This is a genomic window from Allobosea sp. TBD101, assembly GCF_059817965.1.
Genome location: NZ_CM187543.1, coordinates 546810 through 603616, shown reverse-complemented (window position 1 = coordinate 603616; position 56807 = coordinate 546810). Strand labels below are relative to the sequence as shown.

50 protein-coding genes (2 of these 50 cut by a window edge) are annotated in these 56807 nt (G+C 67.0%); 35 read left to right on the top strand and 15 right to left on the bottom strand.

Annotation, left to right across the window (positions count from 1 at the left end; all coding sequences use genetic code 11):
• The 3 genes in view from AC6RIC_RS02875 to AC6RIC_RS02865 are tightly spaced (at most 54 nt apart) and all read right to left on the bottom strand, a layout consistent with a single transcriptional unit that may run on beyond the window.
• Positions 1-1554 carry the 5' portion of an OPT/YSL family transporter gene (locus AC6RIC_RS02875; RefSeq protein ID WP_499735027.1) on the bottom strand. 117 nt of this gene lie to the left of the window's left edge, so only the first 1554 of its 1671 coding nucleotides appear in the window; it begins with the start codon at positions 1552-1554; its stop codon lies off the left edge, out of view.
• A 54-nt stretch (positions 1555-1608) separates the two neighbouring features.
• Positions 1609-5457 carry a hydantoinase B/oxoprolinase family protein gene (locus AC6RIC_RS02870; RefSeq protein WP_499735026.1) on the bottom strand — a complete coding sequence of 1283 codons (3849 nt, stop codon included), beginning with the start codon at positions 5455-5457 and terminating at the stop codon, positions 1609-1611.
• Positions 5454-6239 carry an IclR family transcriptional regulator gene (locus AC6RIC_RS02865; RefSeq protein ID WP_499735025.1) on the bottom strand — a complete coding sequence of 262 codons (786 nt, stop codon included), beginning with the start codon at positions 6237-6239 and terminating at the stop codon, positions 5454-5456. The genes AC6RIC_RS02870 and AC6RIC_RS02865 overlap by 4 nt, the downstream gene beginning before the upstream one ends.
• 209 nt (positions 6240-6448) lie before the next feature.
• Here AC6RIC_RS02865 and AC6RIC_RS02860 point away from each other — a divergent pair, with 209 nt between their 5' ends.
• Together AC6RIC_RS02860 and AC6RIC_RS02855 are read left to right on the top strand one after the other, a co-directional pair.
• Positions 6449-7417 (top strand): hypothetical protein, encoded by a 969-nt coding sequence (locus AC6RIC_RS02860; protein WP_499735024.1) that lies wholly within the window; start codon positions 6449-6451, stop codon positions 7415-7417.
• A gap of 27 nt (positions 7418-7444) precedes the next feature.
• Positions 7445-8482, top strand: a complete 1038-nt coding sequence (locus AC6RIC_RS02855) for a DmpA family aminopeptidase (protein ID WP_499735023.1) — start codon at positions 7445-7447, stop codon at positions 8480-8482.
• A 129-nt stretch (positions 8483-8611) separates the two neighbouring features.
• Here the strand turns inward: AC6RIC_RS02855 and AC6RIC_RS02850 are convergent, their stop codons facing one another.
• Both AC6RIC_RS02850 and AC6RIC_RS02845 read right to left on the bottom strand, forming a co-directional pair.
• Positions 8612-9862: an aminopeptidase gene (locus AC6RIC_RS02850; protein ID WP_499735022.1), complete on the bottom strand. Its 1251-nt coding sequence runs from the start codon at positions 9860-9862 to the stop codon at positions 8612-8614.
• Positions 9863-9970: 108 nt separating this feature from the next.
• A complete protein-coding gene (locus AC6RIC_RS02845; protein ID WP_499735021.1) occupies positions 9971-10861 on the bottom strand; it encodes a GntR family transcriptional regulator in 891 nt (296 codons plus the stop codon).
• A gap of 84 nt (positions 10862-10945) precedes the next feature.
• Between AC6RIC_RS02845 and AC6RIC_RS02840 the strand changes: the two genes are divergently transcribed.
• The 3 genes from AC6RIC_RS02840 to AC6RIC_RS02830 all read left to right on the top strand — a co-directional run bounded on the left by AC6RIC_RS02840 (position 10946) and on the right by AC6RIC_RS02830 (position 15315).
• Positions 10946-12088, top strand: coding sequence for a C45 family autoproteolytic acyltransferase/hydrolase (locus AC6RIC_RS02840; RefSeq protein WP_499735020.1), 1143 nt, complete (start codon positions 10946-10948; stop codon positions 12086-12088).
• A gap of 42 nt (positions 12089-12130) precedes the next feature.
• Positions 12131-13687: an ABC transporter substrate-binding protein gene (locus tag AC6RIC_RS02835; protein ID WP_499735019.1), complete on the top strand. Its 1557-nt coding sequence runs from the start codon at positions 12131-12133 to the stop codon at positions 13685-13687.
• Positions 13688-13773: 86 nt separating this feature from the next.
• Positions 13774-15315 carry an ABC transporter substrate-binding protein gene (locus tag AC6RIC_RS02830; RefSeq protein ID WP_499735018.1) on the top strand — a complete coding sequence of 514 codons (1542 nt, stop codon included), beginning with the start codon at positions 13774-13776 and terminating at the stop codon, positions 15313-15315.
• 13 nt (positions 15316-15328) lie between these two features.
• On the opposite strand, the gene AC6RIC_RS02825 is transcribed toward AC6RIC_RS02830, so the two are convergent.
• Positions 15329-15994, bottom strand: coding sequence for a GntR family transcriptional regulator (locus tag AC6RIC_RS02825; protein ID WP_499735017.1), 666 nt, complete (start codon positions 15992-15994; stop codon positions 15329-15331).
• A 191-nt stretch (positions 15995-16185) separates the two neighbouring features.
• Here AC6RIC_RS02825 and AC6RIC_RS02820 point away from each other — a divergent pair, with 191 nt between their 5' ends.
• From AC6RIC_RS02820 to AC6RIC_RS02800, 5 genes are all read left to right on the top strand, one after another.
• Positions 16186-17070, top strand: coding sequence for an alpha/beta hydrolase (locus tag AC6RIC_RS02820; RefSeq protein ID WP_499735016.1), 885 nt, complete (start codon positions 16186-16188; stop codon positions 17068-17070).
• A 29-nt stretch (positions 17071-17099) separates the two neighbouring features.
• Complete coding sequence (locus AC6RIC_RS02815) at positions 17100-18641, top strand: ABC transporter substrate-binding protein (RefSeq protein ID WP_499735015.1); 1542 nt, start codon at positions 17100-17102, stop codon at positions 18639-18641.
• Between the two features lie 65 nt (positions 18642-18706).
• Positions 18707-19651, top strand: coding sequence for an ABC transporter permease (locus AC6RIC_RS02810; RefSeq protein ID WP_454654578.1), 945 nt, complete (start codon positions 18707-18709; stop codon positions 19649-19651).
• Between the two features lie 68 nt (positions 19652-19719).
• Complete coding sequence (locus tag AC6RIC_RS02805; protein ID WP_454658920.1) at positions 19720-20538, top strand: ABC transporter permease; 819 nt, start codon at positions 19720-19722, stop codon at positions 20536-20538.
• On the top strand, positions 20535-22196 hold the full coding sequence (locus AC6RIC_RS02800) for an ABC transporter ATP-binding protein (RefSeq protein ID WP_499735014.1): 1662 nt from the start codon (positions 20535-20537) through the stop codon (positions 22194-22196). Before AC6RIC_RS02805 ends, AC6RIC_RS02800 begins: the two co-directional genes overlap by 4 nt.
• A gap of 112 nt (positions 22197-22308) precedes the next feature.
• Here AC6RIC_RS02800 and AC6RIC_RS02795 read toward each other — a convergent pair whose 3' ends face one another.
• From AC6RIC_RS02795 to AC6RIC_RS02785, 3 genes are read right to left on the bottom strand one after another with little or no spacing between them, the layout of a single operon-like run.
• Positions 22309-23502, bottom strand: a complete 1194-nt coding sequence (locus AC6RIC_RS02795; protein WP_454654575.1) for an extracellular solute-binding protein — start codon at positions 23500-23502, stop codon at positions 22309-22311.
• A gap of 32 nt (positions 23503-23534) precedes the next feature.
• A complete protein-coding gene (locus AC6RIC_RS02790) occupies positions 23535-24569 on the bottom strand; it encodes an N-acetylglucosamine-6-phosphate deacetylase (RefSeq protein ID WP_499735013.1) in 1035 nt (344 codons plus the stop codon).
• 2 nt (positions 24570-24571) lie between these two features.
• Positions 24572-25318 (bottom strand): glucosamine-6-phosphate deaminase, encoded by a 747-nt coding sequence (locus AC6RIC_RS02785; protein WP_499735012.1) that lies wholly within the window; start codon positions 25316-25318, stop codon positions 24572-24574.
• A gap of 116 nt (positions 25319-25434) precedes the next feature.
• On the opposite strand from AC6RIC_RS02785, the gene AC6RIC_RS02780 reads away from it, so the two are divergent.
• The 10 genes from AC6RIC_RS02780 to AC6RIC_RS02735 all read left to right on the top strand — a co-directional run bounded on the left by AC6RIC_RS02780 (position 25435) and on the right by AC6RIC_RS02735 (position 34656).
• Positions 25435-26619 (top strand): ROK family protein, encoded by a 1185-nt coding sequence (locus tag AC6RIC_RS02780; RefSeq protein ID WP_499735011.1) that lies wholly within the window; start codon positions 25435-25437, stop codon positions 26617-26619.
• A gap of 147 nt (positions 26620-26766) precedes the next feature.
• Positions 26767-27204, top strand: a complete 438-nt coding sequence (locus AC6RIC_RS02775; RefSeq protein ID WP_499735010.1) for a hypothetical protein — start codon at positions 26767-26769, stop codon at positions 27202-27204.
• Between the two features lie 20 nt (positions 27205-27224).
• A complete protein-coding gene (locus AC6RIC_RS02770; protein ID WP_454654568.1) occupies positions 27225-27401 on the top strand; it encodes a hypothetical protein in 177 nt (58 codons plus the stop codon).
• A 154-nt stretch (positions 27402-27555) separates the two neighbouring features.
• Positions 27556-28563, top strand: a complete 1008-nt coding sequence (locus AC6RIC_RS02765) for a Gfo/Idh/MocA family protein (protein ID WP_499735009.1) — start codon at positions 27556-27558, stop codon at positions 28561-28563.
• A gap of 168 nt (positions 28564-28731) precedes the next feature.
• Positions 28732-30258, top strand: a complete 1527-nt coding sequence (locus AC6RIC_RS02760; RefSeq protein ID WP_499735008.1) for a xylulokinase — start codon at positions 28732-28734, stop codon at positions 30256-30258.
• Between the two features lie 71 nt (positions 30259-30329).
• Positions 30330-31286: an ABC transporter permease gene (locus AC6RIC_RS02755; protein WP_499735007.1), complete on the top strand. Its 957-nt coding sequence runs from the start codon at positions 30330-30332 to the stop codon at positions 31284-31286.
• 62 nt (positions 31287-31348) lie between these two features.
• On the top strand, positions 31349-32269 hold the full coding sequence (locus AC6RIC_RS02750; protein ID WP_499735006.1) for a sugar ABC transporter substrate-binding protein: 921 nt from the start codon (positions 31349-31351) through the stop codon (positions 32267-32269).
• 146 nt (positions 32270-32415) lie between these two features.
• On the top strand, positions 32416-33189 hold the full coding sequence (locus tag AC6RIC_RS02745) for an ATP-binding cassette domain-containing protein (RefSeq protein WP_454654563.1): 774 nt from the start codon (positions 32416-32418) through the stop codon (positions 33187-33189).
• Positions 33190-33193: 4 nt separating this feature from the next.
• Positions 33194-34123 (top strand): nucleoside hydrolase, encoded by a 930-nt coding sequence (locus AC6RIC_RS02740; protein ID WP_499735005.1) that lies wholly within the window; start codon positions 33194-33196, stop codon positions 34121-34123.
• Positions 34124-34134: 11 nt separating this feature from the next.
• The gene (locus AC6RIC_RS02735) at positions 34135-34656 is read left to right on the top strand and encodes a hypothetical protein (RefSeq protein ID WP_499735004.1); all 522 of its coding nucleotides are present in this window, start codon (positions 34135-34137) and stop codon (positions 34654-34656) included.
• A gap of 165 nt (positions 34657-34821) precedes the next feature.
• Here the strand turns inward: AC6RIC_RS02735 and AC6RIC_RS02730 are convergent, their stop codons facing one another.
• Positions 34822-35178 (bottom strand): hypothetical protein, encoded by a 357-nt coding sequence (locus tag AC6RIC_RS02730; protein WP_499735003.1) that lies wholly within the window; start codon positions 35176-35178, stop codon positions 34822-34824.
• On the bottom strand, positions 35168-36187 hold the full coding sequence (locus AC6RIC_RS02725; RefSeq protein ID WP_499735002.1) for a sugar-binding transcriptional regulator: 1020 nt from the start codon (positions 36185-36187) through the stop codon (positions 35168-35170). The genes AC6RIC_RS02730 and AC6RIC_RS02725 overlap by 11 nt, the downstream gene beginning before the upstream one ends.
• Before the next feature lie 156 nt (positions 36188-36343).
• On the opposite strand from AC6RIC_RS02725, the gene AC6RIC_RS02720 reads away from it, so the two are divergent.
• From AC6RIC_RS02720 to surE, 9 genes are all read left to right on the top strand, one after another.
• On the top strand, positions 36344-37705 hold the full coding sequence (locus AC6RIC_RS02720) for an NAD(P)H-dependent oxidoreductase (protein WP_499735001.1): 1362 nt from the start codon (positions 36344-36346) through the stop codon (positions 37703-37705).
• Complete coding sequence (locus AC6RIC_RS02715; protein ID WP_499735000.1) at positions 37702-38703, top strand: thiamine pyrophosphate-dependent dehydrogenase E1 component subunit alpha; 1002 nt, start codon at positions 37702-37704, stop codon at positions 38701-38703. Before AC6RIC_RS02720 ends, AC6RIC_RS02715 begins: the two co-directional genes overlap by 4 nt.
• On the top strand, positions 38693-39715 hold the full coding sequence (locus AC6RIC_RS02710; protein ID WP_499736541.1) for an alpha-ketoacid dehydrogenase subunit beta: 1023 nt from the start codon (positions 38693-38695) through the stop codon (positions 39713-39715). The genes AC6RIC_RS02715 and AC6RIC_RS02710 overlap by 11 nt, the downstream gene beginning before the upstream one ends.
• Positions 39715-40950, top strand: coding sequence for a dihydrolipoamide acetyltransferase family protein (locus AC6RIC_RS02705; protein WP_499734999.1), 1236 nt, complete (start codon positions 39715-39717; stop codon positions 40948-40950). Before AC6RIC_RS02710 ends, AC6RIC_RS02705 begins: the two co-directional genes overlap by 1 nt.
• Positions 40951-41070: 120 nt before the next feature.
• Entirely contained in the window at positions 41071-42078 is a 1008-nt protein-coding gene (locus AC6RIC_RS02700) for an ABC transporter substrate-binding protein (protein WP_499734998.1), read from the top strand.
• Positions 42079-42095: 17 nt separating this feature from the next.
• Positions 42096-43808: an ABC transporter permease gene (locus AC6RIC_RS02695; RefSeq protein WP_499734997.1), complete on the top strand. Its 1713-nt coding sequence runs from the start codon at positions 42096-42098 to the stop codon at positions 43806-43808.
• Complete coding sequence (locus tag AC6RIC_RS02690; protein WP_499734996.1) at positions 43796-44887, top strand: ABC transporter ATP-binding protein; 1092 nt, start codon at positions 43796-43798, stop codon at positions 44885-44887. The genes AC6RIC_RS02695 and AC6RIC_RS02690 overlap by 13 nt, the downstream gene beginning before the upstream one ends.
• A gap of 10 nt (positions 44888-44897) precedes the next feature.
• The gene (locus AC6RIC_RS02685; RefSeq protein ID WP_499734995.1) at positions 44898-46043 is read left to right on the top strand and encodes an MBL fold metallo-hydrolase; all 1146 of its coding nucleotides are present in this window, start codon (positions 44898-44900) and stop codon (positions 46041-46043) included.
• A 65-nt stretch (positions 46044-46108) separates the two neighbouring features.
• Positions 46109-46873, top strand: a complete 765-nt coding sequence (surE, locus tag AC6RIC_RS02680) for a 5'/3'-nucleotidase SurE (protein WP_499734994.1) — start codon at positions 46109-46111, stop codon at positions 46871-46873.
• A 152-nt stretch (positions 46874-47025) separates the two neighbouring features.
• On the opposite strand, the gene AC6RIC_RS02675 is transcribed toward surE, so the two are convergent.
• Positions 47026-48846 carry an ABC transporter ATP-binding protein gene (locus tag AC6RIC_RS02675; protein ID WP_499734993.1) on the bottom strand — a complete coding sequence of 607 codons (1821 nt, stop codon included), beginning with the start codon at positions 48844-48846 and terminating at the stop codon, positions 47026-47028.
• 120 nt (positions 48847-48966) lie between these two features.
• Between AC6RIC_RS02675 and AC6RIC_RS02670 the strand changes: the two genes are divergently transcribed.
• Complete coding sequence (locus AC6RIC_RS02670; protein WP_499734992.1) at positions 48967-50103, top strand: DSD1 family PLP-dependent enzyme; 1137 nt, start codon at positions 48967-48969, stop codon at positions 50101-50103.
• A gap of 7 nt (positions 50104-50110) precedes the next feature.
• The gene (locus AC6RIC_RS02665; RefSeq protein WP_499734991.1) at positions 50111-50887 is read left to right on the top strand and encodes a hypothetical protein; all 777 of its coding nucleotides are present in this window, start codon (positions 50111-50113) and stop codon (positions 50885-50887) included.
• 15 nt (positions 50888-50902) lie between these two features.
• On the opposite strand, the gene obgE is transcribed toward AC6RIC_RS02665, so the two are convergent.
• Together obgE and AC6RIC_RS02655 are read right to left on the bottom strand one after the other, a co-directional pair.
• The gene (gene obgE, locus AC6RIC_RS02660) at positions 50903-51946 is read right to left on the bottom strand and encodes a GTPase ObgE (RefSeq protein WP_454654545.1); all 1044 of its coding nucleotides are present in this window, start codon (positions 51944-51946) and stop codon (positions 50903-50905) included.
• A 44-nt stretch (positions 51947-51990) separates the two neighbouring features.
• Positions 51991-52857, bottom strand: coding sequence for a LysR family transcriptional regulator (locus AC6RIC_RS02655; protein ID WP_454654543.1), 867 nt, complete (start codon positions 52855-52857; stop codon positions 51991-51993).
• A 166-nt stretch (positions 52858-53023) separates the two neighbouring features.
• Here AC6RIC_RS02655 and AC6RIC_RS02650 point away from each other — a divergent pair, with 166 nt between their 5' ends.
• The gene (locus AC6RIC_RS02650) at positions 53024-53926 is read left to right on the top strand and encodes a DMT family transporter (RefSeq protein WP_499734990.1); all 903 of its coding nucleotides are present in this window, start codon (positions 53024-53026) and stop codon (positions 53924-53926) included.
• An 8-nt stretch (positions 53927-53934) separates the two neighbouring features.
• Here the strand turns inward: AC6RIC_RS02650 and AC6RIC_RS02645 are convergent, their stop codons facing one another.
• Positions 53935-54495, bottom strand: a complete 561-nt coding sequence (locus AC6RIC_RS02645; RefSeq protein ID WP_499734989.1) for a dihydrofolate reductase family protein — start codon at positions 54493-54495, stop codon at positions 53935-53937.
• 100 nt (positions 54496-54595) lie between these two features.
• On the opposite strand from AC6RIC_RS02645, the gene AC6RIC_RS02640 reads away from it, so the two are divergent.
• From AC6RIC_RS02640 to AC6RIC_RS02630, 3 genes are all read left to right on the top strand, one after another.
• On the top strand, positions 54596-55099 hold the full coding sequence (locus tag AC6RIC_RS02640) for a winged helix-turn-helix transcriptional regulator (RefSeq protein ID WP_499734988.1): 504 nt from the start codon (positions 54596-54598) through the stop codon (positions 55097-55099).
• 71 nt (positions 55100-55170) lie between these two features.
• Complete coding sequence (locus AC6RIC_RS02635; protein WP_499734987.1) at positions 55171-56322, top strand: hypothetical protein; 1152 nt, start codon at positions 55171-55173, stop codon at positions 56320-56322.
• A protein-coding gene (locus AC6RIC_RS02630; protein ID WP_499734986.1) for a hypothetical protein crosses the window boundary here: on the top strand, positions 56319-56807 show its 5' portion. 201 nt of this gene lie beyond the right edge of the window; 489 of the gene's 690 nt are visible here — the first part of the coding sequence; it begins with the start codon at positions 56319-56321; its stop codon lies beyond the right edge, outside the window. Before AC6RIC_RS02635 ends, AC6RIC_RS02630 begins: the two co-directional genes overlap by 4 nt.

Genomic DNA, 56807 nt, shown 5'->3' with positions numbered 1-56807 from the left:
CTCCCAGACGATCCGGCAGAGGATACCGGCCAGAACGGCCCAGCCCGCCATCGGGAAGTTGATCAGCAGGCCGGTGGCGAAGAGCACGCCGATCTGCCGCTTCGGCCCGCCGATAAACTGCAGGATCGCGCCGGGGATCGCCCAGAGGAAGAGCTGCCACGCCACGCCCGGCGCGACGCCGGCCTTGATTGTCGCGGCATAGACCTTGTTCACGGGGGCGACGAGGTTCTGGTCGAAGAAGGACTGGTAGGAGACCAGCACCACCGCGCCCGCGACGACGAAAGCGAACATCGCGGCGAAAAGCTGCTGGCGGCGGCCCTCGAGTTCGAAGGCCGGGTCGGCCCCGTTGCCGCGCAGCAGGTAGCCGGCCTTCAGGTCGTAACCCATATCGGCAAAGGCCGGGCCGGTCGCGGCCGAGAAGCCAACAAGCAGCGCCAGGGCCGGCATCGGGAAGCCGATGAGCATGCCGATGATCAGCGTGATCAACGCCACCGCGAAGGCCGGGAACCAGCCGGAATGCATCGCGGCGAGGCCAACGATCAATTCATGCACATAGGCCGCGAAGGCGGCGTAGAGCACGAACAGGATCAGCATGCCCATGGACATGTCGCTCATCAACCCGCCGACCACGGCGATGAACACCGCGATCGCGAGATAGCCGACCGTGCCGAGCCCGAGCGCCCGCTTCACCTCGGCATCCGAGACGCCCGCGGTTGCTTCGCCCGCCTTGGCCTCGCTGCGGCGGAACAGCAGCATCGCCACCTGGAGCAGCGCGACGAGGCCGGCGCCGATCATGAAGCCGTGCGGGATATAGGCAGCCATCAGGTCGCCCTTGGGGATAAGGGTCTCGAAGGTCGGTCCGCTGAAGAGCTGGCCGGAATAGCCGCGCAGCAGGAGGCCGATACCAAACATCGCGAGCGCCCAGATATTGCCGATGAAGGCGACGCCGAAGGCCGACATCGGAATGCCGGAGACGGCGGTCGAGCCGGCGAAGCCGATCCAGGCCAGCGGAATCTTGACGAAGGAGGCGGCGATGCCGGTGCCGAAGCCGATGCCCATCAGCACCGCCTTGCGGCCGCCTTCGTCGCCGGCCTTGATCGCCTCGGCGGCGGCGACGCCCGGAGGCCAGGCGCCCGTCGCCGGGAAGACGCGGGAATCGAACATCCGGTAGAGCAGATAGGCATCGAGCAGCATCGCGAAGAAGGCGCCGGCCAGCATCGGCAGCACCAGGTCCGGCCGGCCGAGCAGCCAGGGAATTCCGACCGGCAGGAGCAGGCTGTTCGCCGCGCCGAACGTGGCCGAGGAGATCGCACTCTGGGCCAGGTTCTGGACATGGATCGAACGGTAGCGGGCGAAGATCGCGAGCGGCACGCGCGCCAGCGCCATGGCGGCGAGCGCGCCGATCAGCGAGGTGTTGGCGGTGATGCCGAGCGACACCAGAAGCTGCATGCCGATGATCGCGCCGAAGACGCAGAGCACGGCGATGAGCAGCAGCGTCGCCGGCTCGAACAGGCTGGGGTGCCGCCGAGGCACCCCCTTCGTTGGATTGGTCATGCCTCAGTCCCCTTATTGGCCCCTGTCGGGCGTGTGCGTTGTGATCCCTGTCGCTCAGGCAACCAGGATGCCGGCCTTGGCCTCGCCGACATCCTGCGTGGCATGCGTGCCCTGCACGCCGTAATCGCGCTTGGCGGCATCCGGAGAAACCAGCCCGAGCGCGATGTCGCGGGCGATCGCCTCGCGCGAGCGCTCGGAGGCCGGGCCGTAGCCGGCGCCACCGGCGAGCACGAGCTCGACGATCTCGTGCGGCTGCGTGACCTGGACGAGCTCGCCGGTGCCGACGTCCCTGAGGACATGGCCCTGCTCGTCGATGACCCGGCCGGAGGCACCACCGCCGGCCTTGCCGCCGAACAGGCCCGGGATCGGGTTGTTGACCCCTTCCGGATAGAGCGAGACCAGCGTCGGCAGCCCGTCATCCGAGAGCTTGCGCAGCCGCACGCGCTGGCCGAGGCCGCCGCGATGCTGGCCGGCGCCGCCGGAATCGGTGAGGTAGGTCTTCTCGACCACCAGCACCGGCACCCGCGATTCGAAGGTCTCGATCGAGGTGTTCGCCGCCGAGGTCGGATAGAGCAGACCCGACTTGCCGTCGCCTTGGGCCGAGCCGCCCTGACCGCCGCCACAGAAGAGCATGTCCGAATAGGTGTCGCCGATTGCGTCGCGGCCATAGACGCTCGCCGCCACCGGCAGGCCGGTGAAGGCCTGAACCTGCTTCGGCGCTGCTTCCGACAACGCGCGGAAGATGTTCGGCGCGAGATACCAGCCCGTCCGCGTCCGCAGATTCACCGCCAGCGGCTTGTCGCAGTTCAGAATCGAGCCCTTCGGGGCCTCGACCGAGAAGGCGCGGTAACAGCCCGCATTGCCGCGCACTGACGGCGTCAACATGCATTTCAGCGGGTAGGTCGCATGCGCCATCGTGTAGTTGAGCGTGCAGTTCAACCCGCCCTGCGGGAGCTGCGGCGGGGCTCCGGCGAAGTCGAGATGGATCGTGTCGTCCTTGACCGTCAGCGCCAGCGGATAGGTCATCGGCGTGCCCAGCGGGTTGTTCGAGACCGTGCCGTGATAGGTGCCATCAGGCAGCGCGCGGATCGCCTCGCGCATCGCCTTCTCCGAGCGGCTCTGCACGACATGGGCGAGCGCCCGGAGGTCCTGCATGCCGTAGTCGGTGAGGAAGGACTGCAACCGCTCGGCACCGATCGCATTGGCCGCGACGAAGGAGTGGAGATCGCCGAGCACCTGCTCGGAATTGCGCACGTTCTCACCGAGCAGGCGCACCAGCGTCTCGTTGATCCGGCCGGCCTCGTAGAGCTTCATCGGCGGGATCTGGAAGCCCTCCTCGTAGATCTCGCGAGCCCGGAGCGAATCCTTGGTGCCGCCAATATCCGAGACATGGCCGACCGTACCCATCAGCCCGACGACGCGGTCGCCGAGGTAGACCGGCGTGACGATCGCGATGTCGAAGAGATGGCCGGCGCAGAGCCAGGGATCGTTGGTGATCAGCACGTCGCCGGGCTTCAGCGTCTCGGCCGGATAGCGCTCCAGCAGCGCCTTGACCGCACGCGGCAGCGTCAGGTTGAACACCGGCATCGCGCGAGGCGAATGCGCCAGCGTTTCGCCTTCGGGGTCGAGCAGTTCGCAGGCGAAGTCCTGCGCTTCCGAGATCACCAGCGAGAAGGCGGTGCGGCAGACCGTCAGCCACATCTCCTCGACGACGTTGATCATCCGGCTCCACATGATCTCCAGCGAGATCGGATCAGCCTCGATCCGGCGCGCGGCCTCGGCCAGAGGCATGTCGGCGGTGATGGTGGTCTCGGCCGCACTGGCCTGGCCGACATGGATGATCAGGTTCAGAACATCGTCGATGGCGACGCTGTCTCCGGGCGGCACGATCGTGGTCGCCTCGCGCTCCTCGATGATCGCCGGGCCCTTGACGGTGTCGCCGGAGCGCAGGGCATAGCGGTCATAAACCGTGGCCTCGCTCCAGCCGCCCTCGAACCAGGCCTTGCGCGTGCCCTTGATCTTGGCCGCTGCATCGCCACCGCCGGCCGCGCCGGAGAGCGAGAGGGTCGGAACCGGCCCCGCGCAGCGAACACGGAAATTGATCGCCTCCAGCCGCGCGCCCTCATAGACCGAGGTGTAGCGGGCGGAATAGGCCTTGCTGAAGGCGGCGCGGATCGCTTCGAGGCTCGCCGCATCGATGGTCCCGGCCGGCAGCGGCACGGAGATGTCGTGCATCTGGCCGACGAGGCGCATATCGGCCGTACGCTCGACCGTGACGTCGGCGGGCTTCACCCCGGCCTCGATCAGGTGCTTGCGCCCTTCCGCCTCGAGCTGGCCGAGCATGGCGTTGACGGCAGCCGCATCGAAGCCCTCGGAGAATTCGACCGGCAGCGAACGCACCATGTCGAAGGAAAGCGGCGCAGCGAGGAAGCCGAGCGCGGAAGCCGCGCCCGAGGCCGGCGGGATGATGACCTGCTTGACGCCGAGCACGCGGGCGACATCGACGGCATGCGCCGGACCGGCGCCGCCGAAGCCGACCATGGCGTAATGGCGCGGGTCCTTGCCCTTCTCGACGAGATGGACGCGGGCGGCGGCGCCCATGCTTTCGACCACGACCTTGTGGATGCCCCAGGCCGCTTCCTCGATCGAGAGGCCGAGCGGCGCAGCAACGGTTGAGACGGCCTTGCGGGCCGCCTCCAGGTCGAGCGCCATGCGCCCGCCCAGGAAGAAGCCGGGATCGTAATAGCCGAGTACGAGATTGGCGTCGGTCACGGTCGGCTTCACGCCGCCCATGCCGTAGCAGGCCGGGCCGGGATCGGAGCCGGCCGAATGCGGGCCAACCTTGAGCAGGCCGACCTCGTCGATCGCGGCGATCGAGCCGCCGCCGGCGCCGATCTCGATCATGTCGATGACGGGCGCCTTGATCGGCAATCCGGAGCCCTTGGCGAAGCGGTTGACGCGGCCGGCTTCGAGCATCGGCGCGATCTCGGCGCGGCCGTCCTCGATCATGCAGGCCTTGGCGGTGGTGCCGCCCATGTCGAATGAGATCACGTCCTTGTGGCCGGCGAGCTCGCCGAACAGCGCCGTGGCGAGGCCGCCGCCGGCCGGGCCGCTCTCGAGCAGGCGGATCGGGAAGGTGCGCGCCGTCTCAGGCGAAACGAGGCCACCGGCCGAATGCATCAGCGTCAGCGATCCCGTGAAGGAGCGGGCCGCAAGCTCACGCTCCAGGCGCTGGAGATAGCGGCGCATCAACGGCTGGACATAGGCATTCGCCGCCGTGGTGACGAAGCGCTGGTATTCCCAGATCTCGGCAACGACCTCGCTCGACAGCGAAACGGTCAGCTCCGGACAGGTCTCGCGGATGATGCGGCCGGCTTCCTGCTCATACGCGGGGTTGCGGTAGCTGTTGAGGAAGCAGACCGCGATCGCCTCGCAGCCGGCGGCTTCCAGCTCGCGGGCGGCCTTGCGCACGGCTTCCACGTCGAGCGCGGTGACCACATTGCCGTCGCGGTCGATGCGCTCTGCGACTTCGAGGCGATGCTCGCGCGAGACCAGCGGGTCGGGGAAGGTCAGGAACAGGTCGTAGATGTCGTAGCGCTGCTCGGTCCCCATTTCGAGGATGTCGCGGAAACCCCTGGTGGTGATGAGGCCGAGCTTCGAGCCCTTGCGCTCGATCACCGCATTGGTGACGAGCGTCGTGCCGTGGACGATATCGCCGACATCGGCCAGCGTAATCCCGGCCATCTCGGTCAGTTCACCAAGACCGATCAGCGCGGCTTCGGACGGGTCATGCGGCGTGGTCAGGCGCTTGTGCAGCCGGACCGAACGCTCCTGCGAGTCGTAGAGGATGAAATCGGTGAAGGTGCCGCCGATGTCGAAGCCGATACGCCAACGATTGCTCATGGAGCGGTCTCCGCGATTGAGAGGTTCAAGGGGTGGAAACGCTTGTCATGGGTCAGGGCCGCGATCCCGGCGGCGCCCTCCCCGAGCGAACGGATGATGGCGATGCGCTCGGCCGGCTCGACCGTGGCGGCCGGGAAGGACAGGCAGAGCGCGACCTCGTCGCCGGTTGCGGGATCGCCGACAGCGACCGAGAGCGCGCGCACGCCGCGCACAGCTTCGTCGCGGGATTCGGCGAAACCCTCGTCGCGAACGCGCGCCAGGCGAGCTAGCAGGTCGTCCATGTCGCGCGGCGCCGTCTCGGACGGCGCGCTGAAACCCGCCGGATAAAGCGCACGAACCTCGTCATCCGGCAGACGCGCGAGCAGGGCGCGGCCGGTGCTAGAGGCAAACGCCGGAATGCGGTCGCCGATCGAGGTGACGACCCTGAGCGCATGGCGGCCGGGATGGGCGGTGACCGCGACGATATCGGTGCCACGACGGACACTGACATAGCCGGTATGGCCGATCCGGTCGGAGATGTTGCCGACCACCGCGTCGGCACGGTCGATCAGCGAAGCGGCGAAGCGATAGAGATGGCCGACCTGATTGAGCAGCAGCGAGGGCCGGTAGCGCTTGCTCTCGCCGACCGTCTCCAGCAGCCCTTCGTCGCGCATCGCCCGCAGCAGACGCGAGGCATTGCTCTTCGGCATGCCCAACAAAGTGACGAGGTCTGTCACCGTCACGTCATGGCGTGTGCTGGAAAAACAGCGAAGCACATCCACGGCCGATGACAGGATGGACATCGCGGCTTCACCTTCAAAGTTCCATTAAATGGAACTTGAGTTCCAATAGGAGGAAAAATACGCGAGTTAAGGAAGATGTCAATCCTGTGACCGCGTTTTCGCTTCCGCTCGGGAACCCGGCAGGCGCCTCGACGCCGGTCCGGCTTGGCTGTATCCCGGCCTCCTTGCCGCCTCGGGCCTCGCCTGCCTGCGGTCATGGAGATCACCGGATGAGCGACAGCCTGCTGTATCTTTCGCGCGACGATGTCCGGGCGCTGGCGATCTCGCCCGACGAGGCGCGCGAGGCCGTGCTGCAGGGCTTTCGCGACCATGCCGCGGGCTTAAACCGGAGCATTCCGAAGACGGCGCTGACGCTCGGGCCGGGCCATGGCTTCCAGGCGATGACGGCCGCCTCCTCCGCCCAGCAGATCGCCACGGTGAAATGGGTGGCGATGGCGCCGGTCGCGGCGGGCTCAGCCCTGCCCGCCGTCAGCGCGCTGATCTGCGTGAACGACTACGCGACGGGCATGCCGCGCGCGATCCTCGACGGCGACGAGATCACCCTGATCCGCACCGCGGCGATCACAGCCGCCGCGGCCTCCCGTCTGGCGCCGCCCGCGCCGCGCACCATCGGCTTCGTCGGCTGCGGATTGCAGGCCCATGCCCATCTCGCCGCCTTCCGCGCGCTCTATCCGGGCCTGACGACGGCACTGGCCATGAGCCGCAGCCGCGCCTCGGCCGAGCGGCTCGCGGAAGCCGCGCGCTCGACCGGCCTTGCCGCACAGGTGCTTGATGATGCCGACGCCCTGCTGGCGCAGAGCGATATCGTCATCTCGATGGTACCGGGAGGCCCTGGCATGGCGCCCTTCCTCGACGCGCGGCGCCTGAAGCCCGTCGCCTTCGCCGCGGCGGTCGATACCGGCCGGAGCTGGTTGCCGGAGACCCTGCCTGCCTTCGACGTGCTCGCCACCGACAGCCTCGAACAGTCGCGCGCGCCTTATGACGCCGCCGGCAATCCGGTCACGACCGTCGCCTTCGGCCATGACATGTCGGAGCTCGCGGGAGCCCCGCACCCGACAGCACCGGCCGGCCGCTCCTTCTTCTGCTTCCGCGGCGTGGCGCTGGCCGATCTCGCGCTCGCCCATCTCGCCGTCGAAAAAGCCCGCGCACAGGGGCTCGGCACCACCCTGCCACGCTGATCCCGCCTAACTTCACCGGACGAAGCCATGACCCAGCGCCTTCGCGATTTCGGCCTCACCTGCGGCATCCTGCAGACCGGCCCGCTCAACGCGATCACCGACGTGCCCGGCATCAAGCTTGGTCACTTCACCCTGAACGAGGGCGATCTCCGCACCGGCTTCACGGCGCTGCTGCCGCATGACGGCAACCTGTTCCGCCGCAAGCTCCGCGCCGCGGTCGATGTCATCAACGGTTTCGGCAAGAGCGCCGGGCTGATGCAGCTCGCCGAGCTCGGCCAGATCGAGACGCCGCTTCTGCTGGGCAATACGCTCTCCGTCGGCACCGGCTTCGACGCGCTGGTAACCCGTGCACTCGCGGCCAATCCCGACATCGGTCGCGAGACCGGCACGGTCAATCCAGTCGTGCTCGAATGCAATGACGGCTATCTCTCCGATATCCGCGCCCGCGCGCTGACCGAAGCCCACGCCTTCGCTGCGCTCGATGCCGCCGCTTCCGGCCCCGTTGCCGAAGGCGCGGTCGGCGCCGGCACCGGCATGAGCGCCTTCGGCTTCAAGGGCGGCATCGGCACGGCCTCGCGCCGCTTCACGCTCGACGGCGCCGAGCACATGCTAGGTGTGCTCGCGCTCGCCAATTTCGGCAATGCCGGCGATCTCGTCCTGCCCGATGGCCGCCGCCCCGCTCCGCCCAAGGCGAAGCCCCAAAGCGAGCGCGGCTCGGTCATCCTCATCATCGCCACCGACGTCCCGCTGGAATCGCGGCAGCTGCACCGGATCGCGAGGCGTGGCGGCGCCGGTCTCGCCCGGCTCGGTGCCTTCTGGGGCAATGGCAGCGGCGACATCGCCGTCGCCTTCACCACGGCGGATCCGATCGACCACGATCAGCCTGATGATCTCGTGCTACTGCGCGCCCTCAACGAGAACCGCATCGACACGCTCTTCCGCGCCGCTGCCGAGGCGACGCAGGAGGCCGTGCTCAACGCGATGGTCGCCGCGCCCGCCACGACCGGGCGCGACGGACATCACCGCCCATCGCTGGGGGATTGGCTCCGGGCGAACGCGGGCTGAAAAGGAAACGCATCGTCATGCTCGCCCTTGTGGCGAGCATCCACGTCTTGAAGATCGCACGGCATCGGTGAAGACGTGGATGGTCGGGACAAGCCCGACCCTGACGGAGTTGCCGGCAGCCTCTGTCGTTCAGGCCCATTCGCCCTTGCGGAACACCGGCACACGCCGGCCATCCGCGTGAACGCCGTCGATATCGACCTCGCCGGAGCCGATCATCCAGTCGATATGGATCAGGCTCTTGTTGCCGCCCTGCGTCGCGATCTGCTCCGGCGTCAGGTTCGCGCCGTCGACGAAGCATTTCGAATAGCACTGTCCGAGCGCGATATGGCAGGACGCGTTCTCGTCGAAGAGCGTGTTGTAGAACAGGATGCCGCTCTTCGAGATCGGCGATGAGTTCGGCACCAGCGCGACTTCGCCGAGCCGGCGGGCGCCCTCGTCGGTATCCAGCACCTTGTTCAGCACGGCTTCACCGCGCGAGGCCTTGGCCTCGACGATCCGCCCGCCCTCGAAGCGCACGCGGATCTCGTCGATCAGCGAGCCCTGATAGGAAAGCGGCTTGGTGCTGGAGACATGGCCTTCGACCTGGCGCGCATGCGGCGTGGTGAAGACCTCTTCGGTCGGAATGTTCGGGTTGCAGACGATACCGTTCTTGGCCGGCGAGGCGCCGCCCTGCCAATCATGGCCATCGGCAAGTCCGACCGTCAGATCGGTTCCCGGCCCGGTAAAATGCAGCGAGGCGAAGCGCTGGCCGTTCAGCCAGTCGCGCCGTGCCCGCAGCGCCGCATTATGCGCAGACCAGGCCGCGACCGGATCGGCTTGGTCGATCCGCGAGGCCGAGAAGATCGCCTCCGCCAGCTTGCCGACCGCGACCTCCTCGGCATCGTCCGGAAAGACCTGCTTCGCCCAGGCCGCGCTCGGATAGGCCAGGATGTTCCAGTTGATGTCGAAGCCGGCGATCTTCTCCAGCGCCGGTTGGTAGGCCAGCGAATTGGCCTTGCTGGCGCGGCCGACCTTGGCCGGGTCCTCGTTCGCCAGCAGCATCGGGTTGTCGCCGACGATGGCGAGCCGCGCGGTATTGGCGGAAAAGGCCTCGGCGACGCCCTTGTAGAGCCAGGCCGGCGCCTTGTCGAAGCTCGCATCCGGCGCAAAGCGATAGCGCGCCAGTGTCACCTCCTCGTCGGCCAGCATCGGCGTCACGATGCCGGCGCCGGCCTTGTAGGCATGCGCGGCGATCAGCCGGACCAGCGGCAGTGCCGCGACCGGCGCGGTCAGGAACAGGTCCTGTCCCGGCTGGAGATTGAGGCCGACGCGGATGGCAACCTCGGCCAGCTTGTCGAGCTTGGCGGGATCGATGGCTTGCGGGCGCTGGTGAACAGTCATGGCACTCGACCTGTCGGATTCGGGATAGCGGCCATTGCTGGCCCAAATCGCCGCTGGGTCAACCACCGCGACGGCAAGTCTGCCACCCGCTGACCGGGCGGCGACGCGTTAGCCCTCGGTGCCATCCACCTTGCTCATCCGCCTGAGCTTGCTCGCCCGCTGCAGATGGCTGCGCATCAGCGCCGAGGCGACCTCGTTCTCGCCCGCCTCCAGATGGTCGAGCATGGCCATATGCTCGGCGCAGTTCACCCGCACGCGCTCCATGCCCTGGTCCCAGTCATAGTTCGACAGGCGCCGGAGCTGGTTCTGGCGCCGCATCGCCGAATGGAAGAAGCGGTTGCCGGTGGCAGCGGCCAGCCCCTCGTGGAAATCGGCATTCATCTCGTAGAAGGCGATGCTCGACGATTCCCGCCAGGGCCGCTCCAGCGACTCGATATGCCGCGTCCGCATCTCGGCGATCCAGCCGGGATCGAGCTGGAAGCCTGGTTCGAGCATCGCCATCGGCTCGATCAGCAGGCGGAAGCGGTAGCTCTCGTCGCGCAAGCGCTGGTCGCGCGGCTCGTGCAGGAAGCGCCAGCCATAGCCCGGCTTGCGCTCGACCATGTCGAGATCGGCGAGGCGCGCCAGCAGCTTCTGCGCCTCGGGCCGGCCGAGCTCGTAGCGCCGCATCACCTCCAGCTCCGAGACCTCGTCCGGCAGCAGGCCGTTCTCGCGCTCGCGCGCCAGCCTCACCATGGCGAGGTCCAGCGTCTCCGGCGGGCGGGCGCTGTCGCTCGCCGCCGGAAGCTGGATGATCTCGATGCCCTTGTTGAGATGCCGGCGCACCACCCCTTGCTCGGCCAGATGATCCAACGCGGCACGCACGGGCGTGCGTGACACCCCGAGCCGCTTCGCCGTCGCATTCTCGTTGAGCCAGGCACCGGCCGCCAGTGCGTCGTCGCGCACGAGCTGCAGGATGCGTTCGGCGATCTCCTGTTGCAGCCGGGTCGGCGCCGCCATCGGGAAAGGCCCTTGATTGTTTTAGTTGATGATGAAATACACTACAGCACGATCTCCTGTCAGCATACCGGAAAGATATGCGCCATGGTCCAGCCCTGCCCCTTCGTCGATGTATCCGGCACCCCTTATGAGCGTGGCCGCCAGCACGGCGCGGCCGTGCCGCAGCGCGTCAAGCGCTCGATCGAGCTCTATGGCGGCCAGCTCGGCGAGCTCGGCTACGACGCCAAGGCCAAGTCGGCACTGATCGCCGAATTCGCGAAGGAGATCGAGGCTTTCGGCGCGCATTACATCGAGGAGATGCGCGGCATCGCCGACGGCGCCGGCGTCGCACTCGAAGACATCGTCATGGTCAATGCCCGCACCGAGGTCATCGCCAAGGCACGCCTCGTCAAGAACAAGCCGATCGAGGCCCAGGAGGAGCTCGACGACGGCTGCACCGGCGCGATCATCCTGCCGGAGCGCAGCGCCTCGGGCGAACTGATCCACGGCCAGAACTGGGACTGGAAGGCCGAATGCGCGGAGACCGCGATCGTGCTGCGCGTGCGCCGCACCGACGGCCCTGATTTCCTGACCTTCGTCGAGGCCGGCGGCCTCGCCCGCTGCGGCATGAACGCGGCCGGCATCTCGATCACCGCCAATTATCTCGAGTCCGAGCGTGACTTCACGCAGGCCGGCGTGCCGCTCGCCCTGATCCGCCGCAAGGTGCTGGAGCAGGAGCATCTCGCCTTCGCGATCAAGGCCGTGGCGACGACGCCGAAGGCCTGCTCGAACAACATGATGCTCTCGACCGTGAAGGGTTTTGGCATCGACTTCGAATGCGCCCCGGACGAGGCCTTCCCGCTCTATCCGCAGGACGGCATGATCGTGCATGCCAACCACTGGGTCGGGCAGATTGCGCTGACCAAGATCAAGGACACCGGCATCCCGCGCGTGCCGGAGAGCTTCTATCGCGACTGGCGCGTCCGCAAGCTGCTCGACGAGGCCGGCCGCAAGCTGACCGTCGACGATCTCAAGCAGGCTTTCTTCGACGATTTCCTCTCGCCCTATTCGGTCTGCCGCCCGGCCCGCCCGAACGAGCAGGGCAACCTCTCGGCCACGGTCGCCATGGTGATCATGCAGCCGGCCAAGGGGATCATGGAGGTTGCGCCGCTGCCGGCCCAGAACCGCGTTTTCACCCGCTACAGCCTGACCGAGGAGCCCGTGCTGCTCGCCGAAGCGGCCGAATAATCCAGTCACACCGCGTCACAACCGAAAAAACAACAGGGGAACATGATGCGCCGAACCACCAAGACCGCCCTCGCCGCCGCGCTGCTGTGCGGCGGCCTCGTCCCGGCCGCCGGGGCGAGCACGCTCAAGATCCAGCTGCGCGCCGACATCCGCTCGATCAATCCGGGCGTCAACCGCGACGCCAATACCGACGGCGTCGTCGTTCAGATCGTCGAGGGCCTCGTCGCCTATGGCGAAGACGCCCTGCCGAAGCCGCTGCTGGCCGAGAAGATCGACATCTCCCCGGACGGCAAGAGCTACACCTTTACGCTCCGCCAGGGCGTGAAGTTCCATAACGGCGCCCCGCTGACCGCGGCCGACGTCATGTGGAGCTGGACCCGCTACATGGACCCGAAGACCGACTGGCGCTGCCTCTCGGAATTCGACGGCCGCGGCCAGGTCAAGGTCGAGAAGATCTCGGCACCGAACGACAAGACCGTCGTCTTCGACCTGGACAAGCCGAGCGCGCTCTTCCTCTCGGCGCTCGCTCGCACCGATTGCGCCATGACCGGCATCCTCCACAAGGACTCGGTCAAGGCCGACGGCTCCTTCGACAAGCCGATCGGCACCGGCCCGTTCAAGTTCGCGGAATGGAAGCGCGGCGAGTACATCAAGCTGGATCGCTTCGCCGACTACGCCTCGCTGCCCGGCAAGGTCGACGGCCTGACCGGCGCCAAGAGGCCGCTGGTTGACGAGGTCCGCTTCCTCGTCATTCCCGACAACGCGACCGCCAAGGCCGCCCTGCTCAAGGGCGATATCGATATCGTCCCGGATATCGCCAATACCGACATCGCCGAGCTCAAGAAGAACGATAAGGTCAAGACCTCGGTCGTCACCAGCATGGGTCTCGTCGGCCTGATCATCCAGACCCGCGACCCGCTGCTGCAGAACGTCAAGCTGCGCCAGGCGATGGCCGCGGCGATCGACTCCAAGGAGCTGGTCGGCGCCGTCACCGACGGCATCGGCTCGCCCAACAATTCGATCGTTCCGGCGCTCTCCGCCTATTACGGCCCGGTCCAGAAGCAGGGCTGGAAACACGACCCCGCCACAGCCAAGAAGCTCCTCGCGGAGGCCGGCTACAAAGGCGAGAAGATCGTGATGCTCGCCAACAAGCGCTACCCCGAAAGCTTCGACGCCGCCGTCGTCGCCCAGCAGATGCTGCAGGCCGTCGGCTTCAACATCGAGATCGAGGTGCTGGAATGGGCGACGCAGCTCGACCGCTACAGCAAGGGCAATTACACGATCCAGGCCTTCCCCTATTCCGGCCGCATGGACCCTGCTCTCAGCTACGAGTCGATGACCGGCCCGAAGGACAAGCAGCCGCGCAAGCTCTGGGACAATCCGGAGGTGCAGGCCCTGCTCGATAAGTCCATGGTCGTGAACGACAAGGCCGAGCGCCAGAAGATCTTCGACGAACTGCACAAGCGCTTCATCGCCGAGGTGCCGATGGTGATGCTCTATAACGGCATCGTCGGCGGTGCCATGGGCGCCAAGACCAAGGGCTATGTCTCGACGCTGAGCTCGCTGCCCCGCGCCTGGGAAGTCAGCACCGGCCCGTAAGGCCACCACCTCGCCTTTCGCGACCTCCGACAGCGCGGCATGCCCCATGGGGCATGCCCGGACGACAAGACAACGAGGGAACGGGAATGATCCGCTTTTCGGCCTCTGTGCTGACGCTCGCGCTTCTTGCCGGCGCGGCGCAGGCTCAGACCATCAATGTCGCGCTCAATGCCGACATCCGTTCAACCAATCCGGGCGTCAACCGCGACGACAATACCGATGCCGTGGTGCTGCACATGGTCGAGGGCCTTGTCGGCTACCGCGAGAACGGCGCCGTCGCGCCCCTCCTCGCCGAGAAGATCGACGTTTCGCCGGACGGACTGACCTACACCTTCCACCTGCGCAAGGGCGTGAAGTTCCATAACGGCGCCGAGATGAGCTCGGCCGACGTGCTGTGGAGCTGGAACCGCTACATGGACGCGAAGACCGACTGGCGCTGCAAACCGGAATTCGACGGGCGCATCGGCCTCAAGGTCACGGAAGCCACCGCTCCCGACGCCGCGACCTTCGTGATGAAGCTGGAAAAGCCGAGCGCGCTCTTCCTGGACACCATGGCCCGCACCGACTGCGCCATGGTCGCGATCTTGCACAAGGACTCCGTCAAGGCCGACGGGAGCTGGGACAAGCCGGTCGGCACCGGTCCCTTCCAGCTCGCCGACTGGCGCCGCGGCGAATTCGTCCTGCTCAAGCGCTTCGACGCCTATGCCTCCCCGACCGGCGACAAGCGCGACGGCTATGTCGGCTCGAAGCGCCCGCTCACGGCCGAGGTCAAGTTCCTCGCCATTGCCGATGGCGCGACCGTCAAGGCCGGCCTGATGTCAGGTGCGCTCGACGTCGCCGACGTGCCAGACGAAGACGTGCCTGAAATGAAGAAGAGCGGCCTGCAGGTGCTGACGGCGCCAAGCGCCACCAAGCACGGTATCCTGCTCCAGAGCCGCGACCCGCTGCTCAGCGACGTCCGTATGCGCCAGGCGATCATGGCGGCGTTCGATCAGGACGAGATCGTCGGCGCCGTCTCGAACGGGCTCGGCAAGGTCAACAACTCGGCTGTCTATGTTACCTCGCCCTATTACGACGAGGTCCAGAAGAAGCGCTACACGCACGATCCCGCTCGCGTGAAGAAGCTGCTCGCCGAGGCCGGCTACAAGGGCGAGACGATCAAGCTGATCGCCAACAAGCGCTCGACCGTACCGAGCTATCCGATCGCGATCATGGCGCAGGCCATGCTGCAAGCCGCCGGCATCAAGGCCGATATCGAGATCCTGGAATGGGCGACGCAGCTCGACCGCTTCTCGAAGGGCAACTACCAGATAATGTCCTTCAGCTACTCCGCCCGCATCGACCCCGCCCAGAGCTACAACCAGTTCTCCGGCCCGAAGGACAAATTGCCCTCCAAGGTCTGGGACAATCGCGAGGCCGACGCTCTCATCGAGAAGGCGACGCTGGTCAGTGACGAGGCCGAGCGCCGCAAGATCTTCGACCAGCTCCATGTGATGATGCTGGCCGATGCGCCGCTGATCTTCCTCTACAATCAGGTCGACACGGCCGTCGTCTCGAAGCGCCTGCAGGGCTTTGCCCCGTGGGTCGCCTCCAAGCCGCGCCTCTGGGAGGTCGCCGTCGCCAAATGAGGGTGGCGGCCGTTCAGCCCGGCTCGATCGGCGCCGGGCCGACGGGCGCGCCCTTGATGATATGGGTCGCGATCAGGGCCGCCAGCCGCCCCGCATCGCGCGCCTTCAGGGCCGCCATCATCTCGAAATGCTCGCGGTCGCTCTTCTGGAGCAGTTCATGCGAGCTCCACACAGTGATCTGCGAACCGCGCCCGCGGTCGCGCAGGCCCCAGATCATCTCCTCCAGCACGGCATTGCCGCAGAAGGAGTACATGAATTGATGGAAGGCGCGGTTGATCTCGCTCTGCTCAGTCCGGCTGCCGGTCGTGACCGCAGTGGAGAACTGCGCCGCGAGCGCGTCCAGCCGTGCGATCGCAGCGTCGTCGATCTGCGCGACGATGCCTTCGGCCGTCGCCCGCTCCAGGATGATGCGCGTCGCGAGAATCTCCTCATAGGTCTTCAGGTCGACCTCGGCGACGCGATAGCCCCGGTTCGGGACATGCTCGATCGTCTTGCGCACGGCGAGCTCGTCGAGCGCGCTGCGCACGTCGAAGCGCGTCGCCTGGAAGCGCTCCTCGAGATCGATCTGGCGCAGCCACTCGCCCGGCCTGAACGCGCGCAGACGGATCGCCTGCGCGATCTCGTTGGCGAGCATGGCGCGCCGCGTGCTGGTGTTCTTGCGTTTCCGCTCGGACGTCATGGCAGGCTCTCTAAAGCATTTTCGAGCGGGTTGGACACCGGTTCGCATGAAGAACCGAAGGTCCGCGTCAGCGAACATTCGGCGAACCAACGCTCTAGCAGGATTCGCGCGACACGGAAGAAGTTGGTTGCGAAGACAACCATATCATGCAACATAATTGGCGCCAATAATTTCGCCATAGGAGAGAGCCCGTGAACGCCGTGGCAGAACAAACCGCCAAGCCCGATGCCGAGGCGGCCGCCCGCGCCAAGGCGCTCTACGAGTACGGCCCGACCTCGATCTATTCCTCGAAGCACGATCCGCGCTTCCCCTATTGCCTCTATGTCCCGCCGAGCCTGGGCCAGGGCGGCGAGAAGCCGGAGCTGATCGTCGCCATGCACGGCACCGGCCGCGGCTTCACCGGCTATCGCGACGCCTTCTCGGCCTTCGCCCGCTGGAACAACTGCATCATCCTGGCGCCGCTCTTCCCGATCGGCGTGATGGGCGACGGCTATCGCGACGGTTTCAAGTACATGCGCGAGGGCAACCTCCGTTACGACCATGTCCTGCTCGCCATCGTCGAGGAGGTCTCCGAGCGTTACGGCATCAGCTTCGATCGCTTCGGCCTGTTCGGTTATTCCGGCGGCGGCCATTTCGCCCACCGCTTCCTGATGCTGCAGCCGAGCAAACTCTGGGGCGTCTCGATCGGCGCGCCGGGCTCGGTCACCCTGCTCGACCCGAGCCGCGACTGGTGGGTCGGCACGCGCAACTTCGCCGAACTCTTCGGCCAGGAGCTCGACATTCCCGCGATGAAGCAGGTCGCGGTGCAGATGGTCGTCGGCGCCGCCGATCTGGAGACCTGGGAGATCACCCACAAGCCGGGCGGCCGCAACTGGATGCCCGACGCCAACCATGCCGGCACCAACCGGCCGGAGCGGCTGGCGAGCCTGCGCGACAATTTCGCCGAACACGGCATCACCGCCCGCTTCGACCTCGTGCCGAACACGCCCCATGACGGCGTCAAGGTCGTGCCGGTCGTCGAGGATTTCTTCGCCGGCGAGCTTCGCCGCATCCGCGCCGCCCGCAAGGCCGGCTAAGCGATCACAAGAACAACAGGGGAAACATCATGAAGCGCTTCCTTGTCTCCGCCGCTGTGCTGGCCCTTTCGGCCGGCGCCCTGCAGGCCCAGACGCTGACCGCCGTGCTCAACGCCGACATCCGCTCGACCAATCCGGGCGTGAACCGCGACGGCAACACCGATTCCGTCGTGCTGCACATGGTCGAGGGCCTTGTCGGTTATGCCGAGGACGGCTCGGTCGGCCCGCTGCTGGCCGAAAAGGTCGAGATCTCGCCGGATGGCAAGACCTACACCTTTCGCCTGCGCAAGGGCGTGAAGTTCCATAACGGCGCGACCATGACCTCGGCCGACGTGCTGTGGAGCTGGACCCGCTACATGGACCCGAAGACCGACTGGCGTTGCTTGTCAGATTTCGACGGCCGCAACGGCCTCAAGGTCGAGAAGACCTCGGCTCCCAATGCCAACACCGTCGTGATGGAGATCAACGAGCCGAACGGCCTCTTCCTCGACTCGCTCGCCCGCGCCGATTGCGGCGGCACGGCCGTGATCCACAAGGACTCGGTCAAGGCCGATGGCAGCTGGGACAAACCGATCGGCACCGGCCCCTTCATGCTCGGCGAGTGGAAGCGCGCCCAGTCGGTCCAGCTCCTTGCCTTCGACCAGTATGTCTCGCCCAAGGGCGACAAGCGCGACGGCTATATCGGCTCGAAGCGCCCGCTGGTGAAGGAAGCCCGCTTCATGGTCATCCCCGACGCGGCGACGGTGAAGGCCGGCCTCCTCGCCGGCTCGCTCGACATGGCGCTGATGCCGGAATCGGACGTGCCCGACCTCAAGAAGGCCGCGAACCTGACGCTCGCCATCGCGCCGAACCCGGTCCGGCACAGCCTGATCATCCAGACGCGCGATCCCGTCATGAAGAACCAGGCGCTGCGCCAGGCGATCGCCGCCGCGATCGATTTCCCCGAGCTCGTCGCCAACGTCACCAACGGCCTCGGCAAGCCCAACAACTCGCCGGTCTACACGACCTCCAAGTATTACGGCGACGCCGAGAAGCAGGGCTTCAAATACGACCCCGCCGCCGCCAAGGCGCTGCTGCAGAAGGCCGGCTACAAGGGCGAGAAGATCGTGATCCTCGCCAACAAGCGCTCCTCGGTGCCGAGCTTCAACACCGCCGTCATCGCCCAGGCGATGATGCAGGCGGCCGGCATCAATGCCGAGATCGAGGTCCTTGAATGGGCGACGCAGCTGGATCGCTACAACAAGGGCAATTACCAGATGCAGTCCTTCTCCTATTCGAGCCGCTTCGACCCCGCGCTCGGGTTCGAGCAGATCTCCGGCCCGAAGGACAAGCAGCCGCGCAAGATCTGGGAGGAGCCGGAGGCGCTCGCCCTGATCCAGAAGTCGATGGTGGTCACCGACACCGCTGAGCGCCAGAAGATCTTCGACGACCTGCACAAGCGCTTCATCAACGAGGTCCCGACCATCTTCACCCATAACGACCTCGATATCGTCGCCCATTCCAAGAAGGTCAGCGGCGTGACGCCCTGGGCGTCGCAGCTGCGCCTTTGGGAGGTCAGCGTCTCGAAGTGAGGCGTGTTCCGGCTTCGCCTCACGGCTGGGCCTGTTTTTGTTCCTGAGGCTTGGGAGGGCCTTTGATGTTTCGGTTTGCGCTGACGCGGATCGCGATGGCCTTGCCGACGCTGCTGATCGTTGCGGTGTCGGTGTTTGTCCTGATCCGGTTGATTCCGGGCGATCCGGCCCAGTTGATGCTGGGTGACCTGGCGACGCCCGCGAGCCTGGCCGACCTGCGCGCGCGTCTGGGTCTCGACCAGTCGCTGCCGGTGCAGTTCGGCATCTGGATCGGCAATGTCGTGAGCGGCGATTTCGGCCAGTCGATCTCGTCGCAGCAGGCGGTGCTGCCGCTGATCCTGCAGCGCTTCTGGGTCTCGGCCCAGATCGTGCTGGTCGCGGTGCTGCTGGCGAGCTGCGTCGCGGTGCCGGCCGGCGTCATCGCCGCCTGGAAGCAGGATTCCGCGCTCGACCTCAGCCTCGTCGCGACTGCGACGCTCCTGCTCTCGATCCCGACCTTCTGGCTGGGTCTCCTGCTGCTGCTGTTCTTCGGGCTCAAGCTCGAATGGCTGCCGGTGGTCGGCTATGTCTCGATCGCGGAGAACCCCTGGGCCGGCATCCTCTATCTGGTCATGCCGATCCTGACGCTGTTCCTGCACGAGATCGGCGTGATCCTGCGCATGGCGCGGGCCTCGACGCTCGAGGTGCTCCGGCTCGACTACATCACCCATGCCCGCGCCAAGGGCCTGTCGGAGGGCGCCGTGCTCTGGCGCCACGCCTTCAAGAACGCCTTCGGCCCGACCTGGACGCTGATCGGCCTCGTGCTCGGCAACCTGCTCGGCGGCATCGCGGTCGTGGAAACGGTCTTCACCATCCCCGGCCTCGGGCGCCTGCTGGTCGATGCGATCTTCGCCCGCGACTATCCGGTCATCCAGGGCTGCATGCTCTTCGTCGCCTTCACCTATGTGCTGGTGAACCTCGTCATCGACCTCTGCTACCCGGTCTTCGATCCAAGGGTGACCGCCCAATGAGCAGCGACGGCACCATGACCAGCAACAGCACCCCGAGCACCGGCGCCTCCGTGAAGAAGGCCCGCCGCATGAAGCTCCCCGCCCCCAATGCGATCGTCGGCGGCACGCTGATCGGCATCCTGCTCGTGACAGCCTGCATCGGCGCGCTCTGGACGCCCTATGATCCGCTCAAGCTCTCCTTCCGCGAGAAGCTGGCGGCGCCCAGCGCGCTGCACTGGCTCGGCACCGACGAGTTCGGCCGCGACGTGCTCTCGCGCCTGATGGCGGGCGCCGCAACCTCGGTCTGGATCTCGATCCTGACGGTGACGCTCGCCGTCATCGCGGGCACCACGATCGGCCTGTTCTCCGGCTATATGCGCGGCTGGACCGACCGCATCATCATGGCGTTCAACGATGCGCTGCTGGCCTTCCCCGGCATCCTGCTGGCGCTCGGCCTGCTCGCGGTGGTCGGCGCCAACAAATACGGCATCATCGTCGCGCTCGGCATCGCCTATACGCCGTCGGTCGCCCGCGTCGTGCGCGGCACGGTGCTCTCGCTGCGCGAGCGCGAGTTCATCGCCGCCTCGCGCGTGATGGGCAACTCCGAGGGCTTCACCATGGCCCGCCACATCCTGCCGAACTGCATCGCGCCCTTGACCGTGCTGGCGACCTCGATGTTCGGCTATGTGCTCCTGGCCGAGAGCGCGCTCTCCTTCCTCGGTCTCGGCGTGCCGCCGCCGGCCCCGACCTGGGGCAACATGCTCGCAGGCTCCCGGCCCTATATCGGCCAGGCCGTCTGGCTCGGCATCTTCCCGGGCCTGTGCATCTCGCTGACCCTGCTCGGCATCAACCTGCTCGGCGACGCCGTGCGCGACCGGCTCGACCCGCGGATGAGGGGCTCGCGATGACCAAGATAGCGCCTCTCCTCGATGTCTCCGGTCTCACGCTGAAGATCGGCGGCTCCGGCCGGACCGTGGTCAACGACGTCTCCTTCCAGGTCTATCCCGGCGAGATCGTCGGCATCGTCGGCGAATCCGGCTCAGGGAAAACGCTCGCGGCGCGCGCCGTGATGGGCTTCATCCCACCGGCGGTCCGGCTCGACGGCGGCACGATCCGCTTCGACGGGCAGGACGTCATGGCGATGAGCCCGAAGGACCTGCGCGCCATGCGCGGCTCCAAGGTCGGCATGGTCTTCCAGGAGCCGATGACCTCGCTCAACCCCTCGATGCTGATCGGGCGCCAGCTCGACGAGGGGCTGGCGCTGCACCGCAAGCTCGATGCGAGCCAGCGCCGGGCGCTGATCCTCGACATGCTCAGGAGCGTGGGCCTGCGCGATCCGGAAGGCGCGCTCACCGCCTATCCGCACCAGTTCTCCGGCGGCATGCGCCAGCGCATCATGCTGGCCTCGGTGATGTTGCTGAAGCCGGCTTTGCTGCTGGCGGACGAGCCGACCACGGCGCTCGACGCCGTCGTCCAGCGCGACGTCATGGAGCTGATGGTCGAGCTGACCCAGGCCAACGACACCGCGGTGCTGCTGATCTCGCATGATCTCGGCATGGTCGCGCGCTATTGCAGCCGCATCGTCGTGATGTGCCAGGGCGACGTGGTCGAGCAGGGCCTGAGCGACGACATCCTGGCCCGGCCGCGGCACCCCTATACCCGCAAGCTGCTCTCGGCGATGCCGCACCGACTGCCGGCGCGGCTGGTCCCGGAGGCGAAGACGCCGATCGTCGCGGTCCGCGACCTCGTCGTCGAATATCCCGGCCGGCAGGGCTTCTTCCGCAAGGAGCAGGCCAAGCGGGCGCTGCACGGCATCAGCCTCGACGTGCAGCCCGGCGAGGTCGTCGCGGTGGTCGGCGGCTCGGGCTCGGGCAAGACCACGCTCGGCCAGTCGATCGCGGGGCTGGTCAAGCCGGCCGGCGGCGAGATCCGCTTCAACGGCAAGCCGATCGCCAAGAGCGAGACGGCCTACTGGGACTACCGGCTGAACTGCCAGATGGTCTTCCAGGATCCCTACTCCTCGCTCGATCCGCGCATGACCATCGGCCAGCTCGTGGCCGAGCCGCTGCGTCTCGTCCCCGACATGAGCCCGGCCGAGCGCAAGGCGCGCGTCGCCGAGGTGCTCTCCGAGGTGGGCCTGGGCGACGGCTTCGCCGAGCGTTATCCGCACGAGCTCTCGGGCGGGCAGCGCCAGCGCATCGCGATCGCCCGCGCCATCGTGCGCCGGCCGAGCTTCGTCATCGCCGACGAGCCGGTCTCGGCGCTCGACGTCACCGTGCGCGCGCAGGTGCTCGAGCTCTTCGACGAGCTCCAGAAGAAGCACGGCTTCTCCTGCCTGTTCATCAGCCATGATCTCGGCGTGGTCGAGCAGGTCGCCGACCGCGTCATCGTCATGCAGGACGGCAAGATCGTCGAGGAAGGACCACGCGACGACATCTTCGACAACCCAAAACACCCCTACACACAGAAGCTCCTCGCAGCAGTCCCAGGACTGGAAAGCACGAGCGAGGGTGGGGTGAGGCTCTTCTGGAGACGAACCGAAAACGACAAGGCGATCGTCGGCTGAGAGGCCGAAACAAAGAGGCCCGGAACCCATCCTCGGCGGCGGCACCGCGTGATGGCTTCCGGGCCTTTCTTTCGCTCCGCCGCAGGGCGGAGCGAAGAGGTGGCTTTGTCGATCAGCGCTTGCGCTTGGCGCCGACCAGCTCGTCCCATTTGCGGAAGGCGACGACCATCTTGTCGGGCTTCAGCGGCAGCTCGATCGGGTTCTTCGCGATGAGGTCGGCATATTCGGGCCGGCCGAACTCCGCGATCACCTCCTGGCTGCGCTTCGGCGCCAGCGAGAGCGGCACGTCCTTCACTGCCGGGCCCGGATAGAGATAGCCCTCGTCATAGGAATAGGCCTGCATCTTCGGCGTCAGCACATGCGCCATGATGTCGAGCACGACGGCGAGGCGGTCGTTCGGGATGCCCTTCGGCACGCACATGAAGAAGGCGTCCGAGACCCAGTGGAAGCCCTTCAGCGTCTGGATCTTCGCTTCCTTCGGCACGATGCCGAGCGCGCGCGGGTTGATGTCCCAACCCGTGGTCGAGATGATGATGTCGCGCGAGCCGTCGCCGAACTCCTTCATCGTCGCGCCGGTGCCGGCCGGGTAGTACTCGATGTACTCGCCGATCTCCTGCAGATAGGCCCAGGTCTTGTCCCAGCCATTGACCGGGTCCTGCGGATCCTTGTCGCCGAGGATATAGGGCAGGCCCATCATGAAGGTGCGGCCCGGTCCCGAATTGGTCGGGCGCGCATACATGAACTTGTTCGGGTTGGCCTTGGCCCAGGCGAGCAATTCCTCGGCCGTGGTCGGCACCTGCTTGACGCGTGCGGGCATGTATTCGAGCAGAGGCCCGGACGGGTAGTAGTTCACCACCGTGCCGAAGCCCGCACCCTGAACCTTGTGCAGGTTGAGCGCCGCCGGCTCGTAGTTCTGCTCGATGTTCGGGAATTTCTCGGCGAAATCCGGGAAGATCTTGAGCCAGAGATTCTGCTCGAGACCGGCCGCGAGCCCGTCCGAGCCGGTCAGGACGAGGTCGAGATCGGAACGGCCGGCATCCTGCTGCGCCTTGATCTTGCTCGCCAGCTCCGGCGCCGGCGCCTTCACATAGGTGATGCGCGAGACCAGCTTGGGGTTGTTGGCGCGGTAGTCGTCGAAGGCCTGCTGCATCAGGGCCAGTGCACCGCCGACATCGATGATGTTGATGCCGACCGGCGCCGAGGGCAGCGCCGGCACGGCCGCACGCGCTCCGGTGCCACCGAGCGTCAGCGCGCCGAGCCCGCCCAGGACGGTGCGGCGATCCACGCCTTTCGAAAATTCACTCATGCTTCTCCCCTTTTCTTTGGTTGATGACGTCTTCAGGCTGCCGCCTCGGCGGCGAAGTCGCGGCGCTCGTTGCCGACGCGCACGCTGCGAACCCGGAGATCCGGCGACCATTCGATCGCGCTCTCCGGCAAGGTGATGCCGGCACCGGCCAGTGCGTCAGCGATGCAGGCCAGCGCATGGGTCGAGGCCATCGCGACCGCCTCCTGGGGCGTCGCAATCCCCCAGGCGACGACATTGCGCACGGCGTCGTCGAGCTTGAGGGCCGAGCCCGCCAGCGAGCTTCCGTTGACCTGATAGACCGATCCGTCGACCCGGAGTTCGACCGGCATCCCGGCGAAGCTGTAGCGGCCGGGCACGGCGCCGGCTGCCACCACCGCATCGGTAACGAGGATCGAGCGTTCGAAACCCTTGGCCCGGATCAGACTCTTCAGCGCCTTCGGCGGCAGATGGATGCCGTCGGCGATGAAGCCGGCCATCATGCGGTCTTCCCCAAGCTGCGCGAAAAGCGCGTTCGACAGCTTGGGCAGATCCTGCGGCAGGCCATTGCCGAGATGGGTCGAGAGTGTCACCCCGACATCGGCGGCAGCGGCGACAACGTCGAAATCGGCGGCGGAATGGCCGATGGCGACGACCTTGCCCATGCGGGCGAGTTCGCCGGCGAGCGCTATGCCGCCCTCGATCTCCGGCGCCAGCGTCACCATCAGGATCGGCCGCGACAAAAGCCCTTCGAGATGCGCGATGAGCTCGGGAGTAGCCGCCGTCATCGCCTCCGGCGGATGGCAGCCGCAATAACCGGCCGACGGGTTCAGGAACGGGCCTTCGAGATGGTAGCCCGGGCACATCAATGGCCCGAGCCGGCTGCCCTTCACCGCCGCATCGAGCGCGCGAAAGCGCTCTTCCAGCTCATGCGGATGCGCGGTGATGATGGTCGGCAGGCAAGTGGTGACGCCCGTCGCCAGCATCGCCTCCAGCGCCCGGTCGAGCTCGGCCACTGTGACCGTACCGGAGTTGAAATCCAACCCGGCAAAGCCGTTTACCTGGAGGTCGACAAGACCGGGCGTATGCATGGTCAGCTCTTCCGGTTGAGCAGGGAGGCCGCCGGCGGATCGATGAACAGCACGGTCCGCTTGTGCGTCTGCAGGATCGAGGCGGGGCTGAGATTGCTCACCGGCCCTTCCAGCGCCGCCTTCGTTGCCGCGGCCTTGCGGGTGTCGGAGACCGAGAGGACGATCAGCTCGCTCTTCAGAATCTGGCGGATGCTCATCGAGATCGCCTGCTGCGGCACCGCGTCGAAGCTCGGGAACCAGCCCTCGCCGAATTGCTGTTGCCGGCAGGCATCGTCGAGATTCACGACCAGATAGGGCTCTTCCGTGTCGAAGTCGGCCGGCGGATCGTTGAAGGCGAGATGGCAGTTCTCGCCGAAGCCCGCAAAGCAGACCGCGATGCGCTTGCCGGCGATCTGCTGGTTAAGCTGTTTCACGGCCGCCGCGGGATCGCCCTCGCCATCGACCGGAATGAAGCTCGGCGCATTCTTCAGCGGGGCCATGAAGCGCTCGCGCAGATAACGCCGGAAGCTCGCCGGATGGCTCTCGGGCAGGCCGACATATTCGTCGAGATGGAAGGCCGTGACCTTCGACCAGTCGATGCCCTCGGCCACGACGAGATGGTTCAACATCTCGAACTGGCTGGCGCCGGTCGCCACGATGATCGTCGCCGCGCCATGGCGGGCGAGCTCGTCCCGGATCGCCTGCGCGCCAAGCGCCGCCGCCTGCCGGCCGAGCTCGTCCTTGTCGGAGGCGAGATGCATCTCGATCATCGAATTTTGAACCTTTTGCGCCAGAAAATTTCCGATATTCTGGAAACGAGCTTATGAAGCTTCGTCCGAAACGCAACGATTAATTTTGAACGCAACCGTTCTGAATAGAGTCCGCCTTGTCCCTGCTGACGCTCGACGAAACCCGCCTCGCGCTTGCCCATGACCGGGACTGCGCCCGGATCTATCGGCTGATCCTGAATGGCGAAGCGCATTCGCGCGCCGATATCGGCCGCATCCTGCAGTTGCGCTCGACCAGCGTCTCGCGGGTTGTCGGCGACCTCATCGCGCGCCGCCTCGTCATCGAGGCGCTCAGTGAGGCAAGCGGTCGCGGCAGGCCGCCGGCGATCCTCGTCGCCCATACCCGCCGTATCGGCGCTTCCGTGATCTATGTCTCCAGCCAGTCGCTCTCCGGCGCGCTGGTCGACCTCAACGGCCATCTCGTCGCCGAGCGCCGACGCCCGATTGCCGGCGATGCCGACAATGCAGCGATCGCGGCGGTCATGGCCGAACTGGCCCGCGATCTCCTCGACGCGATGCCGCCGGGCATGAGCCATGCCGGCACGGCCGTCTCGCTTTCCGGACTGATCGACCTGAAGCAGGGCCAGTGGCTGTTAGCCTCGCGCTGGCCGCGCATGCGCGGGCTCGACATCGCCTCCGTGCTCGAACCCGTGGCCGGCCCCGTCACGATCTGCCGTAATCTCGACGCCGAACTGCGCGCCCGTGCCGCCCGCGAGCCCGAGGGTTTCGCAGGCGGGACGATCCTGCTGCACTGGGGCTGGGGCGTCGGCCTCGCCTATGCCGTCGACGGCGAACCCTTCGCGCCGACCGGCTCCTTCGGTGAGATCGGCCATTGGCGGCTCGCGGCGCTGCGCGGGCGCCGCTGCGGCTGCGGCAACACCGCCTGCCTCGAAACCGGCGCCGCGCTCTGGTCCCTGCTCCCGGCTCTGCGCCGGCATTGGCCCGATCTCGACCAGGACGAGGTCCGCCTGGCCCGGCAGCTCGCCGGCCTCGACCTGCTCGCCTTGCCGGAGGTCGAAATGGCGACCGAACTGCTCGCCCGCACGCTCGCCAACGCCTGCCGCATGCTCTTCCCGGCCCGCATCGCCATCAGCGGCCCCTTCTCCGCCAACCCGCAGCTCTGGGCCCGGTTCAACACCCTGTTCCGGGCGGAAGGCACCATGGAGGGCTTCGCCGTGCCCGATCTCGCCGGCGTGCCCGCCAGCCATCTCTATGAAATTCACGGCGCCGCCGCGCCTTTACTCAGCCGCGCGACCGAAGCGCTCCTGCTCGAACAGACCTGAATCAAGCGGCTCCCGATGCCGCAGCAAGGTGCCCGCCATGCCGTCGAATCCACTGGCGCCTCGAAATGTGGTACACTAGTATCCCAGTCAGATGCTCCGGATGCCGCTCACGGCATCGCAAAAGAGAGCCGAACCCAGGGAGAGATCATGATCCACCCGACACGTCGCACCGTCATGGCCGGAGCGGCCGGCCTCGCTGCGTTGAAAGCCGGCGGAGCACTGGCGCAAAGCGCCCCCGTCGCCCTCAACATCATCGATGTCGCCGGCAATCTTCAGCTGACCCAGACGGCAATCGAGAAATTCGCCAGGGACGATCCGAAGCTGATCTCGCGCCTGAATTTCTCGCGCGCGCCCTCGCCGGAACTGCCGGCCAAGCTCAAGGCCCAGCAGGCGGCCAACCGCGTCGGTATCGACCTCGTGCTGACCGGCCCCGGCGCCATGTCGGACGGCATCCAGCAGGGGCTCTGGGTCGATGTCTGGAAGTCCCACGCCAAGCACCTGCCGAAGCCGGAGGAGGTCTATCACGAGCAGGCGCTGATGATGCAACGCAATTTCGGCCGGAACGAAGGCGTCGCCGTCGTCTAGCGGCATTGGCTGTTCACGCGATGCGGGCGGGCAATGCCGCCGGCGAGCCCCTGACCTATTTCCGCAATCTGGTCGCCGATATCGCCGCCCGCAGCGAAACCGCGATGAGCCAGCGCCACGCCTTCACTGTCTGCCGGCTCGCGCTGGAAGCGCAGGCCAAGGCAGCCTGGCTGCCGGCGCGCCCACAAGCAACCTGAACGCTGTCATCCCGGGCGACCGCAGGGAGACCCGGGATCCATGCCTGAACCTCTGCCGGAAACGCTCCGGCATGGATCCCGGATCGGCGCGGCTTCGTCGCTTGTCCGGGATGACCACGGTGGAATGATTGAATGAAGATGGGGAACGTCTGACATGACACGCAAGCTCGGCATCGCCGTGATCGGGCTCGGCCCCGCTTCCCTGCCGCATTCGAAAAGCCTGCTCGACCTCGCTGGTCGCGCCGAGACGCGCTGGGCGGTCAGCCGCACGCCGGATCGCGCCAGGGCCTATGCCGCGCGGTTCCCCTTCCCGACCACGACCGATCTCGACGCCGTTCTGGCCGACCCGGCGGTCGACGCCTGCATCGTGCTGACGCCGCCGTCGAGCCATCTCGATGTCTCCGCGCTGTGCCTTGAAGCCGGCAAACATGTTCTGGCCGAGAAGCCTCTCGAGCTGACCAGCGAGCGCGGCCAGCGCCTCGTCGATACCGCCCGCCGGACCGGCAAGACCTTCGGTGTCACTCTGCAGCATCGCTTTCGTCCGGCGAGCCTGCGCTTGAAGGCTGCGCTGCAATCCGGCGAACTCGGCACGATCGAAGCCGCCTTCCTCTCCGTGCCCTGGTGGCGCCCGCAGAGCTATTACGACGAGCCCGGACGCGGCACGCTCGCCCGCGACGGCGGCGGTGTGCTGCTGACCCAGGCGATCCACTCGCTCGACCTGTTCCGTTCGCTCGTCGGCGTCTCCCGCGTTGTGGCAGCGCAAGCCCGCACCACCGCCCTTCACCGCATGGAAACCGAGGACTACGTCTCCGCCCTCCTCGAAACCGGCAACGGCGCCCCCGCCACGCTGGTGACGACCACCGCCGCCTATCCCGGCTACCCCGAACGCATCGAGATCACCGGCACCAAGGGCTTCGCCGCCCTGATCGGCGGGCGCCTGCGCCTCGCCTATCTCGACGGGCGCGAGGAGATCGTCGAGGCCGAGGGCTCGACCGGCAGCGGCGCCAACATCATGGATTTCCCGCATGACGCCCACCGCGCCGTCATCGCTGATTTCCTCGATGCGATCGAGCAGGGCCGCGACCCCATCGTCACCGGTGAGGAGGCGCTGGCCTCGCAGAGGCTCGTCGACGACATCCTGAAAGCTGCACGGCAGGGGTGACGCGATCGGTTTCTTGACTTCGAGATGATTTGGATGTGTTGCCGATAATGAAACGCCGTCATTCCGGGCTGGCCCCGGAATCCATCGTAGAGCGCGGAGCCCTATGATGGATTCCGGATCGGCGCCGCTTCGCGGCTTGTCCGGAATGACGCGTATGTTGCTATCCAAATGTCTCCGATAAACGTCGTCCTCGCCTGTGATCTCGGCGGCAGCAGCTTCCGCGCCGCGCTGATCGACGATCGCGGAACGACATTGGCCGAGCATACGGTGCCCGGCCCGGCCCTGCACGACCATCTCGACCGCTCGGAAGTCGCGGCCACGGCGTGGTGGGCGCAACTGCTGGAAGCAGCCGGCAAGCTCGCCGAACAAGCGCCGGAGCCGTTCGCAAGCGTCCAGGGCATCGCGATCTGCGGCGTCACCCGGACACAGGTCTTTCTCGGGCATGACGGGCAGGAACTACGCCCCGCCATGACCTGGAAGGATGCACGTTCCGACGGAATCGCCTCCCGCTTGCGCGAGGCGCTGGCCGATCATCCGGAAGCCCCCCGCATCAACGCCTTCCACCCGCTCGCGCGCCTCGCCTGGTTGGCCGAGAACGAGCCTGAGAACGCCCGCGCGCTCGCTTGCGTGCTTGAGCCCAAGGACTACCTGAACTTTTGCCTGACCAGCCGGCGCGCGAGCGACCCGGTCTCGCTCGCGCGATTGATTGCCTGCACCGAGAACGCCGATGGCCGCTCGGGATTTGGTGCCATTGGGCTGCCGCCGGGCGTGATCCCCACGATCCTCGAACCCACTGAGATCGTCTCCTCCGTCCGCGCCGGTCTGCCCGCACCCTTCGACAGGCTCGCCGGCGTGCCCGTCTTCTGCGGTTGCAACGATACCTGGGCGGCGGTGGCGGGGCTCGGTGCCCTTCGATCAGGCTATGCCTACAACATCTCCGGCACCACCGAAGTGCTCGGCGTGCTCGGGCCCGATCAGGCGGAGGCCGAGGGGCTGATCTCCGTCGATTGGCGCGGCCTCTGGCATCTCGGCGGCCCCAGCCAGAACGGCGCCGACACAGCCGCCTGGCTCGCCGGCCTGCTCGGCAACACCGGCCCCGTCGGCGAGACCATCGAGCGACTCCTTGCCGGTCCACGTCATCCGCAGCCGCTGCTTTTCCTGCCCTATCTGCAGGGCGAGCGCGTGCCCTATTGGGACCCGAACCTGCGCGGCGCCTTCATCGGGCTCGGCCGCCAGCATGGCCCGACCGATCTCGCCTATGCCGTGCTCGAAGGCGTCGCCTGCCAAAACCGCCTCGTGCTGGAGCGGGCGGAAGGCGCGCTCGGCAACCGCGTCAACGAGATCCGCTTCGGCGGTGGCGCCGCCGCCAATCCGGTCTGGGCGCAGGTCAAGGCCGATATCTGCGGCCGCCCGATTGCAGTCGGCACGGCCAGGGAACCCGGCCTGCTCGGCGCCGCGATCATCGCCTGGACAGGGCTTGGCCGCTTCGCCTCGCTGGAAGCCGCGCAGGGCACGCTTGTTTCGATCGCCCGCCGCTACGAGCCCGACCCGGCGCGCCGCCCGGCCTATAACGCACTCTACGCCCTCTACCGGCAGAGCGAAGCGGCGCTGGCCCCGATCTCGGCCGATCTCGTCGCGCTGGCGCAGGACACGGCCGCGTTGCCCGGCCTCGCCAACCGGGAAAGCGCGACGTAAAGGACTGATCATGCCGACGATTCGAAGCCGGACGCCGGCGCGCATATGATCGCGAAGAAGGAACGCTGAGCTTGGGCCGCATCGACCCGCGCGAACTGATCGGACGCTACGGCACGGCGCTCGCCGGCTTCGCGCTGATCCTGTTCTTCTTCATCTTCGCGCCGAACTTCGCCAGCACGATGAACATCATCAACGTGCTGAAGGATACGAGCTTCCTCGCCATCCTCGCTCTCGGCTTCGCGCTGGCCTTCACCGTGGCCGAACTCGACCTCTCCGTCGCGGAGATGGCAAGCCTCGCGGCGGTCGTCTGCGGCTGGCTGGTCCATGCGCAATATCCGCCGGCCGTCGCGGTATCGGCTGCCCTTGGCGTCGGCATCGTGCTGGGCACGCTGAATGGCTACGGCGTCACCGTGCTGCGCATCCCCTCGCTGATCATGACGCTGGGCACCGCAGCCATCGCCAAGGGCTTCGCCTTCATGATCACGCAGGGCGTCGCCTTCGTCGGGCGCTGGCCGGTCAGCTTCACCGGGCTCGCCCGCGGCTACTCCTTCGGCATTCCCAATCTCGTGCTCTGGATGGCGGGCGCGACGCTCTTCGCCTATGGCCTCGTCAAATGGACGCGGACCGGCGCACATATGGTCGCGACCGGCGAGGCGGACGAGGCGGCGCGGCTCGCCGGCATCGCCACGGCCCGGATGAAGCGCATCGGACTCTTGCTCTCCGGCGTCTTCGCCGGCCTGATGGCCATGCTGCTCGCCGCCAACCTGTCCTCGGCCGCGCCGAACATGGCGGGCGACTACCTGCTCTACGCCATCGCCGCCGTGCTGCTCGGCATGACCATGTTCGAGCCCGGCAAGCCCAACATTCCCGGCACGGTCTTTGCGGCGCTGGTACTCAAGGTGCTCGGCAACGGCTTGGTGCTGATGGGCGCGCCCTATTACATCCAGGACATCGTGCTCGGCGCGATCATCATCGGCTCGGTCGCCTTCTCGGCCAGCGCGATGAAGAAGGCGGCGTTCAAGGTTTAGGTTCAACGACAACGATCGGAATGAGGGGAGTGGGTTTCATGTTCGGTTTCAGGAAAATGCTGGTGGCCGCCGCAGCGCTCGTCGCGCTCGGCCAGTCCGCGAGCGCCTTCGAGCTCGGCGTCATCGGCTTCCAGTTCACCTCGGAGACGCATGCGCGCGTCGCCAACGCCGCGGCGGCCGCCGCCAAGGCCAAGGGCTGGAACGTCACGCTGCTGAACTCGGAAGGCGCGCTGCCCAAGCATGCCGAGCAGTTCGACGCGCTGATCGCCAAGAAGGTCGACGCGATCATCATCGCCATGGGCAAGCCGGTCGAGGCCGATGCCCAGTTCAAAGCGGCGAAGGATGCCAAGATCCCGGTCATCACCGTGCAGTCGGGCTCGAGCCCGCATGCGCTCTTCGACATCCAGACCAACGAGTACAAGGTCGGCGCCGATGCCGCGCTCTACCTGCTCGGCCAGCTCGGCTACCAGGGCAACATCGTCTCGGCCCGCTTCGACCTCAACGTCGCCTCGCGCATCCGCGGCCGCCTGCTCGACGCCGTCCTCGCCGAGAACCAGGCTGTGAAAGAACTCGGCAAGTTCTCGATGGCCCGCACCCAGAGCTGGCGCGACGATGTCCGCGCCGGCATGCAGGCGCTGCTGTTGCAGAACCAGGGCAAGATCAACGGCATCTGGGCTTCCTTCGACGGCCAGGCCTATATCATCGACGACCTGCTGCAGGCCCAGGGCGTGAAGAAGGGCCAGATCCCGCTGGTCTCGGTCGATGGCGGCAAGGAAAGCTACGAGCGCATCGCCGATCCGAACTCGACCTTCATGGCGACCGTCGCCGTGCCCTTCGACGAGATGGGCAAGCAGGCGGTCGATGCTATCCAGGCGATTGTCGTCGACAAGAAGCCGAAGGAGAGCATCACGCCCGGCCCCTATCTCTTCACGGAAGCCGTGCTGGTCGACAAGAACAACGTCCAGCAATTCCTGAAGAAGTGAGGCGTGCTTCCCGCGTCATGGTCGGGCCTGTCCCGACCATCCACGCCTTCGTCGTTCGAGGGCGGTGTTCAAGACGTGGATGCCCGCCACAAGGGCGAGCATGACGGCAGCGCCAGCCATTCGGGCCCATGACGAGCATTGAGGCCATGACCTTAACGACCTCTCCCACCCCCCTCCTCTCGCTGCGCGGCATAGGCAAGGCCTATGGCCCGGTCGTCGCCGTCCGCGATGTCGATCTCGACATCTTCAAGGGCGAGGTCGTGGCGCTCTGCGGCGACAACGGCGCCGGGAAGTCGAGCCTGATCAAGGTGATCTCCGGCGCCGAGGAAGCGACCAGCGGCACGATCAGCCTGCGCGGCAAGCCGGTCACCTTCGCCTCGCCGCATGACGCGCTGGAGAACGGCGTCGCGACGATCTACCAGGACCTCGCGCTGGCGCCGCGCCTCTCCATCGCCCAGAACGTCTTCATGGGCTCGGAATTGACCAAGCCTGTCCTGCTGCCCTTCCTGCGCATCCTCGACAAGAAGAAGATGATCGCGGAATCGCAGCGCTATCTCTCGCAGCTCTCCGCCGCGGTCACCGACATGACGCGGCCGGTCGAGCGCCTCTCCGGCGGCCAGCGTCAGGCGGTCGCGATCTCGCGCGCACTGCGCTGGAACGCCGAGATCATCATCATGGACGAGCCCACCGCCGCGCTCGGCGTCAAGGAAAGCGCGCTCGTCCTCGACCTCATCCGCAAGCTCAAGGCGGATGGGCGCACCGTCATCCTGATCAGCCACAACATGCGCGACGTCGTGGCGTTGGCAGATCGCGTCGTGATCATGGGCGCGGGCCGCAAATACGTGGACCGGCCGCTCGGCGATCTCACTGCCGACGACATCGCCCATATGATCATGGCCGGCAACGCCAAGGCAGCCTGAAGCGATGCGCGAAGCCATCATCATCGATACCGATCCCGGCCAGGACGACGCCGTCGCCCTGCTGCTCGCCTTCGCCAGCGCCGAGCGGATCGATCTCAGGGCGATCACCACGGTCGCCGGCAATGTCCCGGTCATGCAGACCACCGCGAATGCCCTGCGCATCCGCGACCTCGCCAGCCGCGACGACATCCCCGTCCATCGCGGTGCCGAAGCTCCGCTGGTCTTCGCTCTCGAAACCGCGGAATTCGTCTGCGGCCCGGATGGGCTCGCTGGAGCCGATCTGCCCCCACCGAAAAGCGAGGCGGCACCCGGCCATGCCGTGCAGGCGATCATCGATATCTGCCGTGCAGCGCCTGCGGAGGGCATCACGCTCTGCCCGCTCGGGCCGCTGACCAATCTCGCCCTCGCCTTCCGGCTGGCGCCGGACATCCTGCCGAAGGTCAAACGCATCGTACTGATGGGCGGCGCCATCGGCCTCGGCAACATCACGCCGGCCGCCGAGTTCAACACCTATGTCGACCCGCATGCCGCAGCGGTCGTGTTCGATTGCGGTCGACCTATCGTGATGTTCGGCCTCGGCGTCACGTTCCAAGCTATCGCCAGCCATGACCAGATCGCCCGCATCGGCGCGCTCGGCAACGCGGCGGGCAAGGCCGTTCACGGCATGCTGACGCGCCCGCGTCCCGGCGGGCTCGGCTCGAACGGCCACCCGATGCACGACCCCTGCGTCATCGCCTTCCTGCTCTGGCCGGACTTGTTCGAGGGCCGCGACTGCTTCGTCGCAATCGAGACCGGCGACGGCCCCTTGCGCGGGCGCACGACCATCGACTGGAACGGTCGCCTTAGGCGTGAGCCCAACGCCCATGTCGTCTCAGCCGTGAAGGCCCATGACCTGTTCGAGCAGATGATCGAACGCCTCGCCACGCTGCCTTGAAAGACTAGGACATGCCGCATTTCGTCGAAGCGCTGCAGCAGGAAGCAGCGGAAGCCATCGCGCAGATGCAGGAAGCGGCCCTGCGCGCCCGCCATGCCCATGCCCGCGCCGAATTGATGCGCCACATGCTGACCACGGCCCGCAAGGTCAAGGACAAGCCCAAGGCCGAAGCCGTCGAGACCGTCGTGCGCGAATGGATGGACGCCTGGAATCTCGGGCGTAGCGACTGGCCGCATATCGCCCGCGAAATGGAGACCTTCACCGAGGCCTTCCACGACTACGCCAATGATCCGAGCGATGCCCATGACACGCGCCTGCGCGAAACCTGCGCGGCGCTCGGTGCGGTGCTGGAGCAGGAGGGAACCTCGATCTCCGACCAGATGGCCTTCCGCTCGCAATGCGCCCATGGCTGGTGGGAATGGGTAAAACCCGTCCCCACCGAGCTGCCCGGCCGCAAGCCGCGCCCCTCCGTGCCGGCGCCTGAATCCGGCAAAGCATTCTGGGAAGCCGGCTGCGCCGATTTCTGCCGCTGAGCAGTTTGCGACGGAAACGCGTCGTCATCCCGGACAAGCCGCGAAGCAGCGCCGATCCGGGATCCATGTCGGAGCGCTTCCGTTGGAGGTTCAGGAATGGATCCCGGGTCTCCGCTATGCTCCGCCCGGGATGACCCGCGATAATCCCATGCAGTTCGAAGAGCGTTACGGCAGCTGCTGGTTCTCGAAGAAGCCGTCCAGCGGGATCTGGGTCGTCTTTTCGAAATCGTCCATCGCGTCGAGCAGGCGCTGCCGATAGTTGAGCAACGCCAGCAGCAATTGCGCCGCGTCGCGCGACAATCCGTAGCGCGCCCAGCTCTCGGATGTCCGCCGCTCCAGCCCGATCTGGTCGCCGAAGGCCTCGACCGTCTTGAAGCCGAGGCCCTGCACAACCTCGAGCAGTTCCTCTGCCGACATGCGCGGCTTCACGACATGGGAATGCACCCGCTCCAGCATCAGGCGGATATCGGAGGGCCGGAACTGCAGGGAGTTGCGCGCGAACTGCTCGAAATTATTGGCCATGGCGTGTCTCCCGTTCGGCTCCCTCTGTCGCCGGTTTCGCGCTGCCGGCCAGCAGGGCCTCCGCAGCGCCTTCGTCTGTGATCAGCACCTTTGCCGCGCTCGCCCGCAAGGCCGCGCGGATCGCATGTTCCTTATGGGCACCGCCGGCCGCGATCGCGACGAGGCCGATGCCCCTGAGATCGGCCGGGCTCACCGCCATGATACGCCGGTTGACCGGATGGTCCACCAGCTCGCCCTCGGCATCGATGAAATGGCAGACGAGATCGCCGACCGCCCCGGCTTTCTTCAGGCCGGCCAGATCCGATTGCGGCAGGAGCCCCTCACGGAACAGCGTCGAATCAGGGACGAGGTCGCCGACGCTGACCAGCGCGACATCCGCCGCCCGCGCCCGGTCGAGCAGGTCCCGCAAGGTCGGCTCGCGCCAGAGGGCATCGCGGATTTCGGCATTCGAGACGAAGACCGGCGCCGTCAACTGGAAGCAGTCGGCCCCGAACATGTCGGCGACGCGGCGCGCCACCGCCGAAGGATTGATACTGCGCGAATGGGTGAGGCCGCCCAATAGCGAGACCACCGACATCGCCTCGACCTGGCGCGGCTGCATGCCGCGCAGCGCCAGATGCAGGGTCTGCCCCCAGCCGACGGCCAGTGACATGTTGTCGGTCAGCTTGTCCGAGAGCCAGAGGCCGGCGGCATAGCCGACGAGCGCCGATACGCTGACCGCATCGCGCGCCGCCGGCACCACCACCGCCTCCTTCAGGCCGAAGGCGGTGACGAGGCCGCGCTCAAGACCCGCCTGCCGGGCCGAGCGCGCATCGATCCTGATCTTGACCAGCCCTTCGGAGCGCGCCGCCGCGAGCATGCGGATCACCTTGATCCGGCTCAGCCCCAGCGCCTCGGCGATCTGCTCCTGGGTCAGGCCCTCGACATAGTAGAGCCATGCAGCCCGGACTTTCGCCTCCGCGACCGGCACCTCGCCCTGGATCTGTCCTGCTCCGAATGCGTCTTCCACGAGCGCTCCCTGCCGCACCGCCTCGGGCACTTGCACCAGCATCACCGCATCGCGAGGTCCAAGGCAACCCGTTTGAACATCTGTGCGCTTGACAGGACGAATGACATGTTCTTTTGTTCCTATATAAGAACATATGTCCTAGGGAGTGACGTAACGATGGCCGCGATCCAGCCGCAGCCGCCTTTGGGCGCGCCCGTCGCCGGCCTGTCCCTGGCCGAAGCTCTCGAAATGCGTGCCAAGGCCGGCAAGTCGGTCCGCGTCGGTCTGATCGGCGCCGGCCAGATGGGCACCGACATCGTCGTCCAGATTTCGCAGATGACCGGCATCGAGATCGCCGCCGTCGCCGACATCGCACCGGATCGCGTCGCCGAGGCTGCCGCGCTCGCCGGGCGTAAGGGCGAGGTCGACAACGTTACCGACGAGGTCGGGCTCGAGGCCGCCCGCCGCAAGGGCCGCATCGCCGCGACCACCTCGCTCGACCTCATCTGCCGTTCGCCCGAGGTCGACGTCATCATCGACGCCACCGGCAATCCCGAGGCCGGATCGCGCGTGGCGCTGACGGCAATAGCCGCGCGCAAGCACATCGTGATGATGAATGTCGAAGCCGACATCACCATCGGCTCCTATCTCGCGGTCGAGGCCGCCAAGGCCGGCGTCGTCTACACGCTCGGCGCCGGTGACGAGCCCGCCGCCGCGATGGAGCTGATCAACTTCATCCGGGCGATGGGCTATCCGGTCGTCGCCGCCGGCAAGGGCAAGAACAATCCGTTCCGCATCGACGCGGTCCCGGCCGATTATGTCGAGGAAGCCACACGCCGGAACATGAACCCGCGCATGCTTGTCGAGTTCGTCGACGGCTCGAAGACCATGGTCGAGATGGTCGCCATCGCCAATGCCTGCGGCTTCGTGCCGGATATCCCCGGCATGCACGGCCCGGCCGCGCCGAAGGACGAGTTGCAGAATTATTTCTGCCCGAAGGAAGAGGGTGGCCTGCTTTCGCGCAAGGGCGTCGTCGATTTCTCGGTGGCCAAGGGCGTCGCACCCGGCGTCTTCGCCGTCGCCGAGATGCGCCATCCCCGCGTCCGCGAGCGGATGAGCGACCTGCATCTCGGCCCCGGCCCGTACTACTCCTTCTTCCGGCCCTATCACCTGACGAGCCTGGAAGTGCCGCTCTCGGCCGCCGCCGCGACGATCTTCAACCAGAGCCATATGCGCCCGCTGCCGGTGCCGACCTCCGAGGTCGGCTGCGTCGCCAAGCGCGATCTCGCCGCCGGCGAGACGCTCGATGCCATCGGCGAATACGGCTATCGCGGCTTCGCTCTCTCTCGTGCCGATGCACAGGCGCGCAAGGCCCTGCCGATCGGCCTCGCCCAGGGCGCGACCATGACCCGCCCCGTCCGCAAGGGCGAGCTGATCACGCTGGCCGACGCCACCCCCGACGAACGGCTGAAGATCGTCGAGGTGCGCCGCGCCCAGGACGCGATGATCGCCGCGCTGACCTCCGGAGCCCAGGCATGAGCGCTGACCAGAAGCCGAACCAGCGGCCCGAGCTCGCCGCCCTCGACGATACGACGGTGGCGCAGGCGCTGACCCGGATGCACCTGATCCGCAAGTTCGAGGAGGCGGCCGAGGCGAGCTACATGCGCGGCCTGATCCACGGCACGATGCATCTCTCGATTGGCCAGGAGGCAAGCGCGGTCGGCACGACGCTGCCGCTCGAAGCCCACGACTACATCCTCTCGACCCATCGCGGCCACGGCCACTGCATCGCCCGCGGCGCCGAGCCCAAGCTGATGTTCGCCGAGTTCTTCGGCAAGGAGACCGGCTACTGCAAGGGTCGCGGCGGCTCGATGCATATCGCCGATGTCGAGGGCGGCAATCTCGGCGCCAACGGCATCGTCGGTGGCGGCCTGCCGATCGCGGTCGGCGTCGGCATGAGCATCAAGGCGCAGAAGAACGGCCGCGTCTGCATGGTCTTCTTCGGCGACGGCGCCTCCAACGAGGGCGCCTTCCACGAGGCGCTCAACATGGCCTCGATCTGGAAGCTGCCGGTCATCTTCGTCTGCGAGAATAACAAATACGGCATGTCGATGGATATCGGCCGCGCCATGGCGGTGGCAAACGTCGCCGACCGCGCAGCAGCCTACGGCATGCCCGGCCATTGCCTCGACGGCAATGACCTCGCCGGCGTCGCGGCCGTGGCCAAGGTCGCGATCGCGCGGGCCCGCTCCGGCGAGGGGCCTTCGCTGATCGAGTGCAAGACCTATCGCTGGCGCGGCCATTCCAAGAGCGACCGCAATCTCTACCGCTCCAAGGAAGAGATCGAGGAATGGCGCAACCAGGACCCGATCCGGCGGCTCGAGGACGAACTCAAGGCACATGACCGCTTCGACGCGGCCGCGCTGATGAAGCTCGAAGAGGATGCCCAGCGCGACATCGACGCCGCCGTCGAGTTCGCCCGCGCCTGCCCGGACCCCGATCCGAAAGACCTGACCCGTGACGTCTATGCTCTCTGACACGCTCGAAGCCGTGAGCGAGATCCGCGAACTCTCCTACGCCGAGGCCGTGCGCGAGGCGCTCGGTCAGGCGATGGAGGCCGACGAGCGCGTCTTCCTGTTCGGCGAGGATGTCGGCGTCTATGGCGGCGCCTTCGGCGTTTCCGGCGATCTCGTCCATCGCTTCGGCACGGAGCGCGTGATCGACACGCCGATCAGCGAGCTCGGCATTGCCGGGGCCGCGGTCGGCGCCGCGATCACCGGCATGCGCCCGGTGCTGGAGATCCAGTTCTCGGATTTCGTCACGCTCGCGATGGAGCAGCTCGTCAACCAGGCGGCCAAGATCCGCTTCATGTTCGGCGGCAAGGCGAGCGTGCCGATGGTCGTGCGCCTGCCCGGCGGCTCGGGCACCGGCGCAGCCGCCCAGCACAGCCAGAGTCTGGAAGCCTGGTTCGCCCATGTGCCGGGGCTGAAAGTTCTCCAGCCGAGCACGCCGCACGACGCCAAGGGCATGCTGCTCGCCGCCATCGACGACCCCAACCCCGTCCTGATCTTCGAGCACAAGCTGCTCTACAAGACCAAGGGCCACGTCCCGGCCGAGGCCTATCGCGTCCCGATCGGCCAGGCCGCGATCCGCCGCGAGGGCACGGACGTCACCATCGTTGGTTCCTCGATCATGGCGCGCAAAGCGGAAGCCGCCGCCGAGCGGCTCGCCGCGGATGGCATCTCGGCCGAGGTCATCGACCTGCGCTCGATCCGCCCGATCGACTTCACCACCATCGCCGAGAGCGTGCGCAAGACGCATCGCCTGCTGGTCGTCTACGAGGGCGTGAAGACCATGGGCATCGGCGCCGAGATCTCGGCGATGATCGCCGAGAGCGAGGTCTTCGACTTCCTAGATTCGCCGATCATCCGGTTGGGCGGCGCCGACGCGCCGATCCCCTACAACCCGGTTCTGGAGAAGGCGGCCGTCCCGCAGGAGGACGACATCGTCACCGCCGCTACCAATCTCGTCCGCCGCGGGGAAGCCTGATGCCCATCGAGGTCATCCTTCCCAAGGTCGACATGGACATGGAGACGGGCACGATCGAGGCCTGGCATGTCAAGGAAGGCGACCAGGTCCGTCAGGGCGACACCATCTTCGAGATCGGCACCAACAAGGCCGTGATGGAGGTCGAGGCCCCCGCCACAGGCGCGATCCGAAACATCAAGGCCGAGACCGGCGTGCCGATCTCGGTCGGAACACCCGTTGCGTGGATCTACCTCGACGGTGAGGCCGCCACCACACCGTCCGAGCCGGCAGCCGCTGCGGCTACCGTGGCGGCTGCCACATCCCTTTCGAAGACCGAGGCGCCGGCCGCTCCGGTAATTGCGGTCGCACCGACCTCATCCGGCCTGCGCGCGACCCCGCTCGCCCGCCGCATCGCCCGTCAGAACGGCCTCGACCTCAAGACCGTGGCCGGCACCGGTCCGCGCGGACGCGTCAGTGAGGCCGACGTGAAGCGCCATCTGGAGCAGCGGCCGCGCTGCGCTCCCGCACAGGAAGTGCGCCCCGCACCGGCTCCATCGGCGAATGCTTCCGAAGGTCGCCTGCAACCCTTCTCGGCGATCCGCCGCATCGTCGCGAACCGGCTCTCCGAGAGCATGCGCACCGCCCCGCATTTCTATCTGACGTCCGAGATCGAGATGAGCGCCGCCCGCGACCTGCTCGGCCGCCTCGCCAAGCGGCACGAGCGCATCGGCGCACCCAAGCCCAGCCTGACCGTGCTGATTGCCCGCGTCGCCGCCCGCATCCTGCGCGATCACCCGGTGATCAACGCCTCCACGGAGGGCGAGGCGACCCGCTTCCACGAGCACATCGATATCGGCATCGCCATGGAGCGCGACGGCGACCTCGTCGTGCCCGTGCTGCGCGATGCCGGCAGCATGGATATGCCGGCCATGACCCGCGAATTCGCGCGGCTCCGCGAAGGCATGGCGAAGCGCACGCTGACCCCGGCCGAGCTCGGCGGCGGCACCTTCACCATCTCCAATCTCGGCATGTACGGCGTCGACTCGTTCACCGCGATCATCAACCCGCCGCAGGGCGCAATCCTCGCGGTCGGCCGCACCGTCGACAAGCCCGTCGGGCGCGAAGGTCAGATCGTGCTCAGGCCGATGGCGAACTTCACGCTGTCCTCGGATCACCGCATCGTCGATGGCGTCGCGGCGGCCCGTTTCATGGCCGATCTGCGCGAGGCCCTTGAAAACCCCGAGCTGCTTCTGTGAAGGAAGATATCGTCGGTCGCCGCGTCGCGGATGACCGGCACGAGATGACGATCTGACACGAAGATCGACCGGCGCATTTGGCGTAAAGGTCGGCATCGCGACAACGGAGGAGACAAGACCATGACCCTGACACGACGCCGCTTCGCCCGGCACGGCCTGATAATGACCGCTGCCGCCGCCCTGCTTGCCGCCGCGCCCGCCTTCGCGCAGGCCCCCACGGGCAAGCTCGTGCTCTACACCTCGCAGCCGGAGAAGGACGCGACCCAGACCGTCGCGGCCTTCAAGAAGGCCTATCCCAATATCGAGGTCGACATCTTCCGCTCCGGCACGACCGAGGTGATGGGCAAGCTCGCCGCCGAGATCTCGGCCGGCCAGCCCGGCGCCGACGTGTTGCTGATCGCCGATGCCGCGAGCATGGAGATCCTGAAGGCCCAGAAGCAGCTCCTCGCCTATCCCGGTGCCAGGACCGACGGCTTCCAGCCCGGCTCCTTCGACGCCGACAAGACCTATTTCGGCTCGAAGCTGATCACCACCGGCATCGCCTACAACACCGCCGCCAAGGAGAAGCCGACCTCCTGGACCGATCTCGACAAGCCCGCCTACAAGGGCCAGATCGCGATGCCGAGCCCGCTCTATTCCGGCGCTGCCGCGATCATGCTCTCGACCATGACCGCCCGCCCCGATCTCGGCTGGAAGCTGTTCGAGGGGCTTAAGGCCAACGAGGCCGTCGCCGTGCGCGGCAATGGCGCCGTCCTGAAATCCGTCGCCAGCGGCGAGAAGTCCTACGGCGTCCTCGTCGACTTCATGGCCTACAACGCCAAGAAGCAGGGCTCGCCGATCGATTTCGTCTTCCCGAAGGAAGGCGCGCCGGCCGTGACCGAGCCCGTCGCCATCCTCAAGTCGACCAAGAACGAGGCTGCCGCCAAGGCCTTCGTCGACTTCATCCTCTCCGATAACGGGCAGAAACTGGCGCTCTGGATGGGCTATATCCCGGCCAAGCCCAGCATCGGCTCCCCGTCCTGGCTGCCGGAAGGCACCAAGATCAACGTCATGGCCTCCGACATCGCGGCCGTGGTCAAGGCGACCGAGGCCGACAAGGCCCGCTTCGCCACCATGTTCGGCAACTGAGCCCGGACGCGGTGCGCATGTCTCTCGCCGATCCCGCGACGCTGCGCACGCGCGTCGAGGAGACGGGCCTCCTCTGGGGGCTCGTCGGCCTCGTCGCGCTCCTGTCGCTGCTGCCGATCGGGCGCCTGATCGTCGAGGGCCTCGCCCCCGGCGGCCAGCTCTCGGCGACGGCGCTCGGCAAGGTCATGGCAAGCCCCGCGACCTGGACGGCGACCTGGAACAGCCTCACCACCGCCATCGCCGGCACGATTCTCGCGACGCTGATCGGCGGTACGGTGGCGCTGCTGGCGACGCTGACCGATATCCGCGCCCGCAACGCCTTCACCTTCTGCTTCGTCCTGCCGCTGATGATCGCGCCGCAGGTCACGGCCTTGGCCTGGCTCCAGCTCTTCGGCCCGTCGAGCACATTGCTCAAGCTGATCGGAATGGCGCCGCCGCTCGGCAGCCGCAACCCGCTCTATTCGCGTGAAGGCATCATCCTGCTGCTTGGCCTGCAATATGCGCCGCTGGTCTTCCTGACCCTGCGCGCGGGCCTGCGCGCCCTGCCCAAGGAGCTGATCGAGGCCGGCCTCGCCGCCGGCGCAAGCCCGCTGACCGTTCTGCGCACCGTCGTCCTGCCCCTGATGACACCGCCGCTCGTCGCCGGCATCGCGCTCTGCTTCGTCTCCAGCCTCGGCAATTTCGGCATTCCCGCCTTTCTCGGCATTCCCGGCAATTTCCTCGTCCTGCCGACGCTGATCTACCAGCGCCTCTCAGGCCTCGGCCCCGGCGTGCTCTCCGAGGTCGCGATCCTCTCCCTGCTGATCGGCGTCATCGCGATGGCCGGCATTCTCCTGCAGGACCTGATGCTGCGCCGGCGCGATTTCCGGATCACCACGACCTCGAGTGCGGCGCGCCCCTTCGAGCTCGGCCGCTGGCGCCGCCCGGTCGAAATCGGGCTGTGGGCCTTCGCGATCCTCGTGCTCGCGATGCCCTTCCTCGGCCTGCTCTCGACCTCGCTGATCCCCGCCTTCGGCGTGCCGCTCAATGCCAAGACCGCGACGCTCGCCAACTACGCCTATGTGCTGTTCGAGCACGCCGCCTCGAAGCGCGCCTTCGTCAATTCCTTCCTGATGTCGGCGGGAGCCGCGACCCTGATCGTGCTGATCTGCGTGCCGCTCGGCTATTTCATCGTCTGGAAGAAGTCCCGCGCCCTGCGCCTGCTCAATCTCGCGGCCGAACTGCCCTACGCGATGCCCGGCGTCGTGCTCGCCATCGCCGCGATCCTTCTCTTCCTCAAGCCGCTGCCGGTGCTGAACGTCTCGCTCTACAACACGATCTGGATCATCGTCTTCGCCTATCTCGCGCGCTTCCTCGTGCTGGGCCTGCGCCCCGTCATCAGCGGCTACCTCCAGATCGACCGCACGCTGGAGGAGGCCGCCCAGATCGCCGGCGCCGGCCTGCCGCGCCGCCTCGTCACCATCATCTTCCCGCTGGTCGCGCCGGCTGCGGTCGCAGGCGCTCTGCTGGTCTTCCTCACCGCCTTCAACGAGCTCACCGTGTCGGCCCTGCTCTGGTCTTCAGGCGCAGAGACGCTCGGCGTCGTCGTCTTCTCCTTCGAGCAGGGCGGCGATTCCACCTATGCTTCGGCCCTGGCCGCCGTGACCGTGCTCGTCACGATCGGTCTGATGGCCTCCACCAGCCTCTTCGCCCAGAAACTGCCCCAGGGAGTCCTGCCGTGGCGCGACTGACCATCGACCGCGCGCAGAAGCGCTTCGGCTCCTATCTCGCGCTCGACGACGTCTCGATCGCGGTCGAGGACGGCGAGTTCCTCGCCGTGCTAGGCCCCTCCGGCTGCGGCAAGACCACGCTGCTGCGCCAGATCGCCGGCTTCGACAAGCTCGACGGCGGCCAGATCCGCATCGGCGACCGTCTGGTCTCTTCGGCGCAGACCCATATCCCGCCGGAGCATCGCAAGCTCGGCATCGTCTTCCAGTCCTATGCGCTCTGGCCGCATATGACGGTGGCCGAAAACGTCGCCTATGGCCTGACCGTCGCCGGCGTGCGCGATCCCGAGCGGGCGAAGCGCGTTGCGGCCGCGCTCGATCTCGTCGGGCTGAACGGTTTTGCGGAACGCAGGCCCGGCCTGCTCTCCGGCGGCCAGCGCCAGCGCGTCGCGCTCGCCCGCTGCCTCGTCACCGAGCCCTCGCTGGTGCTGCTCGACGAGCCGCTCGCCAATCTCGACGTCCACTTGCGCGCCTCGATGGAGGAGGAGTTCTCCCGCTTCCACGAGCGCACCGGCACGACCATGGTCTACATCACCCATGATCAGGCCGAGGCCATGGCGCTGGCCGACCGCATCGCCGTGATGGATCGCGGCCGCCTGCTTCAGCTGGCGACGCCCTCGCTGCTCTATCGCGAGCCGGCCAACGTGACCGTCGCCGGCTTCATCGGCGAAGGCATGGTGCTGCCGGCGACCATCCTGTCCGGGCCGCAGGCAGGCCATTGCAAGGTCAGCGTGCTCGGCATCGAGGCCGTCGTGCGCTGCCGGCCCGATCAAGCTGTCACCGGGCAGGCAAAACTCTGCCTGCGCGCCCGCGATATCGGCATCACCGCAACCGGGCAGGACGGCCTCCCGGCCACGGTGGAGCGCCTGTCCTATCAGGGTGGTTTCTTCCGCATGGAGGCGCGCCCCGCCAGCAACCAGGACATCGTCCTGCATCTCGACGCGGCCGAGCCCGCCCCGGCTCAGGCCGGCGAAGCCATCCGCATCGCCATCAGCGACGGCTGGATCATCCCGGAGAGCGTCTCCCTGGACAAGGCTGCGTGAGACCGGCGGCATGAAACTGAGGATTCATGGCGGGGTCGGCGAGAAGGGCCGGACCTGCATCGGCGTCGAGCACGCCGGGACCCGGCTCCTGCTCGATATCGGCGTCGACACCAGCGCGCGGGGCGCCACCTACCATCCGGCGATCACGCGAACCGAGCTCGAACGCATCGACGCGATCATCGTCACGCATGCGCATGAGGACCATGTCGCGGCGCTGGGCTGGTGCCTCGCCAACGGCTTTTCCGGCCGCATCCTGATGACCGCGGAATCCGCGGGCGAAACCGACGCCACGTTGGCCGCCTACGCGACGCCGGAGGAACGGGAACTCGCCGGACAGGCCCCCGTCGAGATCATCACGCACGGCGCGGATTTCGCCATTGGCCCGATCGCGATCCGCACCGGTCGCAGCGGCCATGTCGTCGGCGGCATCTGGTGCCACCTGAGCGCAGGCGGCCGCAGGCTCGGCTATTGCGGCGATGTCGTGCCGGATAGCCCGGTCTTCGCCATGGACGCCCTGCCGCCTTGCGACCTGTTGCTGGTCGATGCCTCCTATGGCGCCGACCGCATCCCCGCAGCCGAGCGCGGCGCAGCCATCACGCGCTGGCTCGCGGCCCATCCGCAGGGCGCCGTGCTGCCGACGCCGCTCTCCGGCCGCTCCATCGAGCTGATCGGGTTGATCGAGACGCCGATCGCGATCCACCCCGCGATGCGCGAGGCGCTGGCCCAGCAGATCGCGGCCACCGCCTGGCTGAGGCCCGGCGTCGCCGATATCCTCTCGGCCCGCTTCGCCGAGGCGCTGCTCTGGGAGGAGGGACAATCGCTCCCCGCCGCCGCCCTGCTCGTCGATGACGGCATGGGGCTTGCCGGTCCCTCCAAGGTCGCACTCGAGCAGGCCCGCCGCGAACGTCATCCCGTCCTGCTCACCGGCGGCATTCCCAAAGGCAGCCCGGCCGATCATATGCTGGCCGCAGGCGAAGCCGAATGGCTACGCTTCCCGACCCACCCGACTCTGCCCGAGAATATCGCGATCGCGGCGGCAAGCGGTGCCGGCCGCATCCTCGCCCATTCCTGCGATGCCGCGACCGCCGCCACGCTGGCTGCCGACATCCCCAAGCTCGTCACGGGTCTCAAGCCCGGCGACGCCATCGAGATCTGAAGCATTTTCAAGCGAAGTGGGTACCGGTTCGCGTGAAGAAAATGCGGCAAAACAGAAGTCTGACCATGCGCATCCTCATCGCCAATGACGACGGCATCGACGCTCCCGGCATCGCCCTTCTGCGCCAGGCTGCCGCGCGCGTCGCCTCCGATATCTGGGTCGTCGCGCCCGAGCGGAAATGGACAGCCGCCAGCCACCATCTCTCCTTCGACAAGGAGCTGACGCTCGCGCGCCGCGAGCAGCAGGTCTACGCATTGAACGGCACGCCGGCCGATTGCGTCGTCGCGGCCATGACCGTGCTGTTCCGCGGCGGCGGGCAGCCCGACCTCGTACTCTCCGGCGTCAATGACGGGCGCAACGCCGCCGAGGACGCGGCCTATTCCGGCACGCTCTCGATCGCCCGCGAGGCGAGCTTCTGGAAGCTGCCAGCCATCGGCTTCTCCCGGACCAAGGGCGGCACCTCCGAAGAGCGCGACGTCGCGGCGCTCGCTGCCCTGATCGAGAATCTCTGGCGGACGCGCGCGCAATGGACCCGCGAGGGCACGTTCCTGAGCGTCAATCTGCCGAAGGAGCTGCCGACCGAGGTCGGCCTCGCCGGCATCGGTCGCGACAAGATCGCGGGCGCGGCGGATATCGTCTCGGAAGAAGGCGACAAGATCGTCTGGCGCATCCGACGCGGCCGGCCGCATACGAGTCGTCCCGGCGACGAGAACAGCCTGATCGATTCAGGCCGGATCGCCATTGTCCGTCATTGCTGGAGCGATGGTGCTCCGCTCGATGCGGAGTTTGCCGTCGAGCTCAACGCGGTACTGAAGCAACCTGCGGGTTAAACTCACCCTGGTTCACAGAAACGCGGGTCATCCCGGACGCAGCGGAGCGGAGATCCGGGATCCATGCCTGAACCTTCAGTCGGCAGCGCTCCGGCATGGATCCCGGGTCAAGCCCGGGATGACGGCGTGGTTCCGAGTCAGGGCAACTCGGCTCAGCCTTCGAGAAACTGCATCCGGTGCAGCCGGGCATAGGCGCCGTCGCGCGCCAGCAACTCGTCATGGCTGCCGGTCTCGACGACCTTGCCCTCGTCCATGACGACGATCATGTCGGCCTCGCGGATGGTGGAAAGCCGGTGCGCGATGACGATGGTCGTGCGCCCCTTCATCAGCGACGCCAAAGCTTGCTGGACCAGCCGCTCGGATTCGGTGTCGAGCGCGCTCGTCGCCTCGTCGAGCAGCAGGATCGGCGCGTTCTTCAGGATCGCGCGGGCGATCGCGACCCGCTGGCGCTCGCCGCCCGAGAGCTTGTGGCCGCGCTCGCCGACGGGGGCGTCGTAGCCGCCCGGCATCGCCATGATGAAGTCATGCGCGGCGGCAGCCTTCGCCGCGGCGACGATCTCCTCCTCCGAGGCTTCCGGCCGCCCGAAGGCGATATTGGCGCGCACACTGTCGTCGAACAGCACGACATCCTGGCTGACCACGCCGACCTGCCGGCGCAGGCTCCTCAGCGTGACGTTGCGCAGGTCCTGACCGTCGATCTCGATGCGGCCCTCGGTCGGGTCGTAGAGGCGCGGCACCAGCGCGAGCAGCGTCGACTTGCCCGAGCCCGAGCGGCCGACCAGAGCCATCGTCTTGCCGCCTTGCGCAACGAGATCGATGCCCTCCAGCGCGCGCTGATCCTCGCGATAGCGGAAGCGCAGATGGCGGAAGGCGACCTCGCCGGCCCCGACCGCAAGCGGCTTCGCATCCGGCCGGTCCAGCACCTGCGGCTTCTCGTCCATCAGCGCGTAGTAGCGCTTCAGCGAGGCCCCGGCCTCCTGGACGATGGCGTTGAGATTGCCGAGCGAGCGCATCGGCTGCGCCGCAAGCAACAGCGCCGAGACATAGCCGGTGAAATCGCCGACCGTCGAATTGCCGGATGTGATGCGGACGCCGATCGCGGCGAGAACGCCCGCGACCGCGATGCCGCCGCCGACCTCGAGCAGCGGGTCGAGCCGCCCGCGCGCATTGGCCGCCTTCATCTTCAGCGCCCGGATCGCCTCGAAGGCATTGGCGGCGCGGTCCTTCAGATAGGGTTCGAGCCGATCGGTCTTGGCGACGCGGGCGCCCTGCAGGCTCTCGGTGACGAGATTGGCCATCAGGCCGGTCTGTTCCTGCTGGGAACTGGCCATGCGCCTGAGCTTGCGGCCGATCCGGCCGATCGGATGGGCGATCACCGGCGCGATCAGGAGCACGACCAGCGTCATCTGCCAGTCGATCCAGATCAGCGCGCCCACCAGCGCGATGGCGGTGACCACGTCGCGGATCGCGATGTTGACGATGCGGGTCAGCGCTTCCTTGACGAAGGTGAAGTCCGTGGTGAAGCGCTGTGTGAGCGAGGCTGGGTTCTCACGCTGAAGCTGGGCGAGGTCCGCATCGATCAGATGGCCATAGAGCGCCGTCTGCATGTTCGCCTCGATGCGGCTGACGACCTTGTTGGTCATCACCGTCTGGGCGAGCAGCGAGAAGCCCTTGATCGCGGTGACGATCACGACGACGGTCGCGACCGCGTTGATGACGCCGATCTCATAGCCGATCGACTTCGAGACCAGCCGCTCCATGCGCCGGACGAAGCCGGTCGATTCGGCCATCAGCGGATCGGCGAAGGCGTCGAACGCCGCCTTGATCAGCAGCGGATAGAAGCTCGTGGTCACCGCGATGACCACGACGAGGCCGAGAATCATCAGCATTTGCGGGAGATAGGAGCTGATCTGCTCGCGCCAGACACGGGCAAAGAGCGCGAGGGTATCGTCGGTGACGCGGCCGATCTTCATGCCGGGGGCCTATCATGGCCGCCCCGCAAGCGCCACTGGCGCATGCCCGGGCGCGAAAGAGGGGCCTTGCTACGGACACGAAGCTGTCTTCCCATGGCCACAACCGACTCAGGAGACCTCATGCCGCTTTCCCCGCCGGCCCAGCCCGGCCAGAGCTTCGCCGAGATCGAAACCCCCGCCCTCGTGCTCGATCTCGACGCGTTCGAGCGCAATCTCGTCGCCATGGCGGCCTTCACCCAGGCCCATGGCATCCGGCTCCGGCCCCACGCCAAGTCGCATAAAAGCCCGGAGATCGCGCTCCGCCAGATCGCCCATGGCGCGGTCGGGCAGTGCTGCCAGAAGGTCGGTGAAGCCGAGGTGCTGGTCGCGGGCGGCGTCGGCGACGTTCTGGTCACCAACGAGATCGTTGGAGCGGCCAAGCTGGATCGTCTCGCCCGCCTTGCCCGTACCGCGAAGATCGGCCTCTGCGTCGACCATCCCGACGGTGTGCGCGAGGCGGCGGAAGCGGCGGCGCGCAACGACGTGACGCTCGATGTCTATGTCGAGATCGATGTCGGCGGCCGGCGCTGCGGCGCCGCCCCAGGCGAGGCCGCCGTGCGGCTGGCGGAGGCGATCGCGCGCTCCAACACGCTGCGTTTCGCCGGCATCCACGCCTATCACGGCTCCGCGCAGCACATGCGCTCGATCGACGAACGGCGCGAGGCGATCGAGCGCGCCGGGCTCGCCGCCCGCAACACGGTCGAACGGCTCAAGCACCACGGCCTGCCCTGCGAGGTCGTCACCGGCGCCGGCACCGGCACCCACGAACTGGAGACCCAGTCCGGCATCTGGAACGAGATCCAGCCGGGTTCCTACATCTTCATGGATGCCGATTACGCCCGCAACCGGCAGGCCGACGGCACGCCGTTCCGCAGCTTCGAGCACGCGCTCTTCGTCCTCGCCGGCGTGATGAGCAAGCCGGTGCCGGATCGTGCCGTGGTCGACGCCGGCCACAAGGCTGCGGCGGTCGATTCCGGCATGCCCGTGCCCTTCCGCCGCGAGGGGTTGATCTACACGAAACCCTCGGACGAGCACGGCGTCCTGACCGGCGATCCGGTCGCGGTGCCGCATCGCGGCGACCGCCTGCTGCTGATCCCCGGCCATTGCGACCCGACGGTCAACCTGCACGACTGGTATGTCTGCGTCCGCGGCCTGCACGGGCCCGACGCCCATGTCGAGGCCCTCTGGCCGGTCGCTGCACGCGGTGCCCTGACCTGAACGGACGATGCTCGCCGAGCTTGTCCTGAGCCTGGCCACACCGGCCACGCGGATGACCCGCCGGCTTGGCCTCGTCGGGGAGAGCATCGCGCTCTGGGCACGCGGCAACCGGCAGCACCGGGCCTGGAATCCACATCACGAGCGCTGTCGCGCCGTGGTGACAGGGGTCGTGGCAGAGCTGCCGCGGCACCGGAAGGTCGTGGTCCTTGGCTCGGGCTTGTTGCGCGACATCCCGCTCGACCTGCTCTGCCGGCGATTCGAGCAGATTCTGCTGGTCGATGCCGTCCACCTGCCGCAGATCCGGTTGCGCATGCGCTTCCGGCCCAAGGTCACGCTCCTGACCCGCGACCTCACCGGCCTCATGGGCTGGCTTGCCGAAGAAGAGGGCGAACGTATCGATCCGCTGGCCGACCTGATCGCCGACCCGGCCGTCGATCTCGTCATCTCCGCCAATCTGATGTCGCAGCTCGCCTGGCCGGTCGAGGACTGGCTGGACGATCATCCCGCTCGTGCGGGGCAGCTCCCGGCCGACCTGCCTGCGCAATGCGTAGCCTGGCATCTCGCGGACCTCCGCCGCTTCCCCGGCCGTGTCGTCTTGCTCAGCGATGTCGAGATGATCGAGCGTGACCGGGCGGGCGCGGTCACCGACCGCTTCGACCTGACGCGCGGCGTCGCGCTACCCGCGCCGGATGAGAGCTGGGATTGGCCGGTCGCGCCCTTCGGCGAGGCCGAGCGCGACCGCGAAAGCATCCATCGGGTCGGCGCCTGGCGGGATTTCCGCTGAGGCGCCGGCTTGGCCTTACGGCCGCCAGCCGGTCTCCTCGACCGGAGCGTTCTCGCGCTCCTCATCGCGGCGGGCCTCCTCGACGATGGCGAAGAGCGCGCGCAGCGCCGCATCGACGCCCTCGCCCGACGCCGCCGAGAGGATGATCGGCATGCGCTTCGCTGCCCGCTTCAGGCGCGCGACCTGCTCCTTGAGCACTTCCGGCGTCAGCGCATCGACCTTGGAGAGCGCGACGATCTCCGGCTTCTCGGCCAGTCCCTCGCCATAGGCCTCCAGCTCCTCGCGCACGGTCTTGTAGGCCTTGCCGGCGTGCTCGCTGGTGCCTTCGACCAGATGCAGCAGCACGCGGCAGCGCTCGATATGGCCGAGGAAGCGATCGCCCAGGCCATGGCCCTCATGCGCACCCTCGATCAGGCCGGGAATATCGGCCAGCACCATCTCGCGCCCGTCGACGCGCACGACGCCAAGGCCGGGATGCAGCGTGGTGAACGGATAATCGGCGATCTTCGGCTTCGCCGCCGTGACGGTGGCGAGAAAGGTCGACTTGCCGGCATTGGGCAAACCCACAAGACCGGCATCGGCGATCAGCTTCAACCGCAACCAGACCCAGCGCTCCTCGCCCGGCAGGCCGGGATTGGCATGGCGCGGCGCCTGGTTGGTCGCGGTCTTGAAATAGGCGTTGCCGAAGCCGCCATTGCCGCCCTTGCACAAAACGAAGCGCTGACCGGGCTCGGTCAGGTCGGCGACCTTGGTCTCGCCGTCCTCTTCGAGGATCTCGGTGCCCGGCGGCACCTTGAGCACGATCGCCGGCGAGTTCGCGCCATGGCGATCCTTGCCCATGCCGTGCTCGCCGGTCCTGGCCTTGAAATGCTGCTGGAAGCGGAAATCGATCAGCGTGTTCAGCCCCTGCACGCATTCGATGACGATGTCGCCGCCGCGCCCGCCGTCGCCGCCATTCGGTCCGCCGAACTCGATGAATTTTTCGCGGCGGAAGGAGACGCAGCCGGCGCCGCCGTCACCCGCCTTCACATAGATCTTGGCCTGGTCGAGGAATTTCATGCTGTTTCACTAGTGATGAGCGGAGGAAAGGGCAATGGACCGGATCACGCCGCGAGCCGGAAAGCGCTCATCTCCTCGCGCAGGGAATCGGCGAAGCGCTGGGCCGCCAGCCCCGGGCGCGGGGCCATGATCAGCCCGACCGTGAGTTCGAACAGCGGGGGCAGTCCCTCGGCCGCGCCGAGCCGGCGCAGCGACGGTGGAACGGCGCTCTCCGTGATCGCGGTGACGCAGAAGCCGCCCTCCACCGCCGAGAGTACGCCCGATGTATGCGAGCAGGAAAAGACCAGCCGATAAGCCCGCCCCGCGCTGCTCAGCGCTCCGAGGACCCGCGAGCGCGCCCGGCAACCCTCCGAGAACAGGGCGAGCGGCAGCGTTTCCTGCAATTCCGGCCGGTGGCCACGCGCCGCGACCCAGATCATCGGCTCGCGCCGGAGCACCTCGCCCATCGGACGGCTCGGGTCCTGCGAGACCACCGCGAGATCGAGATCGCCGGCCTTCAGCGCCGGCTCGATCTTCTTCGAGAGATCGCAGACGACTTCGAGCTCGACCTTGGGATGCTCCACGGCGAAACGCGCGATCAATGGCCTGAGATAGGCGTCCATGTAGTCGTCGGGAACGCCGATGCGCAGGCGCCCCGTCGGCGTCTCGCCGGCGAGGTCAGCCAGGGCCTCGCGCTCGACCGCGAGCAGGCGCCGCGCATGGGCGATCAGACGCTCGCCGGCATCGGTCGGCGTGACGCCGCGGCGCGAGCGCTCCAGCAGCTTGTGGCCGAGCTGGTTCTCCAGATCCTGGATGCGGACCGAGATTGCCGACTGCGTCCGGCCCAGCCGGGCGCTCGCAGCGGTGAAGCCGCCGGTCTCCGCAACGGCCACCAGCATGCCGAGCGCGGCGAGGTCGAAATGAGCGGTCATGACGTGCCTCCTTGGGACGCGCGAGATCGATCGGTTTTAAGAATGGTTAAATCAGAATAATCCGTTTTTCCGATTGAAGGAAGCGGCCTATATCGTCGACCGAACGAAACCGGGCAGACCGCGCCGTCGCGGCCGAAGCTGGCTTCACCTTTTGTCAGAAGACGCCATGTCCGCCCCTGCCATTCCCGTCCGGCCCGCATCGCCCGCGCTGGCGATGTTCCTCGCGCTGCTCACCGGCGCGACCTGCATCGGCTTTTCCGGCATTTTCGTGCGCCTCGCCGATGTCGGCCCGGCCGCCGCCGGCTTCTGGCGCATGCTCTTCGCGCTGCCGGTGCTGGTCGCCTGGACGGCGCTGGAACAGCGCAGGCCGACGGGCGAAAAGATCGGCCGCGGCGCCTTCATCGCGGTGGCGCTGGCCGGCCTGACCTTCGGCATCGACGTCACACTCTATAACGCCGCACTTGGCCATACGACCATCGCCAACGCCTCGCTGCTCGGCAATCTCTCGCCGGTCGGCGTCGTGCTCGGCGGCTGGCTCCTGCTCGGCGACAAGCCCTCGCGCCGCATCCTCGGCGCGCTGATGCTCGCGGTCGCGGGCGCGATCCTGTTGGTGCTGCCGAAATTCATCGGCGCCGGGCAGGTCACCGGCAATCTCTTCGGCGACGGCCTCGCCTTCGGTGCCGCCCTCTCCTACGCCGCCTATATCCTGGCAGTACGCCGCGCCCGTGACGGCGCCGGCGCCGGCTATGTCAGCCTCGTCTCCAGCGTTATCTGCGCGGTGTTCTGCCTCGTGGCCGCGCTAGCGCTGGGTGAGCAGGTCATTCCAGCGAGCCTTCAGGGCTGGTTTGCGGTCGCGGCGCTCGGCCTCGTCTCGCATGCGCTCGGCCAGGGCCTGATCACGCTCTCGCTCGGCAGCTATGGCGCCGGCGCCGCCTCGCTCGTCATGGTCTGGCCGGCTCTGGTCAGCGTGCTCGCCGCCTGGGCGCTCTTCGGCGAGCAGCCGACCCCGGTCCAGGCCTTCGGCGGCGTCGCCATTCTCGCCGCCGTGCTGCTGGTCCGGCGCGGCTGAGCACCCCGTCAGGCTGCAATCTTGACGCCGTAATGCAGGATTATGGTCCCGTTCTTCAGGGGACGGGCCGCGATCAGCGCATATTTCCGCTTCTCGGCGTTCTGCTTGAACAGCGGCGTGCCCTGCCCGATCGTGACCGGCGCGACCGCGATCATGACCTCGTCGACGAGGCCGGCCGCCAGCAGCGATTCTGTCAGCTCGGCGCTGCCGAAGACATAGATGTCCTTGCCGGCTTCGGCTTTCCGGCGCGTGATCTCCCCGGCGATATCGGCGGTCACCGTCGTGTTGTTCCAGTCGGAGCCGGTGAGGCTGCGTGAGGCTACGAGCTTCGGCAGGGCGTTCATGAAGACCTTGGTCTCACCCTCCTCCTCCGCCGAGGTCCAATAGGCCTTCATCCCCTCATAGGTGACGCGGCCGAAGACGAGCAGCCCGGCCTTGCGGCCGAAATCGCTGCTCAGCTCGGACAGCTCGTCGCCCCAGGCATCTCCGTGGAAGCCGAGATCCCACTTCTCCTGGCCCTCGAAGAACCCGTCCAGCGTCATCAGATTCCAGACGATCACCTTGGCCATCGCATCCTCCTGATAGGTTTGACCAAAACCAGTTTCGATTTGCAATCAGTTGCTGGGTAGCGAAGCCGATCCTATATTGCAAGCGGTTTTGGAGACGAGCATGCGCGAGACCGGCCGTTCGGGCTGTCCGATCAATCTGACGCTTGAAATCCTGGGGGATCGCTGGAGCCTGATCGTGCTCCGCGACATCATGTTCGGCAATCGCCGCCATTTCCGCGAGATGCTGGCGAAATCGGACGAGGGCATCGCCTCGAACATCCTCGCCGACCGTCTGAAGCGCCTCGTCGAGAAGGGCCTGCTCTCGCGCCGCGACGACGCCACGCACAAGCAGAAGGCGATCTACAGCCTGACCGAGATGGGCATCGCGCTCGTCCCCGTCTTCGCCGCGATGGGCGAATGGGGCCGCCACTTCCTGCCGGTGACCGAGGAACTCTCGATCCGCGCCGAACTCCTCGGCGAAGGCGGCCCGGCGCTCTGGGAGCGCTTCATGCAGGAGCTGCGGCATCTCCATCTGGATGCGCCCAAGCCCGAGCAATCCGTGCTCGGCGAGCTGACGCAGGCCTATCGCGACGCGCTGGCGCGGCGTCAGGCCATGGCCGGCTGAGGCCTAACCGAACTTATCCCCGTCTGCCGTAGCGGCATCACACTGGGACTCCGTCCAGGAGTCCCAGTGTGATGCCGATCCTCCATCGCCCCAATGCCGATCACGAGCTGCGCGCCGCACGGCTCCGTCTGTTGCGGCTGCGCGACGAGCTTTGCCTGATCCGGCGCGATCATTGTCGCCGCAAGTATAACCCGGACCAGCCTCGCGTCCCCTCCGGCAATGCCGGTGGCGGGCAATGGACCAGTGGTGCCGGGGGCAGCGGGGGCGGAGGCTTCGGTGGCGGCGCAGGTGGAGGAGATCCCCTTTCTCCCGATGGCAGCTCGCTGGATGCCGATACCGGCTGGTCCTCGCTCGGCGAGGGCTGGAACGAGGATGGCTCCATCTTCGAGCAGACCGTCACGGACGGCGAGGGCACGACGATCCGGTCGGAATACGCCGCCTCGCGCGAAGCCGGCTTCGACGAACGCCAGACCGTCATCGACCGCGATGGCAACAAGACCAGCTTCGAGACGGCCGGCAACGTCCAGTCGATCTATGACGGCGGCCCCGACGGTGATCTCGTCGCTCGCACAACTTGGACTCAGTCCGGCCCCGAGCCCGACGCGACGATTCAGCCGGCCTTTGCGCCACTCTTGGCTGCGCCAACGATCCTCCTCGGCGGCGCGATCCTCTTCAACTGGCAATCACCACTCAACGGCAGCGACGGTCAGCAGGCCGTCATGGGCTTCAATGCTCGCGACTATCAGCTCGGAGACGGTACAAGCGGCAAGCTCGATCTCAGCTTTTCCGGGCGTATAACCGAGGAGCAGGCTGAACTGGCTTGCCGGCGCTTGCCCGATGTCAGGGAACTGGCCGATCGCGCCGCCAACGCTGCAGGCTCTCCTGACCTCTACCCGTCGCCAACCGTTTATGGCACGGATGTCCACACGCGCTTCGCGCGATACGTCAAAGACCTGAACGACCTTAAATTCCAAGCTGAACGCTCATTTCTCAAAGAACGCATGGAGAGCGTCAATAGCCAGCAGGTGCCCTATGGGTATCCGCGGTCGATCCGTGTCGACGCCTATGAATACCGGGATGATGGCACACTTTGCGTCTACGATCTCAAAACCGGCAAGGCCGGTTTGTCCGACCGGCGCGCTGATATTCTGGCGAATGCCGTAAAGTTGGGATTCGGTCCGGTTCGACGGATCATTGTCATGGAGGTAAGGCCGAGACAATGACGACCAAAAAGCAGATCAAGACGCTGTTCGACCGACTAGTAGCTCGCAATGACGATCTGATCGTAAAAAATCATTACGTCTTCAAGGTACCCTACCTCATGCTGAGGCCGGTGCGGCATGTCTCTTGTTCTATCTCGATCGATCGCACGTCACGGGCCGATGATCCGAATTTTTTTTGGCATGTCGGGCATTGCTTCAGACCTTTCGGCTCGCTGGGAGGTCTCGCTGCCGAATGGTTCTTTCTGCCCCGCGGCAAGCCGAGCCGGTGGTCGGAAGCTGGTTTCATCGAAACGGTAGTCGAGGAGATCGAGACGAATATTCTGCCCATGCTGCGCCGTGTGCAGACCATCGAAGACATGTTTCGAATCGAGGGGGTGCCACGGTCTCATGAATATGACGGCTGGTTAAATCACCATGAGCCGTATCAGATTCAGATACTTGCAGCTTTGGGCCGCTTCGAGGAGGCCACGGCTATCTACGAGCGG

Bases quoted from the DNA above. Each gene is read 5' to 3' on its own strand.
- AC6RIC_RS02870 (WP_499735026.1), bottom strand. From the start codon at position 5,457: ATGAGCAATCGTTGGCGTATCGGCTTCGACATCGGCGGCACCTTCACC.
- AC6RIC_RS02865 (WP_499735025.1), bottom strand. From the start codon at position 6,239: ATGTCCATCCTGTCATCGGCCGTGGATGTGCTTCGCTGTTTTTCCAGC.
- AC6RIC_RS02860 (WP_499735024.1), top strand. From the start codon at position 6,449: ATGAGCGACAGCCTGCTGTATCTTTCGCGCGACGATGTCCGGGCGCTG.
- AC6RIC_RS02855 (WP_499735023.1), top strand. From the start codon at position 7,445: ATGACCCAGCGCCTTCGCGATTTCGGCCTCACCTGCGGCATCCTGCAG.
- AC6RIC_RS02850 (WP_499735022.1), bottom strand. From the start codon at position 9,862: ATGACTGTTCACCAGCGCCCGCAAGCCATCGATCCCGCCAAGCTCGAC.
- AC6RIC_RS02845 (WP_499735021.1), bottom strand. From the start codon at position 10,861: ATGGCGGCGCCGACCCGGCTGCAACAGGAGATCGCCGAACGCATCCTG.
- AC6RIC_RS02840 (WP_499735020.1), top strand. From the start codon at position 10,946: ATGGTCCAGCCCTGCCCCTTCGTCGATGTATCCGGCACCCCTTATGAG.
- AC6RIC_RS02835 (WP_499735019.1), top strand. From the start codon at position 12,131: ATGATGCGCCGAACCACCAAGACCGCCCTCGCCGCCGCGCTGCTGTGC.
- AC6RIC_RS02830 (WP_499735018.1), top strand. From the start codon at position 13,774: ATGATCCGCTTTTCGGCCTCTGTGCTGACGCTCGCGCTTCTTGCCGGC.
- AC6RIC_RS02825 (WP_499735017.1), bottom strand. From the start codon at position 15,994: ATGACGTCCGAGCGGAAACGCAAGAACACCAGCACGCGGCGCGCCATG.
- AC6RIC_RS02815 (WP_499735015.1), top strand. From the start codon at position 17,100: ATGAAGCGCTTCCTTGTCTCCGCCGCTGTGCTGGCCCTTTCGGCCGGC.
- AC6RIC_RS02810 (WP_454654578.1), top strand. From the start codon at position 18,707: ATGTTTCGGTTTGCGCTGACGCGGATCGCGATGGCCTTGCCGACGCTG.
- AC6RIC_RS02805 (WP_454658920.1), top strand. From the start codon at position 19,720: ATGAAGCTCCCCGCCCCCAATGCGATCGTCGGCGGCACGCTGATCGGC.
- AC6RIC_RS02800 (WP_499735014.1), top strand. From the start codon at position 20,535: ATGACCAAGATAGCGCCTCTCCTCGATGTCTCCGGTCTCACGCTGAAG.
- AC6RIC_RS02795 (WP_454654575.1), bottom strand. From the start codon at position 23,502: ATGAGTGAATTTTCGAAAGGCGTGGATCGCCGCACCGTCCTGGGCGGG.
- AC6RIC_RS02790 (WP_499735013.1), bottom strand. From the start codon at position 24,569: ATGCATACGCCCGGTCTTGTCGACCTCCAGGTAAACGGCTTTGCCGGG.
- AC6RIC_RS02785 (WP_499735012.1), bottom strand. From the start codon at position 25,318: ATGATCGAGATGCATCTCGCCTCCGACAAGGACGAGCTCGGCCGGCAG.
- AC6RIC_RS02775 (WP_499735010.1), top strand. From the start codon at position 26,767: ATGATCCACCCGACACGTCGCACCGTCATGGCCGGAGCGGCCGGCCTC.
- AC6RIC_RS02770 (WP_454654568.1), top strand. From the start codon at position 27,225: ATGCGGGCGGGCAATGCCGCCGGCGAGCCCCTGACCTATTTCCGCAAT.
- AC6RIC_RS02765 (WP_499735009.1), top strand. From the start codon at position 27,556: ATGACACGCAAGCTCGGCATCGCCGTGATCGGGCTCGGCCCCGCTTCC.
- AC6RIC_RS02760 (WP_499735008.1), top strand. From the start codon at position 28,732: ATGTCTCCGATAAACGTCGTCCTCGCCTGTGATCTCGGCGGCAGCAGC.
- AC6RIC_RS02745 (WP_454654563.1), top strand. From the start codon at position 32,416: ATGACCTTAACGACCTCTCCCACCCCCCTCCTCTCGCTGCGCGGCATA.
- AC6RIC_RS02740 (WP_499735005.1), top strand. From the start codon at position 33,194: ATGCGCGAAGCCATCATCATCGATACCGATCCCGGCCAGGACGACGCC.
- AC6RIC_RS02735 (WP_499735004.1), top strand. From the start codon at position 34,135: ATGCCGCATTTCGTCGAAGCGCTGCAGCAGGAAGCAGCGGAAGCCATC.
- AC6RIC_RS02730 (WP_499735003.1), bottom strand. From the start codon at position 35,178: ATGGCCAATAATTTCGAGCAGTTCGCGCGCAACTCCCTGCAGTTCCGG.
- AC6RIC_RS02720 (WP_499735001.1), top strand. From the start codon at position 36,344: ATGGCCGCGATCCAGCCGCAGCCGCCTTTGGGCGCGCCCGTCGCCGGC.
- AC6RIC_RS02715 (WP_499735000.1), top strand. From the start codon at position 37,702: ATGAGCGCTGACCAGAAGCCGAACCAGCGGCCCGAGCTCGCCGCCCTC.
- AC6RIC_RS02710 (WP_499736541.1), top strand. From the start codon at position 38,693: ATGCTCTCTGACACGCTCGAAGCCGTGAGCGAGATCCGCGAACTCTCC.
- AC6RIC_RS02705 (WP_499734999.1), top strand. From the start codon at position 39,715: ATGCCCATCGAGGTCATCCTTCCCAAGGTCGACATGGACATGGAGACG.
- AC6RIC_RS02700 (WP_499734998.1), top strand. From the start codon at position 41,071: ATGACCCTGACACGACGCCGCTTCGCCCGGCACGGCCTGATAATGACC.
- AC6RIC_RS02695 (WP_499734997.1), top strand. From the start codon at position 42,096: ATGTCTCTCGCCGATCCCGCGACGCTGCGCACGCGCGTCGAGGAGACG.
- AC6RIC_RS02685 (WP_499734995.1), top strand. From the start codon at position 44,898: ATGAAACTGAGGATTCATGGCGGGGTCGGCGAGAAGGGCCGGACCTGC.
- surE (WP_499734994.1), top strand. From the start codon at position 46,109: ATGCGCATCCTCATCGCCAATGACGACGGCATCGACGCTCCCGGCATC.
- AC6RIC_RS02675 (WP_499734993.1), bottom strand. From the start codon at position 48,846: ATGAAGATCGGCCGCGTCACCGACGATACCCTCGCGCTCTTTGCCCGT.
- AC6RIC_RS02670 (WP_499734992.1), top strand. From the start codon at position 48,967: ATGCCGCTTTCCCCGCCGGCCCAGCCCGGCCAGAGCTTCGCCGAGATC.
- AC6RIC_RS02665 (WP_499734991.1), top strand. From the start codon at position 50,111: ATGCTCGCCGAGCTTGTCCTGAGCCTGGCCACACCGGCCACGCGGATG.
- obgE (WP_454654545.1), bottom strand. From the start codon at position 51,946: ATGAAATTCCTCGACCAGGCCAAGATCTATGTGAAGGCGGGTGACGGC.
- AC6RIC_RS02655 (WP_454654543.1), bottom strand. From the start codon at position 52,857: ATGACCGCTCATTTCGACCTCGCCGCGCTCGGCATGCTGGTGGCCGTT.
- AC6RIC_RS02650 (WP_499734990.1), top strand. From the start codon at position 53,024: ATGTCCGCCCCTGCCATTCCCGTCCGGCCCGCATCGCCCGCGCTGGCG.
- AC6RIC_RS02645 (WP_499734989.1), bottom strand. From the start codon at position 54,495: ATGGCCAAGGTGATCGTCTGGAATCTGATGACGCTGGACGGGTTCTTC.
- AC6RIC_RS02640 (WP_499734988.1), top strand. From the start codon at position 54,596: ATGCGCGAGACCGGCCGTTCGGGCTGTCCGATCAATCTGACGCTTGAA.
- AC6RIC_RS02635 (WP_499734987.1), top strand. From the start codon at position 55,171: ATGCCGATCCTCCATCGCCCCAATGCCGATCACGAGCTGCGCGCCGCA.